The 57,671-nt window shown below is 46.3% G+C and carries 49 protein-coding genes and 1 other annotated feature (1 of these 50 running past the window's edge); of the genes, 39 read left to right on the forward strand and 10 right to left on the reverse strand.

Translation table 11 applies throughout. The features are described from left to right. Positions 1–713 precede the first annotated feature (713 nt). From CUS_RS07685 to CUS_RS07705, 5 genes are all read left to right on the forward strand, one after another. Positions 714–1,091 carry a hypothetical protein gene (locus CUS_RS07685; protein WP_002849333.1) on the forward strand — a complete coding sequence of 126 codons (378 nt, stop codon included), beginning with the start codon at positions 714–716 and terminating at the stop codon, positions 1,089–1,091. 133 nt (positions 1,092–1,224) lie between these two features. Further along, complete coding sequence (locus tag CUS_RS07690) at positions 1,225–2,223, forward strand: ABC transporter permease (protein WP_002849392.1); 999 nt, start codon at positions 1,225–1,227, stop codon at positions 2,221–2,223. After that, positions 2,220–3,509, forward strand: coding sequence for a hypothetical protein (locus CUS_RS07695; RefSeq protein ID WP_002849496.1), 1,290 nt, complete (start codon positions 2,220–2,222; stop codon positions 3,507–3,509). Before CUS_RS07690 ends, CUS_RS07695 begins: the two co-directional genes overlap by 4 nt. After that, the gene (locus CUS_RS07700) at positions 3,509–4,186 is read left to right on the forward strand and encodes an ABC transporter ATP-binding protein (protein WP_002849456.1); all 678 of its coding nucleotides are present in this window, start codon (positions 3,509–3,511) and stop codon (positions 4,184–4,186) included. The genes CUS_RS07695 and CUS_RS07700 overlap by 1 nt, the downstream gene beginning before the upstream one ends. Before the next feature lie 168 nt (positions 4,187–4,354). Beyond that, complete coding sequence (locus tag CUS_RS07705) at positions 4,355–4,969, forward strand: SIMPL domain-containing protein (protein WP_002849287.1); 615 nt, start codon at positions 4,355–4,357, stop codon at positions 4,967–4,969. 144 nt (positions 4,970–5,113) lie between these two features. Here CUS_RS07705 and guaA read toward each other — a convergent pair whose 3' ends face one another. From guaA to CUS_RS07740, 7 genes are all read right to left on the reverse strand, one after another. Beyond that, the gene (gene guaA / locus CUS_RS07710) at positions 5,114–6,655 is read right to left on the reverse strand and encodes a glutamine-hydrolyzing GMP synthase (RefSeq protein ID WP_002849390.1); all 1,542 of its coding nucleotides are present in this window, start codon (positions 6,653–6,655) and stop codon (positions 5,114–5,116) included. 142 nt (positions 6,656–6,797) lie between these two features. Next, a complete protein-coding gene (locus CUS_RS07715; protein ID WP_002849475.1) occupies positions 6,798–7,592 on the reverse strand; it encodes a hypothetical protein in 795 nt (264 codons plus the stop codon). A gap of 86 nt (positions 7,593–7,678) precedes the next feature. Then, positions 7,679–10,024: a diguanylate cyclase gene (locus tag CUS_RS07720; RefSeq protein ID WP_002849476.1), complete on the reverse strand. Its 2,346-nt coding sequence runs from the start codon at positions 10,022–10,024 to the stop codon at positions 7,679–7,681. A gap of 17 nt (positions 10,025–10,041) precedes the next feature. Then, the gene (locus CUS_RS07725; RefSeq protein WP_002849323.1) at positions 10,042–12,672 is read right to left on the reverse strand and encodes an EAL domain-containing protein; all 2,631 of its coding nucleotides are present in this window, start codon (positions 12,670–12,672) and stop codon (positions 10,042–10,044) included. 171 nt (positions 12,673–12,843) lie between these two features. Next, a complete protein-coding gene (locus CUS_RS07730) occupies positions 12,844–13,590 on the reverse strand; it encodes a hypothetical protein (RefSeq protein ID WP_002849470.1) in 747 nt (248 codons plus the stop codon). Between the two features lie 196 nt (positions 13,591–13,786). Next, positions 13,787–15,160, reverse strand: a complete 1,374-nt coding sequence (locus CUS_RS07735; RefSeq protein ID WP_002849513.1) for an MATE family efflux transporter — start codon at positions 15,158–15,160, stop codon at positions 13,787–13,789. 325 nt (positions 15,161–15,485) lie between these two features. Further along, the gene (locus CUS_RS07740) at positions 15,486–17,576 is read right to left on the reverse strand and encodes a hypothetical protein (RefSeq protein WP_002849214.1); all 2,091 of its coding nucleotides are present in this window, start codon (positions 17,574–17,576) and stop codon (positions 15,486–15,488) included. Positions 17,577–17,941: 365 nt separating this feature from the next. Between CUS_RS07740 and CUS_RS07745 the strand changes: the two genes are divergently transcribed. From CUS_RS07745 to CUS_RS07830, 19 genes are all read left to right on the forward strand, one after another. Continuing rightward, entirely contained in the window at positions 17,942–18,664 is a 723-nt protein-coding gene (locus CUS_RS07745; RefSeq protein WP_002849328.1) for a hypothetical protein, read from the forward strand. 46 nt (positions 18,665–18,710) lie between these two features. Further along, complete coding sequence (locus CUS_RS07750) at positions 18,711–19,250, forward strand: hypothetical protein (protein ID WP_002849186.1); 540 nt, start codon at positions 18,711–18,713, stop codon at positions 19,248–19,250. 26 nt (positions 19,251–19,276) lie between these two features. Further along, positions 19,277–19,750 carry a peptidylprolyl isomerase gene (locus CUS_RS07755; RefSeq protein WP_002849337.1) on the forward strand — a complete coding sequence of 158 codons (474 nt, stop codon included), beginning with the start codon at positions 19,277–19,279 and terminating at the stop codon, positions 19,748–19,750. A gap of 92 nt (positions 19,751–19,842) precedes the next feature. Continuing rightward, positions 19,843–21,186, forward strand: coding sequence for a hypothetical protein (locus CUS_RS07760; RefSeq protein ID WP_002849192.1), 1,344 nt, complete (start codon positions 19,843–19,845; stop codon positions 21,184–21,186). Between the two features lie 62 nt (positions 21,187–21,248). Beyond that, positions 21,249–21,860, forward strand: a complete 612-nt coding sequence (locus tag CUS_RS07765) for a response regulator transcription factor (protein ID WP_002849428.1) — start codon at positions 21,249–21,251, stop codon at positions 21,858–21,860. After that, positions 21,845–23,068: a sensor histidine kinase gene (locus tag CUS_RS07770; protein WP_002849202.1), complete on the forward strand. Its 1,224-nt coding sequence runs from the start codon at positions 21,845–21,847 to the stop codon at positions 23,066–23,068. The genes CUS_RS07765 and CUS_RS07770 overlap by 16 nt, the downstream gene beginning before the upstream one ends. Positions 23,069–23,106: 38 nt before the next feature. Further along, the gene (locus tag CUS_RS07775; protein WP_002849407.1) at positions 23,107–23,799 is read left to right on the forward strand and encodes an ABC transporter ATP-binding protein; all 693 of its coding nucleotides are present in this window, start codon (positions 23,107–23,109) and stop codon (positions 23,797–23,799) included. Then, the gene (locus CUS_RS07780) at positions 23,796–26,813 is read left to right on the forward strand and encodes an ABC transporter permease (RefSeq protein WP_002849507.1); all 3,018 of its coding nucleotides are present in this window, start codon (positions 23,796–23,798) and stop codon (positions 26,811–26,813) included. Before CUS_RS07775 ends, CUS_RS07780 begins: the two co-directional genes overlap by 4 nt. A 366-nt stretch (positions 26,814–27,179) precedes the next feature. Then, entirely contained in the window at positions 27,180–27,668 is a 489-nt protein-coding gene (locus CUS_RS07785) for an RNA polymerase sigma factor (protein ID WP_002849317.1), read from the forward strand. After that, a complete protein-coding gene (locus CUS_RS07790; protein WP_002849205.1) occupies positions 27,665–28,837 on the forward strand; it encodes a hypothetical protein in 1,173 nt (390 codons plus the stop codon). Before CUS_RS07785 ends, CUS_RS07790 begins: the two co-directional genes overlap by 4 nt. A 162-nt stretch (positions 28,838–28,999) precedes the next feature. After that, positions 29,000–29,335, forward strand: coding sequence for a hypothetical protein (locus tag CUS_RS07795; RefSeq protein WP_002849326.1), 336 nt, complete (start codon positions 29,000–29,002; stop codon positions 29,333–29,335). Positions 29,336–29,521: 186 nt separating this feature from the next. Continuing rightward, positions 29,522–29,744 (forward strand) — a binding site (T-box leader). 54 nt (positions 29,745–29,798) lie between these two features. Then, the gene (locus CUS_RS18565) at positions 29,799–29,981 is read left to right on the forward strand and encodes a hypothetical protein (protein WP_050792211.1); all 183 of its coding nucleotides are present in this window, start codon (positions 29,799–29,801) and stop codon (positions 29,979–29,981) included. 19 nt (positions 29,982–30,000) lie between these two features. Next, entirely contained in the window at positions 30,001–30,288 is a 288-nt protein-coding gene (locus CUS_RS18570) for a GNAT family N-acetyltransferase (RefSeq protein WP_157769509.1), read from the forward strand. Continuing rightward, positions 30,276–31,160, forward strand: a complete 885-nt coding sequence (locus CUS_RS07805) for an SPL family radical SAM protein (RefSeq protein ID WP_002849473.1) — start codon at positions 30,276–30,278, stop codon at positions 31,158–31,160. Before CUS_RS18570 ends, CUS_RS07805 begins: the two co-directional genes overlap by 13 nt. Positions 31,161–31,238: 78 nt before the next feature. Then, positions 31,239–31,715 carry a pyridoxamine 5'-phosphate oxidase family protein gene (locus CUS_RS07810; protein ID WP_002849373.1) on the forward strand — a complete coding sequence of 159 codons (477 nt, stop codon included), beginning with the start codon at positions 31,239–31,241 and terminating at the stop codon, positions 31,713–31,715. A 65-nt stretch (positions 31,716–31,780) separates the two neighbouring features. Further along, the gene (gene tyrS, locus CUS_RS07815) at positions 31,781–33,001 is read left to right on the forward strand and encodes a tyrosine--tRNA ligase (protein ID WP_002849208.1); all 1,221 of its coding nucleotides are present in this window, start codon (positions 31,781–31,783) and stop codon (positions 32,999–33,001) included. Next, positions 33,001–33,597 carry a hypothetical protein gene (locus CUS_RS07820; RefSeq protein WP_002849351.1) on the forward strand — a complete coding sequence of 199 codons (597 nt, stop codon included), beginning with the start codon at positions 33,001–33,003 and terminating at the stop codon, positions 33,595–33,597. Before tyrS ends, CUS_RS07820 begins: the two co-directional genes overlap by 1 nt. 187 nt (positions 33,598–33,784) lie before the next feature. Next, on the forward strand, positions 33,785–34,606 hold the full coding sequence (locus CUS_RS07825) for a methyltransferase domain-containing protein (protein ID WP_002849415.1): 822 nt from the start codon (positions 33,785–33,787) through the stop codon (positions 34,604–34,606). A 33-nt stretch (positions 34,607–34,639) separates the two neighbouring features. Next, entirely contained in the window at positions 34,640–35,611 is a 972-nt protein-coding gene (locus tag CUS_RS07830) for a glycoside hydrolase family 113 (RefSeq protein WP_002849271.1), read from the forward strand. 42 nt (positions 35,612–35,653) lie between these two features. Here CUS_RS07830 and CUS_RS07835 read toward each other — a convergent pair whose 3' ends face one another. Next, positions 35,654–38,002 (reverse strand): ATP-dependent helicase, encoded by a 2,349-nt coding sequence (locus tag CUS_RS07835; RefSeq protein ID WP_002849524.1) that lies wholly within the window; start codon positions 38,000–38,002, stop codon positions 35,654–35,656. Positions 38,003–38,405: 403 nt separating this feature from the next. On the opposite strand from CUS_RS07835, the gene CUS_RS07840 reads away from it, so the two are divergent. From CUS_RS07840 to CUS_RS07875, 8 genes are all read left to right on the forward strand, one after another. Then, the gene (locus CUS_RS07840; RefSeq protein ID WP_002849344.1) at positions 38,406–40,244 is read left to right on the forward strand and encodes a ribonuclease J; all 1,839 of its coding nucleotides are present in this window, start codon (positions 38,406–38,408) and stop codon (positions 40,242–40,244) included. A 50-nt stretch (positions 40,245–40,294) separates the two neighbouring features. After that, the gene (locus CUS_RS07845; RefSeq protein ID WP_002849184.1) at positions 40,295–42,319 is read left to right on the forward strand and encodes a DHH family phosphoesterase; all 2,025 of its coding nucleotides are present in this window, start codon (positions 40,295–40,297) and stop codon (positions 42,317–42,319) included. 18 nt (positions 42,320–42,337) lie between these two features. Continuing rightward, the gene (rplI, locus tag CUS_RS07850; RefSeq protein WP_002849219.1) at positions 42,338–42,784 is read left to right on the forward strand and encodes a 50S ribosomal protein L9; all 447 of its coding nucleotides are present in this window, start codon (positions 42,338–42,340) and stop codon (positions 42,782–42,784) included. A 1-nt stretch (position 42,785) separates the two neighbouring features. Continuing rightward, complete coding sequence (dnaB, locus tag CUS_RS07855) at positions 42,786–44,171, forward strand: replicative DNA helicase (protein ID WP_002849400.1); 1,386 nt, start codon at positions 42,786–42,788, stop codon at positions 44,169–44,171. After that, a complete protein-coding gene (tilS, locus tag CUS_RS07860; RefSeq protein ID WP_002849368.1) occupies positions 44,161–45,495 on the forward strand; it encodes a tRNA lysidine(34) synthetase TilS in 1,335 nt (444 codons plus the stop codon). Before dnaB ends, tilS begins: the two co-directional genes overlap by 11 nt. 38 nt (positions 45,496–45,533) lie before the next feature. After that, positions 45,534–47,567: an ATP-dependent zinc metalloprotease FtsH gene (ftsH, locus tag CUS_RS07865; protein ID WP_080559535.1), complete on the forward strand. Its 2,034-nt coding sequence runs from the start codon at positions 45,534–45,536 to the stop codon at positions 47,565–47,567. Positions 47,568–47,692: 125 nt separating this feature from the next. Beyond that, the gene (locus CUS_RS07870) at positions 47,693–48,463 is read left to right on the forward strand and encodes a TIGR00282 family metallophosphoesterase (RefSeq protein ID WP_002849377.1); all 771 of its coding nucleotides are present in this window, start codon (positions 47,693–47,695) and stop codon (positions 48,461–48,463) included. Positions 48,464–48,570: 107 nt separating this feature from the next. Continuing rightward, positions 48,571–48,831, forward strand: coding sequence for a stage V sporulation protein S (locus CUS_RS07875; RefSeq protein WP_037276934.1), 261 nt, complete (start codon positions 48,571–48,573; stop codon positions 48,829–48,831). Between the two features lie 150 nt (positions 48,832–48,981). Here the strand turns inward: CUS_RS07875 and CUS_RS07880 are convergent, their stop codons facing one another. Then, positions 48,982–50,181 carry an acetate/propionate family kinase gene (locus tag CUS_RS07880; protein WP_002849528.1) on the reverse strand — a complete coding sequence of 400 codons (1,200 nt, stop codon included), beginning with the start codon at positions 50,179–50,181 and terminating at the stop codon, positions 48,982–48,984. Positions 50,182–50,361: 180 nt separating this feature from the next. Between CUS_RS07880 and CUS_RS07885 the strand changes: the two genes are divergently transcribed. From CUS_RS07885 to CUS_RS07900, 4 genes are all read left to right on the forward strand, one after another. After that, the gene (locus CUS_RS07885; RefSeq protein WP_002849319.1) at positions 50,362–51,528 is read left to right on the forward strand and encodes a tRNA(Met) cytidine acetate ligase; all 1,167 of its coding nucleotides are present in this window, start codon (positions 50,362–50,364) and stop codon (positions 51,526–51,528) included. A 93-nt stretch (positions 51,529–51,621) separates the two neighbouring features. Further along, positions 51,622–51,891 carry an ACT domain-containing protein gene (locus tag CUS_RS07890; RefSeq protein WP_002849384.1) on the forward strand — a complete coding sequence of 90 codons (270 nt, stop codon included), beginning with the start codon at positions 51,622–51,624 and terminating at the stop codon, positions 51,889–51,891. A gap of 16 nt (positions 51,892–51,907) precedes the next feature. Continuing rightward, positions 51,908–53,263, forward strand: coding sequence for a PFL family protein (locus CUS_RS07895; protein ID WP_002849182.1), 1,356 nt, complete (start codon positions 51,908–51,910; stop codon positions 53,261–53,263). A 122-nt stretch (positions 53,264–53,385) separates the two neighbouring features. Beyond that, complete coding sequence (locus tag CUS_RS07900) at positions 53,386–54,234, forward strand: histidinol-phosphatase HisJ family protein (RefSeq protein WP_002849364.1); 849 nt, start codon at positions 53,386–53,388, stop codon at positions 54,232–54,234. Here the strand turns inward: CUS_RS07900 and CUS_RS07905 are convergent. Beyond that, positions 54,223–54,678: a sigma-70 family RNA polymerase sigma factor gene (locus CUS_RS07905; protein ID WP_415753094.1), complete on the reverse strand. Its 456-nt coding sequence runs from the start codon at positions 54,676–54,678 to the stop codon at positions 54,223–54,225. The two genes, CUS_RS07900 and CUS_RS07905, sit on opposite strands and share 12 nt — an antisense overlap. Positions 54,679–54,915: 237 nt before the next feature. Between CUS_RS07905 and CUS_RS07910 the strand changes: the two genes are divergently transcribed. The 3 genes in view from CUS_RS07910 to CUS_RS07920 are tightly spaced (at most 16 nt apart) and all read left to right on the forward strand, a layout consistent with a single transcriptional unit that may run on beyond the window. Next, entirely contained in the window at positions 54,916–55,464 is a 549-nt protein-coding gene (locus CUS_RS07910; RefSeq protein ID WP_002849305.1) for a cysteine hydrolase family protein, read from the forward strand. Then, positions 55,464–56,279 carry a hypothetical protein gene (locus CUS_RS07915; protein ID WP_002849375.1) on the forward strand — a complete coding sequence of 272 codons (816 nt, stop codon included), beginning with the start codon at positions 55,464–55,466 and terminating at the stop codon, positions 56,277–56,279. Before CUS_RS07910 ends, CUS_RS07915 begins: the two co-directional genes overlap by 1 nt. 16 nt (positions 56,280–56,295) lie before the next feature. Then, positions 56,296–57,671 carry the 5' portion of a nicotinamide phosphoribosyltransferase domain-containing protein gene (locus tag CUS_RS07920; protein WP_002849341.1) on the forward strand. Its footprint extends 145 nt past the window's final position, so the window shows 1,376 of its 1,521 coding nt (coding positions 1–1,376); it begins with the start codon at positions 56,296–56,298; the stop codon falls past the right edge of the window.

Raw genomic sequence — 57,671 nt, forward strand, 5'->3', positions numbered from 1 at the left:
TTTTTTGACAATTAATATCATGTTTTTGAAGAATGATTAATAAAATGAATATAAGTTAAAACATAAATTGTATTAATTAATAAATTTCACGGGCTGATTTTGTACAACCTGTCTGTGACTTGGCTAATAAATTATGATTTTTTATGCAGCTGATGTGTCAAGAACTTAACATTATAATGACAGTTTTCAGGCGTGGTCGTGGTTCCGATGATGATAGCTGAATAACTTATATTTCGGGCTTTGGAGTGTTTTTTTCTTGTTGTTATAATAGAAAATTCGCCCCAAAAATTCGCGAATTTAATTGTGAATATTCCATAATTCAAAAAGAGAATTATTTGATATAATCAATAATTGATATAGGTCAACTTTTTGTGCGCTTTCGACTTTGCCAACGCTTTCAACAAGTATATTTAAGTGAAAATGCGACAAATATATTCGTATTTATATGCAGTATATCATATCGTATATGACCATAAGTGATGGTTGACAAATATCAGAACTTGTGATATTATTGTCATGAAAGTTCAAATATTGATATCCACCATATCCATTATGTTATCGTTTACGCCCCGCCCGCCGAATGTTTTTCTGGCATTCGGCGGGAAAGTAAACGACAGATCGCTGATTATGTGATCTGTATATTCGGTATGTTTATTTTAACTTTTATGCGCATGGAGTTTGAATAAAGAAATTATTCATAGGAGGATCTAAAAATGAGATCAAAGACAAATAAAAGACTGGCGGCTGTCGTAATGACTTGCGCTATGGCCATTTCTGCTGTTACAGCTATCAGCGCTAATGCAAAGAGCCTGAAGGACAGCTTCTCCAGCGGTACATCCGTAAACTTCAGCTCCAGCTGCTGGTGGAGTACTGATAAAGATTACTGGACTAAGTCTTGCTGGGCAAGCACCAATGGTTACTATAAGTATCATTATGTAAGAGCAATGGTTGGTACGGTTGATAATGCGTGGGCTGATACCGGCAGATGCTATTCTTATGGTAACATCAAGCGTACTGCTACAACTGATCCGCTGCTTTGCAGTGGCTGGAGCTGGGAATTCCCTACAGGTCACGCTTACTACGGTAACTGATCTGTACATAGACAACTAAGTTCCGACTTAATTTAGTCAAATAACATTAACTTTGAGGGGGTCTTGAAATACAGATCTCCTCTTTAGTTAATGATATATCTATTCATAAAATGATAATATTCAAGGAGCATTTATGCACAAGATCAGATATACTACAATACTGTTGCTCGCTGTATTCTGCATCATTCCGATAGTTTCTATCCTGATGATACATCATCTGACACTGACTGACACGTTAAATAAGATGGGCTCAGGGGCGCTGGGTAAGTCGTCTTTGGTCATCAAAGTCGATGGTTATGACAATACCGATGACCTGACTGATGCTTTGTCAGCTATAAAGGGCAATAGTGCCATTTATTCTGATGTAACCGATGAAAATGGTACTGTAAGATACATGTTTTTTAACAGGAACTATATCAATCTGCCAATGAAAGAAGGCAGGTTTTTCAAGGCATCGGACTTCACAAAAGATAATGCTGTATGCGTTGTGGGCAAGGGCAGATCCGATGAGATCTATGAAAAAGACGGTGATAAGTTCTTCGCACTGGATGGCAGGGAATACCGTGTCATTGGTGTGCTGGGATATGAGAGCGACACTGTGCTTGATGACTATATTTTTGTGAACATGCTTTCTGCTGAACTGAGCGGTTCGGGTATTTTCACTTTTGACTTTTTCGATATCGAAGATCCCGAAGAACGCGCCAATGAACTGATCGAATATTATTCGGACAAAGGTATCCGGGCTGAGATATGTTCGCAAGCCGCATCTTTCTCCGAGAGCGTTATGCCGCAGGTATTCAGTGCGAGATGGTTTATCTGTCTTCTGGCAGCTTGTTTCTTGTGTCTGCTGCTTATCTCGGTTCGCTGGGTAGAAAAGCAGAAAAGGGAACTTGCAATACATCGGCTGGTGGGTGCATCGAAAAAGAACATAGCTATGCTGATAGTATTAAAATATCTGGCGGTATTTGCGGTTTCTTTTGCAGTGGGATTTGTTTACTGTAATGTCATTTATCCTGCATACTTTTCATCGCTCATTACGGGATATATAATATGTGCTGTGTTTATAGTATTATTCCTTATATGGTCTGTATTCTATATCCTGCGCACTCCCATCGAGGAGGTGATACAGTGAATAGTTTCACCATTAAAAATGGCGTCAGAATACTGCGCAGACACCTTTTTCAGACTGTTGTAATGACTCTGCTGGCGTTCTTCTGTCTTTATATTCTTGGTGCGGCGATAGGTGCTAAGGAAACAAGTCATAAGGCAGAAAAGAAATTCACTGAAACTTATGGCGAGATGACGCTTTACGATACTTCCGAATTTCTTGCCGATAGTGTGTACTATGGTTATCGCAATGAAAACGGAAGGGAGAATTTTGATAAGCTGCATTCCTTTCTTGAGAAACTTGAAAATAACGATGAATTTGACTTTGTATCACTTTCAAATCAGTTTGTGGAGATAACAAGTCAGCCTGTAGATGAACAATTTTTATACGGATACGAAGATGGCAATGCCGCTGAACCTCAGCCCGGTCCCGAAGGGGAAACGATGTATGAAACAAAATCCTTGCAGGTATCCTCAAAGTTTTTTGATGTCTTTAGTGTTTCCATAGCTGACGGCAGGGGATTTGAAGAAAGTGACTATATGCTGAATGATGAGAGAGAGGTACCTGTTCTGTTGGGGTCTGCATATAAAGATACTTTCAGTATCGGTGATACCTTTGAGGGATATTATTTATGTGAAAAACTCACATACCATGTTATCGGATTTGTGGGTGACGATTCGTTCTTTCTTGATAAATCAAACAATAAAATGACTTCTTGCGAACGCTATATAATACTGCCTTCGCTGTATTCAGATAAAGCAGATGAATTTGCAAGAAATCTTCTGCTTGACCATGTGTTAGGTTTTGTAAATTCATCTAAGGGATATGAAGTGACAAAGCAGATGTATGATGATATTCGCACAGAGGCGGGTATCGGCAACTGGAATATTATTCTCTATTATAAAGGTGCATTGACTTCAGAAAGTATGCTTGAAACCTATTCGGCAATGACCAAAGAAGTGTCAAAGCAGTTCGGGCTGATAGTGGTCATAATGCTGTGTTTTTCGAGTATGGTGAATATAATATCGCTTTGCAGTATGCTGAGAGAGAATTTCCAGACATTCGGCGTTGAGATGCTTTGCGGTGCTTCTTTGAAGAATATAATAGCTGAAAGTTCGGCTTCTGTTATGACGATAATGCTTACGAGTGATATCACAGCTTCGTTCTTATTATTTGCTATGGGATATTCGTTGAGGTCGGTATTGCTGGTACAGCTTGCTGTGGCAGGCATAATTGTCTTCTCATTCGTGATATGCGGCATCTATATTAAACATATGAACCTGAATACCTATATTGGAGGCAAAGAGTAATGATAAGTTTAAATAACATTTCGGTGAGTTATGGCAAAAAAGATGCCAGGACCGATGCTCTGAAAAATATCGACCTCACCATAGACAAAGGCGAATTTGTCACCATATCGGGCAAGAGCGGCTGTGGAAAGACTACACTGCTGAATGTTCTGGGCGGTATAATAACCCCAGATTCGGGAAGCTATCTATTTCAGGGCGAAGATGTCAGCAAATTCTCTGATAACAAGATATCTCTTTTCAGAAACAAGTGCATCGGATTTGTGGTACAGCATTTTGCACTTATCAATGACAGGACGGTTTACGATAATATAACTCTGCCATTAAAGTACAGAAAAAAGGATAGTTCAGTTAATGGCGAGAAAATTGACAGCGTACTTGATGAACTTGGCATTCTTGAAAAAAAGAGCAAGTATCCTTTTCAGCTGTCGGGCGGTGAGAAGCAGAGAGTCGCGATCGCAAGGTGTATAATCTCTAACACCGAAGTTATACTTGCTGACGAACCAACAGGTGCGCTTGATGAGGAAACAGGTCACAAGATAATGGATATCCTTAAAAAACTCAATGAAAAAGGCAAGACAATAATCATGGTCACACATGATATAGAGTTGTCAAAGGCAGGCTCAAGAAGGATAATTATGAAAGACGGTAAGATCGTTGATATCATTGATCCAACATAAGTTCTGTCGGCGGCACGATAAACACCTCCACCCAAAACTGCCCACAGCACCGATTATTTACGGTGCTGTGGGCAGTTTGCTTTTGTATTGACATAAGGTATGTTTTGTGATAAGATATAACTAGAACGGTTAAGAATCTTTGAAAAAATCTGAAAGGAGAAGTTAAAAATGAGTACGATAAAAGTTAAGGGCGAGGCATCTTCGGAATATACTGTTGACTGTTTTAAGATCACTTTTTCGGTAAGTGCGGTCTTGAAGACATCGGGTGAGGCTGTTGAAATGGGAAAAAAGCGGACAGAGCAGCTTTTGCAGGCCATGAATGATGAACTCGGGATCAAGCCCGAAGATCTGGTTTTCAATGATGAACGTGTTTCTCATTCAGCATACCAAAAGGAAGAATATTCCTATCACAAAAGTATGGTACTAAGGATCTGTTCGGATCTGAAAGTGGTCGAAAAAATAGCCGAACTTATGGGGAATATGTCTGATATAGGTTATAATATCGAATCGGAGTTGAGTGATGAGGATGAAAAGGCTAAGATAGTCCTGAAAAGCGCCATAGAAGATTCAAGGCACAAGGCAGAGCTGATAGCATCGGCGCTGGGTAAAAAGCTGGTCGGCGCGGAAGAGGTAAATTACGAATACACAAGCGATAGAAGTCAGTTCAGCGCTGAGCCGTACAGAGGTGGCGCTTCGCCTGTCATGGAAAATCTGGCAAGTCGGCTAAAGAATCCTGTGAAGACTATTAAAAAGTCCGTCGATATCATCTGGAATGTGGAATAGCAAAAGAGCTGTCCGCTCCGCATGGGAGCAGACAGCTCTTTTCTTTTCAGCCAATTAATTATATCATTGTTGACAAAACGTTGCCATGATAAATGGCTGATAACGGCTTTTGGCGTGTTTATGCCCTATTTTTCGGGACGTTTATTATTCCCACTCAATAGTAGCAGGCGGCTTGGTAGTAATATCATAGCAAACGCGGTTGATATTTTTTACCTCGTTAACTATGCGGCGGGACGCTGCTTCAAGTACCTCGTAGGGTATACGGCTGAACTCAGCGGTCATGAAATCTGTGGTTTCTACCGCACGCAGAGCCAGCGTGTAATCGTAGGTGCGGAAATCACCCATAACACCTACCGAACGGTTGTTGGTCAGCACTGCGAAATACTGGTTGATACTCCTGTCAAGACCTGCCTTTGCTATTTCCTCACGGAATATCCAGTCGGCGTCCTGAAGTATCTCCAGCTTGTCATCGGTTATCTCACCGATTATCCTTATTGCAAGACCTGGACCCGGGAACGGCTGACGCCATACCAGCGTTTCGCTAAGACCCAATTCCTGACCCAGCTTTCTTGTTTCGTCCTTGAAAAGCATTCTCAGCGGCTCGATTATTTCCTTGAAATCAACATAATCGGGCAGACCGCCGACATTGTGATGGCTCTTGATGACTGCCGCATCACCTGCACCGCTCTCTATCACATCGGGGTAGATGGTGCCCTGCGCCAGAAAGTCCACATGACCTATCTTCTTTGCCTCAGCCTCAAAGACTCTGATGAATTCCTCACCGATGGTCTTGCGCTTTGTTTCGGGGTCGGAAACGCCTCTCAGCTTAGACATGAACTGCTCTTTCGCATTAACTCTGACAAAATTTATATCCCAGTCCTTGAAAGCCGCCTCGACTTCATCGCCCTCGTTTTTGCGCATGAAACCGTGGTCAACAAAAATGCAGGTAAGCTGTCTGCCGACCGCTTTAGAAAGCAGAGCCGCCAGCACCGAACTGTCAACGCCGCCCGACAGCGCCAGCAGTACTTTGCCGTCACCGACTTTTTCGCGTATATCCTTTATAGCCTTTTCAGCGTAGTTCTCCATAGTCCAGTCGCCTGTACAGCCGCATACATCTTTGAGGAAACTGCCCAGCATCTTCACGCCGAACTGTGTGTGATTGACCTCAGGGTGGAACTGCACCGCATAAAGGCGCTTCTCTTCATTGTACATAGCCGCGCAGGGGCAGTTTGCGGTGTGAGCCGCTACCTTGAAGCCGTCAGGCACCTTTGAAATGAAGTCAGTGTGGCTCATCCAGCTGACAGCTTTTGACGGTATCTCGGCATCAGCAAACAGAGCGCAGTTCTTGTCGTAATCAGTTTCGGTCTTGCCGTATTCTGAAATTGTACATGTTTCGACCTTGCCGCCCAGAACATGTGCCATAAGCTGAGAACCGTAGCATATGCCCAGCACAGGTATGCCCAGTTCAAAGATCTCTTTGGGGACGCTTGGAGCGTTATCGCCGTAAACGCTCTGGGGACCGCCCGTAAAGATTATGCCTTTGGGCGAGAGCTTTTTTATTTCATCTATGCCTATCTTGTTATACGCCTTGACTTCGCAGTAAACGTTGCATTCGCGCACACGCCTTGCGATCAGCTGATTGTACTGTCCGCCGAAATCGAGTATGAGAACATATTCGTTGGTCATAGTGCAAACCTCTTTCCTGAAAAAATATACAATATTATAACATATTCGCGTTATCTTTGCAAGAGTAATAATGTTAACTTTTTTACTGTTCGATACAACAAAGCAAAAAGCCCACCTGTAAGGTGAACTTTTCGCAGTTTGATCAGTTTTCTTCGCTGACCACAGGAGGTATCTCACCATCGTTGGGAGAACCGTCTTCGTTAACACTGCCGACATCTTCGGTCATGCCGAAGATCCGCCAGTAGCCGCCCGTCTTTCCGACATAGAGGTACAGCTTCGCCTGATCGTTGCCTTTCAAGCCTCTGAAATCAGCATTCACGACCATCTCGTAGACTTCGCTGAGTCGCGGTGCTGAACCGTACTGTGCCTTGTAATCGCTCATGTCGTAATCATCTGCATTCAGCTGTGTTTCGTTGCCCAGCTTGATGTTTATGCTGTAGCCCTCGCCGTATTCCTCAGTAAAGTCCTGATAGAGGGCTTTCATGTAGTCTTTTTTTGATAAGCCCGATGCCGTCCTGTCTTCTTCGTAATCGCGCTTTATCTCTTTTGGAAAGCACTTTACGAATTTGTCGAAATCTCCCTCACTGATGGCGGAAAAATACTGTCCCACCACTTCCTCACGGGTGTTTGAGAATATCGCCCCCGACCGATACAATGCCAGCACTATGACAGTAACCGCCGCTATCGCCACAACTATCAGAAAATGCTGACGCGCCTTTGGGTCTACTCGTTTTTCTGTCACCTCTGTGCGTTCTTCCTTAGCCCATTTTGCCAGCAGCTTTTTGTCTTCGGCTGTCTGCATTCGTTCGGGCTTTCGCCTTGCGGCATCGCGGTATTTTTTTGCAGACTTCGATACACCCGCAGGCTTACCGTAGCCGCATTTGTCACAGTAGTCACCGCTGTAGTAGTTTCCGCATGACTTACATATCTTACCCATAAACTTTCCTCACAAATATCCTTACTGAAATTTTTTGACTGCTCCATAAAAAGATGCAGTCCATCAAAACATGAAAAGGGGAGTCATCACTTTTGAGTGTCCCTCTCAGCCTTGATTATCGATCTCTTGTTTTTCTTGCGTGCATACAGCAGAGCATCGGCATGGCTCAGCAGTTCACCGACTTCGACAGTGCCGCCGCATCTGAACGGATAAACGCCGACACTGGGGTGAACATAATATTCCTTTTCACTGCCGTCACGCATGTTGAATTTCTCGGTCATCTCTTCGATGTGCTTTCTTATCGCTGACGCATCAGTGCCCTCTTCAGCCAGTGCGCATACCACAAATTCATCGCCGCCTATTCGTCCGATGACCTCATTGTTGGTGAATGCAGCAGAAAGTATCTTAGATATCCCCCTTAAGGCGAAATCTCCGTCCTCATGACCAAAACGGTCGTTTATCGTCTTAAGACTGTCAAGGTCAGCGAATATCATCACCGCAGCTTTGCCCTCATTCTCTTCGGCGCGTATCAGCTTTCTTACCTCTTCAAAAAATCCGCGTCTGTTGTAGCAGCAGGTCAGTTCATCCAGCTTTGACAGTTCGCCAAGCAGTTCATTGTTTTCGCGTATCTCGATAAGGCTTGCCTGCAGCTGTTTCTGTATCTTAGTCTGCTGCTTCATCAGCGAGATTATTTTCAGTGCTGCACAAAGCTGAACAGTTATCGATTGCAGAAAGCTGAAATATTCATGTTCAAGTTCACATATCAGCAGACCGTAATGCTCTTCATTGGTGAACAGCGGCATGCAGACCATAGTGTATCGCCTGTCAGCAGGGAAGTACGGGTTCGAGAATATTTCTTTCGGCGAGATCATCTGCTTGTCAGCAGGCAACAGCTGAGGTCCGCACATGTTGTGGTAGGCTTTCAGCATCATCTTTTCGGGAAATTTCCAGACATCGTGCTTTGTGTTGACTATCTGCGGCTCATACACATAAAGGTAGCTTGACTTTACATGCAGCATAGTCAGTTTGTCTATCACCGAGCGATACGCTTCATCATCGTAGGCATCGAAGATCAGCATATCTTTAGTCATCGAATTTGTCTGCCATGTCATGAAATAGTTGTTGCTCAGCTTTTCGTGGCAGACCGAATCGTTCAGTTCTGATATCATCTTGTACAGCCTTACGAAAATACTGTTGAGCTGGAACTGTCCTGTCTGTGTGTCGATGCACCCCGCCAGTGACGAATGTATATATTCCATCACCGAATACAACGTTTCAAGGTCGGTATAGTCGAAGAAATGCACATCTATTATCTGTTCCAGCATGTCAAATATCACATATGGGTCGTAGCCTTTTTCCTGTCGTATCATGTCTGCACAGCGGGCTATCTCGACTATCATTGCCGCGAAATCTCTGCGATAGTTCTGCGAACCGCTGCTCAGGCGGTACCTGTTGAATATCATCCTGCTTATCTCTTCGGCATGCCCCGCTATTTTCATCGGGTCAGCTTCAAGCCCTACTATGCCGAGTTTCGTATTGTTTGAGCAGCCGCAGGAGTTTCTCACTATCATCGAACTTGAAAGCGTGTCCCGTTGGATCTCACCATCATTTATATAGTTGACAGCTTCTATCAGCGCGTTGTAGCCAAGTTCGGTGGAATCCATTGCAACTGTGGTCAGGTGCGGTGTCAGGTCGGTGGCTGCGGGGTCATCATCAAAGCCTGTGACAAGTATGTCCTTGCCGGGCTTGATGCCTCTCTGTTCCATAGCCTGATAACCGCCTATCGCCATCTGGTCGTTTGAGAAGACTATGGCATCAAGGTCAGGGCATCTGTCAAGCAGTTCACCCACTTCTTCCACTACATATTTTGAAAAATTGCCGTAAGCCACTCGATTTTCGTCATACTCTATACCATATTCGGAAATGACCTGCTTGTACACATCAAAACGCTCGATGGCATCATCGCTTGTCACCGGACCGCTCACGAAACCTATTTTGCGGCAGTTATGTGTTTCTATCAGATGCTCTATCACCTGCCTGAGCCCTGTGCGGTTATCCACCGATATGCAGGGATATCCTTCTATCTGCGAGGTAAGTGTGATTATGGGCACATTGCCGAACTGTTTGAGGAACGCTTTTCTGCGATCCTTGTCCAGATGGCTTCCTATGGTGCCGATAAGCACCAGCAGCGCGTCAAATCCATCGTCTTTAGCAAGTTCAAAGAGAGTGTTGTACTGATATTCGTATTCAGTCCTTATTTTATCTGCATAGACAGCATCGATATAGCGTCCGGGCAAAATGACAAGATCGATGTCGTGCTGTTTGGCTGCTATCATTGCGCCCTCGCATACAGCATCATCGAAGTCATCTTCCAGATGACTTACCAGCATGCCTATCCTTATCCTGTGTCTGTTGTTGGGACCATTGCTCATATGTACTCACTCCGATCTCATTCGTTGATACGTATGCTTCTTGTGCCTCCGCTGAAATTCAGCTTGCCGTCACGGCAGCCGAGCGCGAAACCTTTGCCTGTCATGAAGTTTATGTCTATTTCCGAGTCGTCAATGTCAACAGTGCCCGCACCCTCGCAGTCACCGATGCCTGTTATCACGCTGCCCTCACATGTGAGGTGTATAGAAGAGCGGCTGATACTGCAATCAGCCTGACTGCCGTTTGAGCCGATGTTGATTATTGATTTGCCCTTTATTTCAGTATTCAGCTCGCAGAACTTTATATCAATGATAGCCTTGCCGATTTCACGCGAACCCACAGCGCACATGCTATTGCCGCCTGCGTTTATTTCCAGCTTCACGTTCCTTATACTTATGTCAGTATCACCTTTGAAAGAACCCACTGCCACAAAGTTCGACGAAGCTGCCCACACTGACATGTAGCACTCGTTGATTGTTATTTTCGCCTTTTCGTACACGCTGCCCACGCCAATGCTGTAAGCACCCGAACAGCTTATCATAATATGTCCCGCCTTGAACGTTATGCCGTCGGGACTGTCACACCTGCCGCCGCCGATGCCTACGCAGTTGTCGCCGCAGGTGGTTATGTTCAGGTCATCGGTCATGTATGATGTTATTTTGCCGTAGGTCAGGTCATACTCGTTGCCGATGCCGTAGCAGCTGACACTCTCCGGCAGAATGGTCAGCTTGCCCGCACCTTCCAGGATAAGTTCTGTGTTGCCCGGTACAAGTATCCCGCCGCGCATCAGTTTGTTCTCACCGTGTACCGCCAGACGCAGTCTGCTGCCGTTGCCCAGCGATATCGCGGGTTTGTCAAGTTCTGCTTCTATGCTGACATTGCGTATGGTCAGCTTGCAGTCGGTGTCCTCACGTATAGTGATGGGCATTATAACTGATGGCATCTCAGCGCCGCCCTTTATCTCCACATCACTGCCGCTGATGTATATTCCCGTATATTTTTCGCGAACCAGCGCAGCAAGGTCTATCACCAGATGTTCTTCGCCGTCTGCATGGAATATCTTGTCAGCGCTGCCCTGAACATCAAGATGATACCTGATTATCTCGCTGCGTATCTTCTCACTTATCTCATTTATGAAGAACGGCTTTGGTCTTGATATGTAAAAGCCCTGAAACAGGTCAGCGTGCATCGCTGAAAGCACCTGCATCTCTTCCGCAGTTTCCACACCCTCAGCCAGCACCATGAAGCCGTTCGAGTGCATCATGTCTATCAGCTGTGAAACTATGCTCCTCAGCTTCATATTAGTGTCTATCCCCGATATCAGCGAGTGATCGAGTTTGATATAGCGCGGGTCGTACCTTATAAGCCTTGAAGTGTTTGAGTAACCTGTACCGTAGTCGTCTATCGCCATCTCGACCTTGTGTGTCCTCAGTCTGTTTATGAGAAAATCCAGATTTTCGTCAGAAGTATCAGTCTGCTCTGTCAGTTCGATGACTACTTTTTCCATAAGTTCACCGTAAACGCTCAGCAGCCTTGTCCAGTCATCTTCAGAAAGAAAGCTGGAGGGTATGGCGTTTATGAACAGCTTGCGCTTTTTGAAAAAGTTCTGGTTGCGGCTCAGCTGGAAAAGCACGTTGAACATTGTGGCATGTTCGATATCGTACAGCCTGTCGTACTTAGCTGCCATGTCGATTATCTGCAAAGGACTCAGCCCGTACTTGCGGTCGGTGCGCATAAGGGCTTCATATGCGTATATGCTGCCGTCAATGGCGCTGACGATAGGCTGAAAATGGTACATAAACGAATTTTCTTCCAGCACATGGAAAAAATTCTGCACCTTGCGGTAGTCGTTCTTTTGCAGTTCGTATATGGCACTTGAAAAACTGCTTATTGTGCCAACGCCCGCACTGACAGCTTCATACAGCGCGAACGAAGCATAGTGGAACTCTTTTACAGCCGCCTGTTCGCGTCCGTCAAATGACACATAGCCGCCTGTAAATGTCAGCGAATGGTTTTTGCTTATCACCACACCGAATTCATCAGTGATGACACAGTCCCGCACTGCCTGCTGTAACCTGTCAGCAAACTCCTGCGGCTCTTTAACGCCGTTTTTCACGAACACCCAGTATTTCAGACCTGAATGATACGCCAGCACTGCGCCTTCGGGACAGGCTTTGTCGATGGCTTCGAGCGCACTTTTTATAAATGCGCGTTCATCTCTGCCGCTGTCGGCACGTTCAATCAGCATGAGCATCAGGAACGCATCACTGCCCGCATCACTCATTTTCTCCACCAGCCTGTTCTGGCTTATCAGCGGGAAGACTTCTTCCATATCACGCGGCACCGAAGTTTCATGCTTTATAACGAAACCTGCGGTGCAGTTATTCTCTTCATCACGCGGCAGCATCACGACTTTTGCAGGCGATGCCGAATCATCGGGCGCAGATGCGCATTCAAGCACATTCATCAGCCCATCATAGCCAAGTCCCGAATTGTCCATACCCAGCAGAAGCAGTGCATTGTCATCGATATAATATTCATGACTGTCATGCCACAGCACAAAAGCACCCACGCAGTCTGATGACCGCATAAGTTCTCCCCAAAGTGTGCCAAATAATTTTTCGACAAGTTCCCGACCTTTTTCGTTCATAATAATCCCTCTTTGCCATATATCGGCATAATAAACATCTATAACACCATTATATATTATAACAAATCTGCGCTTAACTGTCAACTGTTTTCGGTCAATATTTACAAGTTTTAGCTTGTGCTGACACATTTTCAAAACAAAAAGCCGCAGTCGGAATGACTGCGGCACAGTTTATGATATTTTAGCAAAGATTTCCTTGTAGTAGGGGAGCAACTCTTCATCTATAATCAATGTATCGTTAACTGAATATATTTTTCCGTTTTCAAGGTCAAAATTATAGGTGCGGTTATTGACTTTAAGCACATAAAGACCTTTCTGCGGCACTTCTTCTACATCGCTGTTTTGTCCGTAGTATGGTATAGCGATATCATTGACCTGTTCTTCGGTAAGGAATATCGTATTTCCGTCAGCGGTCTGTAATTCGTCGCCTTCATGTGCCCATATACATAAGCCTTTGTATTTTCTATATAAGCCTTTGTGTTTTCTTAACTCGTAGGTGACATCAAGGTCTTCGTTAACAGTTATCTTGTATATCGAACAATCACGGATATTCATTCCGCCGGTGTGATGTACGACCACAGCAAAGGAAGTACCTGCCGATACAGCTTTCAGCTTATATTTATTCTTCATGCTTGTCCCTGTGAGTATACCTTTTGTGACCTCTTCAACATCTTCAAGCACCACAGCGTCATCGCCATAAATATTACAGCTGAAATGTGACCCCATTGAAGCCGAACCCAGCGGGGTGACAAGTTCGATACCGTCTTTTGTGACCTTAGTCTTTGTATTATCGAATATTGCTCCTCTGACTGCCATTGAAATAATAAACACAGTGACTAACAGTAAAACAAATCCTAAAGGTATAAAAATAAAAATAAGTGCAAGCAGTTTGAAAATATTCATTTTTTTCTTAGCCATGCTATCGCCTCCCATGTATCATATACGTTTTGGTAGAGCAATTTTTATGGCGTAAAACTGCATAAATATTAGTTCGGAAATTTGTATATTATTCCCGCTTAGATAAAATGTGTCACGCTCTCATAAGCAGGTCAAACAAAAAAGCCACAGTCCGCGAGAATTCGTGGAAACTGTGACTTATTTCAATTTATCAGATTTACTGCGCCGCCGCAGGAACAGGTTTTGCACTCAGTCGACGCTCAGCTTTGCGTATCATGAAACCGTACAGTATGCTAAGCAGAAGTGCCGCCGCCGCCCATGCTATGGGGGAAGCGAATACCGCCGCGTTGAAACCGTATCTGGATATAAAACCGAACGCTACCACACAACGCGCAACGAGTTCCATACAGCCCGCAAGCATCGTCACTGCCGAGAAGCCCAGCCCCTGCAGAAGACTTCTGAACAAAAACAGCACGCCAAGCACAGGGTAGAACAAACATGTCACTCTCAGGAAATGGCGCATGTTCTCAAGGATCAGCAGGTAGTCTTCCGAGTCTTTCTTTATGAATATCTGCGCCAGCACATCACCGAAGAAGAATACGAACACGCCTATCAGCACAGCGTAGATGACCTCAGCCGCCAGCACCTCACGCGCACCCTTGTGTATGCGGTCAAATCTGCCCGCACCGAGATTCTGCCCGCCGAATGTGGCTATCGTAACACCGAGAGTATCCATCGGCTGTGCGATGAAGTTCTGTATCTTCTGACCCGCCGCCATCGCCGCAACGCTGTTCGCGCCCAGCTTGTTGACGGCAGTCTGCAATATTATCGAACCGACCGCAGTTATCGAGAACTGGAAAGCCATCGGCATGCCAATTGTGAAGATGTTCACCATCAGTCTGCCATCTATCTTCTTTTCATCTGCTTCCATCGAGATGACCGCAACGTTGCGTATCATGTGCCTTAAGCATAGCAGTCCTGCTATCAGCTGAGATGCGACGGTCGCTATCGCCGCACCTGCGACACCCAGTTTGAAGCCGACTATCAGCGCGATATCGAGAATAACGTTCAGCACCGATGATATCAGCAGATACCGCAGGGGAGTCTTGCTGTCGCCCAGTGCCCTCAGCACGCTGCACAGCAGATTATAGAAGATGGTAACGGGTATCCCCAGAAATATCACGAACAGGTAGTTGTAAGCGTGACTGAAAAGTTCATCGGGAGTGCTCATTATTTTCAGCAGGTCGCCTGCCAGCACAGTAGTCACTGATGTCAGCACCAGCGCTATGATGCCTGCCAGTATCACCGCGTTGTATAATGTCTTTCGCATGCCCTTGTAGTCCTCAGCACCGAAGCGCTGTGCTATAGGTATCGAGAAACCGCTGCACATGCCCACAGCTGTTCCTATAACAAGAAACATCACCGAGCCGACCAGTCCGACGGCTGAAAACGCTTCAACGCCCACATACTGTCCGACTATTATCGAATCGACCATATTGTAAAGCTGCTGGAACAGACTTCCCGCAGTCATGGGCAGGCAGAAAGTCAGGATGTTTTTTAATGTGCTGCCCTTTGTCATATCTGTTGTCATATTCATCGCCTCCGTTTTAGCATTTCATATTATAGCAGAAAGCCCAAACGAATGCAACAGAAAATACGAAAAAACATTTACAAACATTTCGCTGCATTTAGCTGCCAATGTATGCGTTTTTGCGGTAACAACACATAGTCTGCAACGAAAATTCATATTTTTTTCGTAAATTATCGAAAACGTAAATATGATATTGTGATATGCTAATCATCTTCTGAGTGCTTTTGTGCCTAAAACCTTTGCATTGCATAATAGTTTAGGTAAAAACGATGCTGTGAAAAGTAAAAGGCTGCCGACCTGAGCCGACAGCCTTATGAAAGTTATATTACAGCCAGAATACCAATATGCCTACCAGCAGACCTACCAGCGCTATGAAACCGAATACCTTGAACATGGATACCGAAAATTTCTTATCAGACTCCTTGCGCTTAACATATTCTTTAATAGCATCTTCATGATACTCACGCTTAAGGGTACTGCCGACAGTCGGGTTGAGCATGTCGCTGATGTTGATATTTTTGTACTTAGCCTTGATAGCATCAGCAGCATGGGCTTCATCAAATCTCTTGTAGCCGTAAGCCGAGTCGAGATTTGAACTGTCAGCCTTTTTAAGGTCGATGTCGTCCATAGTAACATCGGGACCTTTTTTCTCACTGGTACCGCCGCCGTTGAGGAATACGTGGGTAGTGTCAACGTCCTTCATCATCTTGCTGGAACGGTTTGAACGCAGCAGTTTGATAAGTGCATCGGTGTACAGCTCGTCCTCGATCTCCTGCTCTTCAAGCAGCTGATCTGTGGTGGTTTCTGTCATCGAGTCAACCTCATTTATAAGGTGTGTCAGTGAGCGGTTGCTTACCTCGCGCTCTTCTTCAATGACCTCTTCCTCAACTGCACGCCTTGAACCTGTCGGTGCAGTGAACTGCATCTCGACACGCTCTTCGGCTATGTCATCACCTGTGCCGTCAAGACCTGTCAGGTTGACCTGCTTGCGCTTTGTGCCTGTAGCAACACTGCCCTCGTCGATCATAGCCTTTACGCCGCTGCCCGAAGCTGCGAACGGGTCAATAGCTTCCAGTGTCCGCTCACCGACGTTTGCGGTGGGAAGGTCGTTATTATCAGGCACGTGATATGATACGGGACCCATTTTTTCTTTGGGTTTGCTGTATTCATCGGGCTTGGCATTTATAGTGAACTTATCCATCAGACCTTCGTCAGAAGGTATATCGAATACGCCCGGAGTACCTGTTTTGGCAGCAGGCTGAGGCTTTACAGTGTTTACAACAGGTCTTCTTCTCGGCTGAAGACCATCTATAGCTTCAACATGCTTTACAGGCATCTCAACTTCTTCTTCAATCAGCGATACCTTGTTGCCGGAAGAAGATGAAGAACTGCTATGCGAGCCGCCTTTATTTGCTGAAGAAGCTGCTGCCTGAGCTGCAAGAGCATCATCGATAAGGCTGACTCTGTTCTCGCCTTTTGGCTTGTGTGTCTGTACGGGAACTGACAGATCCATAATATCTTGCGGTGTCTGATGAACAGGTGTCTGCTGAACGGGCTGAGGTATCTGCTGCTGCGCAGCAGGTCTTGCAGCGGGTCTTACAGTAGGCTTGGGTGCTTCCTCGCTTATGATGGCATCAGCACTGATAGCAGATGCAGAAGCCACAAATGTGTGCTGCTCTTCGGTCTTTGCAGCTGTAGCACCTGCGATCTCTCTCGAAGCGATCCTCAGCTTTGAGCCTGTGCCGTTCGCCTGACCGACACTCGGCATATTGTAAGCCTTGTTGACATCTATCTTTGCAGCCTGAAGTATCTGTGTGGCGGAGGTACATCTCATTGAACCTCTTACCATCTCTTTCAGCGGCAGAAGGATTATATCTTTAAAAGTAGTATGCAGTTCAGCAAGCAGCTGGTCGCCGTTTGAAGCCATTACCGAAGCCGGAAAACGGTTGTCGAACAGCCTTTTCCACTCGCTCTGCGGTGAACCTATCAGCTTGTCTATGTACTTTGCCAGCAGTACCCAGAGATGGGGCTGCTCAAAACTGCGGTCATTGGTTATCAGCCACATGTAGCATCTGAGAAATGCGTCGTAGCAGGTGACATTCTGCAGGTTCAGCTGAACATCGTTCTCGTTGAGCGACTGTGAGAAAACGCCGTCTGAAAAAGCAAAGCAGCGATAGCCGTTGCTGGCGAGCTTTGCATAAGCCGTCCTCAGTGTGAGGTCATCTCTCTTGAATGGCGGCAGGGCGTTCTGAAAATCAAAATCAGTTGTATAACCCTCTGCGCCGCCCATAGAAAGCAGCTTTTTGTAGGTGGCTGTCAGCTCATCATCTTCTGCGGTAACAGGTAGACCAAGTATCCTGAAAGGATTGCAGGCGAACAGCTCATTAGCGGTAACTCCAAGTTTCTGGTTTGCCATAATAACTCCCCCTTATGGTAAATTGTAAAAAATATCTTGATAAAAATTTAAACGGTTAAAATATTATACATTTTTCCCGCATACCAATAGTCAAATACTTTACCAAAACAATTATATCAAATATTTGCGCATTATATATCGATAATTATAAAACGTTTTGTGAACTCACTGTTAATATAGGTGAATTTAACTAAAAACTTCACCGAAATTTATCTCAATTCCCCTACAAAAAGTATTTGCATTTTTGTGCAAAATATTGTATAATTAGAACGTATAGATGATTTGTGCATTTTTGGATATCTGCGCCGTCTGTCTGAGGGCAGATGACAATTATCTGTTATTCTTACTTTTAGGGGGAAAATATAATGGGTCTTTTCAGTAATAAAAAGAAGCCCGCTGCACCTGCTGCAGCGCCCGCGCCTAAGCCCGTCAATCCTGATGATATCTGGAACACTCCATCACCGAAACGCAAGCAGACCGTGACTATCAAGGAGTCGAAGTATGATGAACCTCTGCCTGAGAAGCTGGAGGTAGAGTCTGTAGACCCGGAGATGATAAAGACAAAGATGGCTCAGCTTGAAGCTGAACTGGCTGAGAAGAAGAACCAGCCTGTCAAGACACATGCTGACTACGGTACCAGTACAGTCGCAGCAGAAGAGATAATCGATGCGCAGAGCGAGTATGAGAAGCTCTATGAAGTTGAGCATGAGAGGTATATCAAGTCCCATCAGGAGGATATCAGTGCTGCCAAAGCTGACGGCATGGCTGCAAAGATGGAGGCTATGTATGCAGAGCATGAAGCTAAGGTAGCTGAAGTCGAGAATACAGATTTCAAGTTCAGTGAGGTAGGTCAGGCTGAGGTGGATAAGAAAATGGTCGATCTGCCATATGCGAAGAAGCCTGAGGATTATCCGGAATATAAGGATATCGCTGCTGTTGCATCTGAACCCGATCAGGCTGATCTCGATAAACTGGGCGTTATCGACCACAGTGAGGATCCCGACAACATAGGTGATGTTGACGAGGAACTGCTTGCGAGAAAAGTCGAGGAATTCGAGGCAAAGTACGGTGACCGCAAGAAGGCGTGATACCGTTTAGCTTATATGGATAGTTATAGTTTGGGAGCGGATCACTTTGAATATCAACACAGACAATCCTATTATAAAATATTCTGATGTGGGGAAGGTCTTTCCCTATGATAAGCTGTTTTACGCAACAGTTAACGATTATATACTTGAATACAAGAACGCACGTCTTGATAAGCTGACCGACCACGATGCTTCTGTATGCCTTGCAAGGATAATCAGGCGCATGGAGGTAAACGGTGTGCCTGTACAGCAGTTTTTCAAGGAAGAACTTGACGCATGGACAGATGTAGCCAACTACACCAGGGTACTTCGCCTTTGTGACCTGATGGCGAGGGATATTTTCTGCTGCTTTGATAAGAACAGGTATGATGATGACGGCAATTTTGCAAAGGTCAACAGGTTCTACTGTGTCAATACCGATGGCAACAGAGATTTCTTCACGCTGGACGAAAAGGTGAAGTCGGGTCTGTTCAAAAAGAAGCGTTCACCCGAAAGCGAGTATTTTATGGATCTGCAAAACCGCTATGATGCAGGTCTTCTCCCCAAAACGAAGGAAGAAGAGCGCAAACTTTACGGCGAAGGCTGATAAAAGATTTGAGAGGAAAGATTAAAATGGTTAAAATAGAAATGGAAAACGGTAAGGAGATACTTATCGAACTTTATCCCGATGTGGCACCCATCACTGTAGCAAACTTTGAGAAACTGGTAGGTCAGGGCTTCTATGACGGTCTGATCTTCCACAGAGTTATCAAGGGCTTTATGATACAGGGCGGTGATCCCGAAGGCACAGGCATGGGCGGTGCTAAAGAAAAGATCAAGGGCGAGTTCAGATCGAACGGCGTTGCCAATGACCTTAAGCACACCAGAGGTGTTATCTCAATGGCAAGGTCGATGATGCCAAACTCCGCAAGTTCGCAGTTCTTCATCATGCACGAAGATGCACCTCACCTTGACGGCGACTATGCTGCTTTCGGCAAGGTAGTAAAGGGTATCGAGGTCGTTGATGAGATAGCTTCGGTGAAGGTCGATTTCAATGATAAGCCCCTTGAACCTCAGGTAATGAAGAAAGTCACCATTGTAGACTGATATGATAAGTTCACTGCATCTGCCTTTGTATTGAAATAATACAGAGGCTTTTGCGGTGTATGCCCAAAAATAAGATTTCGGGAGTGGTTAAGATGAATTTTAAAAGACCTGCTGCGGTCATCGCCGCTGCGCTGACGGTCTTTGCAGCAGCGCCAAAGGCTTTTGCTGCATATGATTACGGGTACGATCAGGGCTACGACTACAACTATAATTACGATTATAACTACGATTACAATAACGGCTACGACTATGGCTATGATAATGGTTATGGATACGATAACGGTTACGGCTATGACAACGGCTATGGTTATGAAGAGTGGGGCGATACGACAACTACTACCGCACCTGTTCCCGAATTTGACCCTGCACAGTCTGCGGGTAATGAGGTCACCAGCATGCAGAACAAGACTACTACTCTGGTGCCCGATAAGCCGACTTCTGCACCGTCAAGGGTGTACCTCCAGCCCGGTCAGTTCGATGAAAACGATATTATACCCGTCGAACTTAAGATAGAAGCTGATAACGCGGTTTCCAATGCACTGATATCAGTTTCTTTCGATACCGAACTTTTTCAGCTGGTCAGTACAGAACTTAATGAGGAAGCAGGCGGCAAGGCTGCCGAGAACAGCTTCAACGGCAAGTATGTTTTCAATTATACCAATGATGCGGGCAGCAAGTACAAGGGTACTTACGCTACACTGAATTTCAGGATGCTGGATAAGAGCATGGTGTCATCGACGATATTCCTGTCGGTCACAACGCTTGATAACAAGACGGGTATACCGATATCGTATACTGCCGATAACGGTATAATCACAAATCCAAATTCTCCCGAATATCAGAATTCCGAAACGGAAGCGCCTAAACTCAACAAGCAGCTGACTCTGCTTAAGAGCAAGGGTCAGGCTCAGCCCGCTGAACTGGGTCTTGAAGCGTTCAGGAACATCGTTGTGGCTGATACCGATGTAGTCAGCTATGAGGACGGTGTGATAAAGATACTCTCGGCAGGTCAGACTACTTTTGATGTGGTATTTGAGAACAACGATCTTGAAACTTACGATGTGATCGTTATGGACGATACCATCGTGACCGATGCTGAGGATACTGCTGCAAATGTCACAAGAGAACAGCCTGCCGATAATAGCAAGCGCAACCTCTTCATAATCATTGCGGTGGCTGTGGCACTGGTGGTGCTGGTGGTCGAGTATCTTGTTATCATGAAGCCTGTCAGCAAGCGCAGCAAAAAGCTGGCAGAGGCAGAGGCTTTCTTTGAGAATGAGAGCAGAGAAGACGGCGGCGAAGAAGACGAAGAGATGCGTGCTGAATTGCAGAAAGCGTTCGCTGTACGCGATGCCCGCCGCAAAGCTGCACAGGGCGATGAGTCCGATGAACAGCAGGAAGATGCTGATGTCGGAGAAGATACCGACAAGGAATAAAAGCAATATGATTTTTGGCTGCGTAGTCGGTACTGCGCAGCCTTTTTGTTTGAGGTGTTTATATGAAGAAGATACTGGTGCTTGAAGATGATGAGAATATAAGGCTGGGGCTGTGTCATATACTGCGTGCGAAGGGTTTTGAAGCTGTACCTGCTGAAAATATCTCTGAGGCGCGTGAAATTTTTGGCGGCTGTTCGCTCTGCCTTTTGGATGTCATGCTGCCCGATGGCAGCGGTGTGGACTTTTGTCGGGAAATACGCAAGTCCAGCGATGTGCCTGTGATATTCCTTACCTGTGTCGATGACAGCGGAAGAATAGCAGGTGCGCTTGACAGCGGCGGAGATGACTATGTAGTCAAGCCATTTGACACTGTGGTGCTCATATCCCGCATCAACGCGGCTTTGCGAAGGTGCGGCAGTGCAGAAGAGCCATCTGCCGAACTTGAACTCACTGCTATCGAGCGTGAATTGCTGGATTATTTCAGAATAAATAAAAACCGCATACTCACCCGCGAACAGATACTTGCAAGGCTGTGGGACTCGCGGGGCGAATATGTCAATGACAACACACTTTCGGTGCGTATCAACCGTTTGCGTGCGAAGCTGGAAAAAAACGGCAGATGCGGCAGGATAGTCACGGTAAAGGGGGTCGGATATAAGTGGGAAGAGCAGTAGTCACCCTTTCAAACCGTACAGCAAGGGTGTTTTTGTGGCTGGGGATATTGATGACCGTGATATCACTTGTAGGTTCGTACCTTCTGCATGAGTATTCGGGAAGGAAAGCCGCCGAAGCTGAAGTCAGCTACCGCCTTTCGCTGGCGGGTCAGCTTTATGATATGGGAATGTCAGAAGATAAGATAGCTGAACTTGTTTCTTCCCCCGCCGATGAAAGCTATACCGCCAGAGGTGAGGAGATACTGGCGGGCTACGGTTATTTTTCGGGAATGACTGTAGGCGGCGAGTATGTTATTTATTCGCATCTCGCCAACGATATCTTATCAGCTTTGCTGACTGCCGTGTGCTTTTTTGCAGGCTTCTGCTGTATACACACTGTTTTTATTGATATCCGCAGGCTGACAGCACAGCTTGAGCATGAAGAGAAGATAGTCTTTTCAGACGAACATGACATCGGTCTGCTGGGCGAAGCGATACTTTCACTCAGGCAGAAGTCAGAACATCTGCTGAAACAGCTGGGCGATGAAAAGCAGTACCTCGCTGATTACCTCGATGACTTTTCGCACCAGATAAAGACCCCATGCACAGGTCTTAAGCTGAATAATGAGATACTTCTGTCAGCACCAATGCCATTTGAAGAGCAGAAGGATTATCTTATGCGCGACAAAAAGTGCATCGATCGGATCTCGCGGCTGGTTTCGGCATCACTAAAGCTGGCAAGGCTTGAAGCGGGTGCGGTGGAATACCATTTCGAGGAAAATGATATAAGCGAGATAGCCGCAGATGCAGTCGCCCAGCTTACAGCCATAGCCGCTGAGAACAATGCTGAGATGATAAACGAAGTGAAACGCGGTACTCGCCTTTACTGTGACAGATTGTGGCTGTGTGAAGCTGTCACCAATCTTATTAAAAATGCCGCCGAGCATTCAAACGGTGGTCATGTGAGGATATATTCCGACTGCGACCCGATGACTGTTCGCATATTCATTGAAGACAACGGCTGTGGTATATCCGAAGAGGAACTGCCAAATGTGTTCAGGCGCTTCTGGTCAAAGTCGGGGGCAGTGAACTCAAATTCTGTGGGGATAGGCATGTCGGTCGCAAAGAAGATAGTCGAGGATATGGGCGGCAGACTATATATTGAGAGTGAACTTAATAAAGGCACTAAAATAAAGTTAGAATTTTTGCGTACTGTAACTTTACTGTAAGATTGGTATGCTATCATTACAGTAAAGGAGGGACGGATATGGATAAAGAGATAATAATATCAGCCGAAGACCTTGTAAAGACCTTTGGCGGCAAGAACAATAAAGTCGTCGCAGTTGACGGTGTTTCGCTGAAAGTACACAAGGGTGAAATGGTTGCTGTAACAGGTGCATCGGGAAGCGGGAAATCCACTTTGCTCAATTTGCTGGGCGGACTTGACAAACCTGACAGCGGGACGATAACAGCTGTGGGCGAAGACCTCACCGCCATAAAAGACAGTCAGCTTGCTGAGTACAGGCGGCGCAAATCGGGATTCGTTTTTCAGTTTTACAATCTGATACCTGTGCTGAATGTTGAGGAGAACATCTGCCTGCCCGTACACCTTGACGGCAAGAATGTCAAAAAGCAGGAACTTGATGAACTGCTGGCACTTCTCGGACTTAACGATCGGCGCTACCACTTTGCAGGTCAGCTTTCGGGCGGTCAGCAGCAGAGGGTATCGATAGGCAGGGCAGTTATAAACAAGCCGCCGTGTATATTTGCCGATGAGCCTACAGGCAACCTTGACAGCAAGAATTCCCGCGAGATAATCGCGCTGTTCAAGGAGATAATCAAGACCTACAACACAGCTGTCGTACTGGTCACCCATGACGGCAGCATCGCTGAGGAAGCCGACAGAGTTATAACGATGTCAGACGGAAAGATAATAAACGAAAGGGTGAGGTCATTTTGAATAAACTCTTTCTGATAACATGGCGCTGGCTTTTGCGTGACAAGCGCCGTACTGCTCTGACTTTTGCGAGCATCGTGCTGGCGGTCTACCTTATCAGCTTTGTGGGATTTTATATGAGCACTGCGCTGACAACATACCACGCAGTTGTCGAATACCATGAGCCGCATCATGCTTCGCTGATCCTTGAGAACATCGAACAGGCGAAAAAGCTGGATAACAATGTTTCGTGGGAAAGTCATCTTACCAAAATAAGTCCTGATGGTTTCATGATATCTGATTTTGCACATGATCATGTGTCTTCAAGTGAAAGTCTTTTCCCGTTGATCACTATAAACGGCAAAAGTATATTCGAGGATAAGCACGACTTACAGGCTGTTATGATAAGCGGCGATGTCAAAGAACTCACACCGAAGCAAGAATACAGTCTTGACGGCGAGATGCCGAAACATGCGGGCGAAGTAGCTGTAAGCAAGGAGTTTGCCGGCAAGTACGGTGATGTCGGTATCGGTGATACGCTGACCATAAAGTATGATACTTACAAGGGTACTCTGTACTGCGCAAAGACAGATGAGAATAACCAACTGATAAAGGACAGTGATGGCGGACTTATCTACTGTGAAGACAAGCTGGGCTTGAAACTCAGACAGCTGTATGGTGCTATACAGTATGACAGCTATGAACTCGTCAAATTATTCAACAAACTCTATTCCGTTGAGAACGGCAATGATAAGCCTGTAAAGTCAGTGTTCAGTTATAACAATTACGAGTTCCCGCCTGCGTATGCCGTCCTTTCGGACGAGTGTACCGAGAGTTTTGAGTACACAGCTAAGGTCACTGGGATAATAAGCAGTTCAATGGCAGATATAGCATTCAGCATCGATGACAACGAGATAATGCCATATTTTAAAGATAGTCCTGTCGATTATATTGTGCGCGTCAAAAAAGGTCTTGATGCTGAACAGTGCTGCAAGAAAGCTCTGAAAACATTCGGACTTGATAATGATAATAATACCAACCTCTATGTTAATTCCGAATTGCTTATACTTGAGGGCAGACAGCTGGAATACGTTGCAAACATAGGTCCTGTATTTGCTGTTGCGGCGATAATAATGGGCATATTCGTATTCCTTTCAAGGCTGATAATCAACAATGCCTTTGAGATAAGTGCCGCCTACCGTACCGAACAGTACGGCGCATTAAAGACCATAGGTGCTTCTGACAAGCAGATATTCACGATGATAATGTTTGAGTGCGGACTGTATCTGCTGACCGCACTGCCGCTGGGCTTTTTGATCGCGTTGGCGGTGGGCAGGATCCTTCTGGCGAAAGTGCGGGATATTGGTTTGTATGATCTGATTTTCGGTGAGGCTGCCAATGACAGCTTTTTCAAATTTGAACTTTCACCGTTCGTCATGGTCATAACACTCCTTGTGGCGGCTTTTTCGATATTCTTCTCTTCATATGCAGATGCGATGCGCGTTCGCAGAATGCCGCCTATCCAGTCGGTGGGCTACGGTCAGAAAAAGCGTGCAAAGACAAAGAAGTCGCGCTGGTTTTCAAGAAGACTGCTGGGTTATCCTCGCGGTTTTGCGATAAAGTGCATATCCAAGCAGAAAGTGCGCTTTGCGGTAACGCTGACAGCATCGGTTATGAGCGGCATCTTCATAATGACTTTTGCCTGCTTAGTGGAAACCTACAGTAACAGACATACAGATACCATAGACCGCTGCTGCGATATCTCAGCATCACATTTGGAAAGTGATTTTACGCTGGAAAGTGTCAAGAAAGACTATGAGGAACTTAAAGCGTCGGGCTATTTTGAAGAAATAATACCAAATATAGTTATCAATATCGGCAGCTATAAAAGCGCGTATGATAAAGATGCACCGGCTGATCTGAACGAGAAATGCTATTCAGATAAGTATTTAGAGTATTGCAATGACCCTGGTCATTTTGTTTATGATCGATATTTGATGAATGTCAGCTTCATCACCCGTGATAGTTTTGAAAAACATATACACACCGATATGACTTACGATGAATTTCTGAAAAGCGGCAAGCCACTTGTATGCAACACAGTTTCGGCACAGTGCTATGGCGATATTGAACTTAACATGCTTAAGGAAAAGTACAATTTCAATGAATGCTATCAGGGCATTTACGGTATAACTTATGCTGTGCTTGACTTTGATATGTTCAAAGAAAATACAGATGAACTTGTATTCAACGGTGAACTGATAGATTACAATGATGACAAAACTGACACAATAAAACATGAATACACCGAAAATGTAAGGATAGGCGGTTTTTACACCACCGATCAGCCGGATTTTATGTTTTCGGGTAGTGGAATTCAGGCAATAATGCCCTATGAACTTGCGGGCGAGGATATTTTTGAATTCCAGAAAATAGAGTTAAAAGACCCCTCACCGATAAGCATACGCTTTTACTACAATGGCGCAGATTACTATATAAAAGATGGCTGTGCAAATGATGCGATATCGCTTATTTACAAGTATTATGATTCTGAGGACGATGATATAGAAGACTTCGTTGAAAACAATGAATACAGAGAGAAGATAGGTGAGGTCATCAAGGTCGCGATAGGCGGCTTTGCAGTATCGCTGGCAGCTGTGGTGCTGCTGAGTATTTTCAGCACGATGCGTGCGAATGTCATAAACCGCCGCCGTGATTTCTCGATGATGCGAAGCTGCGGCATGTCGCTTAAGCAGGTACGCAAGTCGCTGTTCTTTGAGGCTCGTATATACGCATTCATCACAACGCTGATAAGTTCGGTGATCGGTATAGGAGTGGCGCTGTTCATCTACTACGCATTCTTTGAGTCGGGTGAATTCGGCTCTGAAATGATGCACACACTTATGCCGAAATTCCCCTGGCAGGTATCTGTGGGCATATACATTACCATAATGATCGTGATGGCGGCGGCATTCGTACCCGCACTTGTAACCATGAAAAAGGAGAACATAGCAGAGGAGATAAGAACGGATATTTGATAGATCAGAAGACAACAAAGCAAAAGCGTATCCTGTGTTATTTAAAACGGATACCCATATAGAAATAATGCCCCTAAGCATGTCAAAAGTGCTTTGGGGCATCGCATTTTGTATGGGTGATATATATACTGCTGCTCCTCCAAATCCCGATTTATGTCATCAATAATTATAGCACTACCTTGCTTTTGTGTCAATAAAAACGCTACAGCTATCCTATATCAGCACCGCAAGTAAGATACAGGGGTTATATTCGGGTCATATCATACAAGTACTTATCTTATGAATTGTATAACATGCTGATTTTTCGTGAATGTGTTGAGTTTTCGGGAAGAATAAGCGATTATATTACAGGGAGGTGCAAAGCATATGCGAAGAAACGATCCCGCTATACAAGATCTTGAAATGACAATGAGTAAATACAAACGTACCGTTTACGGCATAGCTGTCACACAGCTGAACAACAGGCATGAAGCTGATGATGTATTTCAGGAGGTCTTTCTGCTGTATTTCAGCAAGCGCCCTGTTTTTCAGACCGAAGAGCAGAAGCGTGCATGGCTGATAAGGGCGACAGTCAACAAATGCAGGCAGTACAATTTCGGCAAATGGAATCTGCATGTTGACCGCACTGCCGAGCCTGAAATATCTGCCGAATTTGAAAGTCAGGCTGACAAAGAACTTTACGCCGCAGTAAAAGAACTTCCGCCAAAACTGCGCGAAGCTGTGTATCTGCACTGGTTCATCGGCATGAATGTCGGTGAAACGGCTGATATACTGGGCGTAAGGGCGAATACAGTCAGCATGAGGCTGGCTAAGGCGAAGAAACTTCTGCAAAAAAGACTGGAGGAAGAAATATGAAGCGTGAGAGATTTGAGCGGATAGAAAGACAGTTCGCACCAAGCGATGAACTTGTAGAGCAGGTACTCGCAAAGGCAGAAAAACTCTCTGCGGGTGAGGTGACAGAAAAGCCGATGGAAGGAGGAATATTTATGAAAAATAACATTATCAGGAAAAGCCGTGCTATACCGATAGTCACCGCAGCGGCATCACTGGTGCTGGTATTCGGCGGGGCAGCGTGCTTTGGCAAAATGGGAACGGAGAAACCCGAAGTAAGCCCGCATGAAAATGCGTCTGAAAGCATGACAGTCACCCAAAAACAGGAAGAACAGGCGGAGAATAAGGAGAAAGAAAGCACAGCAGATAAGTCAGATGACCCGCAGGCATCGTCAGCGGCAGAAAAGCCGAAAGATGAGAGCGAAACCAAATCACGGGAGTGGGTATTCCTTACGGAAGAGGGCAAAGATGCGGCGTGGCACCCCGATGCAGGCGAGGACGGCAGTGCAGAAGCGGCAGTGCGCAATATCGATGCTGAGGTGTATACTAACTTTGAACTGGACGGCAGAGGCTACCACTATGTTACAGGCAAAGGCGAAAATTATAGCGAACTTTATGAGGACTATACTTTCAACAGGAACATACCCAACGATTCTTACATCGGTGAAGAACTGGCGCATATCGACATGGTGCCCTGGTTCGGTGATGCCGAACTCACTAAGGGCGCAGAGGTCTATTCACTGAGGAATATAGACAGCGATCATCTGCTGGCAGTTAAGTTTGACGGTTCTGAACTTTATTATCTCTATGCGGCTGACAGCTTTGCCGCAGACAGCTTTGAAAGTTTCGCGGAAGCCGTTCAGCTGAGGGCTGTGACTTTCGGCGGAGAGTGCGTAAACCGCAGTCAGACATATCATGCGAGCCGCGAACAGTACCTTATGATAGATGACAGCACAGAGTTCAACGAGCTTGTGTTCTCGCTCAGCGGCGAACTTGTTTCACAGCCAACAGGTGAAATGGCGTGGCAGACATTCCTTGATGTACCGCTTTTCGGCGGCAGTCTGAGTTTCAAGTGGTATGCCGACGGATATGTTACAGTTAACGCATTTGGCAACGAAGCCACCTACAATATCGGTGCGGATGCCGCAGGTCAGATAATAGATCATATCAGCGCGAATGGTCATACCATCTGATAAAAAACGCCCGTTCTCTGTATTGGCGTCGCTGATATAGAAGTTTTACGCCATAGTACTTCTGATCCAAAGTCAGAAGTACTATGGCGTTTCTGTTGACAGACCTTCAATACTGTGTTATAATTGTTACTGACAAAAAATCGGAATTAAGAGGAGTATTCTATGGATAAAGATAAAGTGAGAGTCATTAAAATAAGTAAAGAAGCGCTGTTTGAATTTATTTATGAAAATTTTATTGCAAAACAAGATGAGTATTTAGATGTTGATAAGACTGAAGTATCAAATTATTTTGATATTGATTATGAGAACGGAAATTTTATTTTCTGCGCAATAAAATTTGAAGATGAGGATGGAAATTTTCTTTCTATGCCTGCTGAGATCAACTTACAAAAACTTATGAAAATTATTCCGGATACAACAGATTCAATGCTGTCTCCTACCTCAAAATATTATAAGGAATACTCTAAAGACGAATTAGCTGAATTGTCAAAATTATGATTTATCTTAGCACCCGAATAAAAAATGCCCCGAAGCACGATAAAGTGCTTCGGGGCAAAACTTCAATATGGGTATCCGTCATATGGGGAACGGGCTTTGCGCTTCACAAAAAAATCAGGAAAAAGAATGATAAGTAAAATGTCAGATTTTGGACTTGACAAATCAGGAAAAATGTTGTAAAATAGACTAAATGCTATGATGGAATGAAGTAGCCGTTGAAACAACTTCCAGAGAGTCTGCGGGTGGTGTGAGCGGGCAGTGTACAGCGGTGAAGTTACCTTCCTGAGCAGTCTGCCTGAAATATTTCAGTAGGGTGTGACCGTTTTGCCGCGTTAAGGTCAAAGAGGTCGGCGTTTGCCGATAAACTGAGGTGGTACCGCGTTAAGCGTTAGCTGTTGACGCCCTCAGAGGACTTTGTGTCTTCTGAGGGCTTTTATATTTTTATGTGCGAGGTGTCGTTTGCATGAACAGTGTCAGACTTGTCAAAGCCGTCCGTGAAGATGCAGAACTACTGCATGGGCTTCAGCGCGATGCTTTTATGCCGCTGTATGAACGATACCGCGATGACGATACCAGTCCCGCGCTTGAAAGTACAGAGATCGTTGCCCGCAAGATAGCTGACTCGGATTTTTTCATCATATATTGATGATGTTCCGTCAGGCGGTGTGCGGGTAAGGCGTTCGCGGAATGATGGTGAGAATGTCTGTCGGATAAGTCCGATATTTCTTATGCCTGCGTGCTGTGACATGGGTATGGGCACAACTGTTATGGAAATGCTGTTTGATATGTATGCTGATGCTGACAAATGGTCGCTTGCGACTATCGCGCAGGATAAAAGGAACTGCCATTTCTATGAAAAAATGGGCTTTGTGTACACATGGGAAAGCACTGTCATCAATGAACGCATGACTATCATCGGCTATGAAAAAAGGTGCAGGCGATGGAATACGTAAGCGTTAAAAGTATTCTGCACAGGTGCAGGGACACTTCATGGTTCGGCAGTGACTACAATATGAACCTCTATCGCGGCTGTTGTCACGGCTGTATCTATTGTGACAGCAGAAGTGAGTGTTATCACATAGAGAACTTTGATAAAGTTCGCGCCAAGAAAGATGCGGCGGTGATACTGCGTGATGAACTCAGACGCAAGCGCAGGACAGGTGTGATAGGCATGGGTGCTATGTCTGACCCTTACAATCCTTTTGAGAGGACTGAAAGGCTCACCGAAAAGGCGCTTATGCTGATAGATGAATTCGGTTTCGGCGTGAATGTCGATACGAAGTCTGCACTTATCACAAGAGATGCGGCGCTGTACCGAAGTATAGCACAGCATTCGCCTGTGCTTTGCAAAATGACGATAACTGCGGCTGATGATAGTCTTTGCAGACTTATCGAGCCGAATGTCAGCACGAGCAGTGAACGTTTTGCGGCGCTTGAAAAGCTGTCTGCGACGGGGGTAAAGACCTGTATTCTTATGAACCCGATACTGCCGTTCATGACCGACAATGCCGAGAACATAACTGCCATAGTAAGGCGTGCGGCGGAAGTCGGCGTGATGGGGATATTCACTTATTTGGGTGTAACACTCAGGCAGAATCAGCGCGAATACTTTTATGACCGACTTGACGAGCGCTTTGCGGGACTTCATGCAAGATACGCAAGGCAGTTCGGCGGCGCTTATGAATGTTTTTCACCGAACAGCAGTATGCTTTGGAAAGTATTCATCAGCGAATGCGAAAAGCATAATATACTTTATGATATGAATGATATAACAGCGGCATACAAGTCGGGCTATGGCGACAGCCAGCTCAGCTTTTTTGACTGATGCTGCGCTTTGAAAGGTCGTGATATAAATGATATTCCCCGCGGATATCATTGCTTATGAAAAGAGGAGGTCTGCATAATGTTCAGAAAAATGCTGAGAAAAAAGCAGGCGCTTTCCGAAGAGGACTGCATAACAGTCCTGAAAACGCAGAAAAGGGGAGTGCTGGCGGTGCTGGGCGATGAAGATTATCCATACGCACTGCCAATAAACCATTATTATAATGACGAAGACGGTCACATCTACTTTCACGGTGCGAAGTTCGGTCATCGTGTGGACGCGGTAAAGCGTCACGATAAGGTCAGCTTTTGCGTATATGACGAGGGCTACCGCCGTGAGGGCGAGTGGGCGCTGAACATAAAAAGCGTCATAGTTTTCGGCAGACTTGTGCCCGTTGAGGACGAGGATAAGATGATAGACATCTGCCGCAGGCTGAGCCGCAAATTCACCGATGACGAAAGCTACATTGAGGACGAGATAAAGCGCGCAGGCTTCCGCACGCTGATGTATGAACTTATACCCGAACAAATGTCGGGCAAGCTGGTAAAAGAAGCGTGACGCTGACAGTAAAGCAAATAAATATTCAATGTATATGATATTTCTTAAAACGGAGGAAAACTAAAATGACTTGTTATGAAGAACTTGTAAGACGCGGACTGATCGCTCAGGTAACTGATGAAAAAGAGATCAGCAATATGATCAACAACGGTAAAGCCGTATTCTACATCGGCTTTGACCCAACCGCAGACAGTCTGCACGTTGGTCACTTCATGGCACTGTGCCTTATGAAGAGATTGCAGATGGCAGGCAACAAGCCTATCGCACTGGTAGGCGGCGGCACAGGCATGATAGGTGACCCGTCGGGCAAGAGCGATATGCGTAAGATGCTGACACCCGAAACCATTCAGCACAACTGCGAATGCTTCAAAAAGCAGATGAGCAGATTTATCGACTTCTCTGACGGCAAGGCTCTCATGGTAAACAACGGCGACTGGCTGCTGAACCTCAATTACATCGATGTTCTGCGTGAGGTAGGTGCATGCTTCTCGGTAAACAAGATGCTGACTTTCGAGTGCTACAAGCAGAGAATGGAGAGAGGTCTGACATTCCTGGAGTTCAACTACATGATAATGCAGTCCTACGACTTCTACAGACTGTTTCAGGATTACGGCTGCAACATGCAGTTCGGCGGTGATGACCAGTGGGCAAATATGCTGGGCGGCACTGAACTTATCAGAAAGAAGCTGGGGAAGGACGCTCATGCTATGACCATCACACTGCTGCTGAACTCTGAGGGCAAGAAGATGGGCAAGACCGAAAAGGGTGCTGTATGGCTGGACGCTGAAAAGACTTCTCCATACGATTTCTACCAGTACTGGAGAAACGTTGATGATGCTGATGTCATCAAGTGCCTGAAGCTGCTGACCTTCGTGCCTATCGAGGAGATAGAAGAGATGGAGCAGCACATGGAGGGTGCTGAGTACAACAAGGCTAAGGAACTGCTGGCGTTCGAGCTGACCAAGCTGATACACGGCGAGGAAGAGGCTAAGAAGGCTGATGCTGCGGCTAAGGCTATCTTCGGCGGCGGTGCTGACAGTGCCGATATGCCCACTACAACTCTGACTAAGGACGATGTAGACGAGAACAACTGTATCGGTATCCTAAATCTGCTGGTAAAGGCAGGTCTTGCACCATCAAACAGTGAAGCAAGAAGACTTGTACAGCAGAACGGTATCGCGGTCAACGGTGAAAAGTTCACTGACCCTAAGGGTATGGTGGATATCAGTGAGCAGGTCATCATAAAGAAGGGCAAAAAGATATTCCAGAAGGTTGTGATAGGCTGATGGACGGTAATGCTGTACTTAAAAAGATAGCTTTTAACTCCGTTATGATGATCGTCGGCGGGGCTGCCTTGACACTGATAGGTCTGGCTATGTTCATGGGATCGGTCATAGTAGCTATTGTCCTGTTGCTGTGCGGCGGGTTACTGGTGTACTTTGGCATACGCAACAAAAAAGATCCCTACAGATCAGATCCTCTGAAAAAAAATCCCGATCTTCTGGCAATGGCTGATGAACTTGCTTCTGCCACAATATACGAAGATAAGTTCATATGTATGTCCGAAAGGCTGATACGTTCAAAGAAAGACCCTCTGCATATCACATTTTTTGAAGAGATATACTGCATGTATATCCGCAAGGAGTCAACAAATTTTATCCCGACAGGCAAGGATATCATGCTCCTTACTCCTAGAGGTGATATTCGCATCAGCATATATGGTCAGAGAAAAGCCGTTGCTGATATGATCGCTGAAACGATATTGCAGCGCGCACCTTATTGCAGGGGCGGCTATACAAACGAAAATCTTGCTTATGCAGAAAGCATGATAAATAACTGGAAGTCACAGCGTACATACGGTGCAAACAACGTAAATATGTGATGAGGGAGCATGTATCATTTCCGGAACGTTGATATATCCCATACAAACTTTTAACTTATCCTATTGTAATGCTCTGCCCGATGATGATATTCATCGGGCAGATTATTTGTAAAACAAATTGTAAATTCTCAGATATGGTCTTGCAAATGCGGTTGACCTATGCTATAATACATCAAAGGTGATGAAAATGTATATCTGTCCTGTATGTAAAGATAAACTGAAACGAATAGAAAACTCGTGGCGATGCCGTAACGGGCACTGTTTTGATATCGCACGCAAAGGGTATGTCAATCTGCTGACCACTGCAAAGCATAACCCAAAGACAGCGGGCGATAACGCTGACATGGTCAAGGCGCGTACAGAATTTCTTGATAAAGGCTATTACAGACCTCTCGCTGAAAAGCTGAGAGATGTCGCGGGCGAAGTACTGAAAGATAATGACAGCCCTGTCATCATTGACAGCGGGTGCGGTGAGGGCTTTTACACGGCTGAATTGGCAAAACTCAGTAAAGCAAGCATCTTCGGCATCGACATTTCAAAGCATGCTGTGGCACACTGTATGACAAGGGTGCATCTGGCGGGCATAACGAACTGTCAGTTTGCGGCGGCATCTTCCTTTGAACTGCCTTTTGCAGACAAAAGTGCAGATATGGTCGTAAGCGTGTTCGCTCCCGTCAGCAATGACGAGTACGCCCGCGTGCTGAAAAAGGGCGGTGCGCTGATAGTCGTGTCGCCGTCACCGCGTCATCTGTTTGAACTTAAAGCCGCAGTCTATGACGAGCCTTACGAAAACAAGCCTAATGTCTACGGGCTGAACAAGTTCACGCTTGGCAGTGAGATATGCTTTGAATACAGCGCAGATATCACTTCGCAGGCAGATATACACAGTCTTTTCATGATGACACCATACTTTTACAAAACATCGGAAGAGGGTATGGTGCGTCTGAGGGCGCTTGATGATATCGAAGTCACCTGCGGCTTCGTGATACAGACATATTATAAAAAATAGTACGATCTTTAGTACAGAAAAGAGAGGGTAAGTATGGATAGGGATATTTTCTGCAAAGGCTACACATGGGGTTTTTTCAGTCGCGAGGGTGAACTGCTGACCGACAAGGCGGAAGAGTCGATGAAGCGCCTTGCATCAAACGGGCTGGACTGGATATGTATAACAGTCAACGGCTGGCAGGAAACTTTTTACAGCACAGTGGTTTTCTCGATGTACGGCATGACACAGACAGATGAGGAGATAATACACGCAGTAAAGATGGCAAAGTCGATGGGGCTGAAAGTCTGCCTCAAGCCGATGGTCAACTGCCTTGACAGGTCGTGGCGTGCGCGCATAGATTTCCCCACAGAAGAGGGCTGCGGTTACTGGGAGAAGTGGTTCAGGTCTTATAATAATTTCATGCAGCACTATGCAAAACTGGCTGAAAAACTGGGCTGTGAGATGCTCTGTACAGGCTGTGAGATGGCGGGCATGGACAAGCAGGCTGACCTCTGCCGCGATATGGTGGCAAGGGTTCGCAAGGTATACAGCGGCATAATAATGCACAACATAAATCACGGTGATGAAATGCGCTTCAAGTGGCTCGATGCAGTCGATGTGATAGGCATAAGCGCATATTATCCCGTTACCGATGCTGAAAATACAGGCATCGACACCATGAAACAGCGATGGGCAGAAGTCGTAAAACGACTTGAAGTATGCCATGAACATTTCGGCAAACCGATAATGTTCGCTGAGATAGGTGTGCGCAACGAAGAGGGCTGTACTGCTTATCCGTGGGATTTTCACTACCGCCCCGAAAAAAAGACCGATGAGCAGGAACAGGCTGATTTCTATGAGAGCGCTATGGCGGCAACATGGGATATACCCTGGTTCTGCGGATATTTCTGGTGGGACTGGAAAGCAACTCTGCCGCCGATTGAAAAGGCAAAAGAGAACCGTGATTTCACCATCTACGGCAAACTGGCCGAGCAGACACTTAAAAAGTGGTACACCGAAAAATAAAAATACGGGAACGAGCGAACATCATCACTCGTTCCCGTTTTGTTATATCTTCTTGGGCTTTGCAAAATTAGCGAATATCTTCTTTGTGCCCACTTTGTCAAAGGCAATCTCCAGCATCGTGTCGCCTGCCATCGGGGTAACGCCGACTACAGTGCCCTCACCGAATTTTTTGTGCATCACTCTGTCACCAACATTATAGCTTTCAGATGATGCTGATGTTTCGGATCTTTTCGCCGCATTGTACATGGCTATCTGCTTGCCGAGAGAAAGGTTCGGATTTGCAGTGGGAGCAGCACCCTCGCTGAGTTTTGGCACCTGTTCTTCGATATTCTCTTTCGGCAGTTCACGCAAGAACATCGACTCACGGTTGCGCTGAACGTTACCGAATATCATTCTCTCACCCGCATATACAAGATGAAGTTCTTCCTTTGCTCTTGTCAGGGCAACGTATGCCAGACGGCGTTCTTCCTCTATCTCTATGTCGCTCTCCATACTCCTGCTTGACGGGAAAACATTGTCTTCAAGTCCTGCCACGAACACCACAGGGAATTCCAGACCCTTTGCCGCGTGCATGGTCATCAGTGCCACATAGTCACCGTTTTCATCAAGTGTGTCGATGTCGGTATACAGCGCCACCTCTTCGAGAAAACCTTCCAGCGACGGCTCTTCTGCCTCTTCTTCGTATTTCGCCATAGTGGATTTCAGTTCTTCTATGTTTTCGAGTCTTGCTTCGCCCTCAAGACCCTGCTGCAAAAGATAACTGCCGTAGCCTGTCTTGTCAACCACTGCATCGAGAAGTTCGGGGAGTGTCGATATGTCTGCAAGATCGGTGAGGTCGTCTATCATAAATGCAAACTCTGTAAGCGCTTTTGACTTTTTTGCCAGCGGCACATATTCGGGCGAATGCTCCATAATATATATGGCATCTTCACCCAGATCTGAAACTATCTGGTCGATGACCCTCACAGTGGCATCACCGATACCGCGCTTCGGCTCGTTGATTATCCGCCTTAGTCTGAACATATCCGAATGGTTGTTTATTACTTCCAGATAAGCCAGTATATCCTTGACTTCCTTGCGGTCATAGAATTTCAGTCCGCCGAATATCTTGTAGGGGATACTCGCTTTTATCATCGCCTGTTCAAGCGCGTTTGACTGGGCGTTCATGCGATAGAGTATAGCGTGGTCGCCGTAGCGCCTGCCTTTTTCGGTGTTTTCGGTGATGATCTTCGCTATGTAGGACGCTTCTTCGCGCTCGGTCATCGACTTATGAACTATGACTTTCTCGCCGTCGCCGCTGTCAGTCCAGAGGTTCTTGCCTTTTCTGCCTACATTGTGACTTATCAGCTTGTTGGCACAGGTGAGTATGTTCTGGGTAGAGCGGTAGTTTTGTTCCAGCTTGATGACATCTTCGGGGCGGCAGCCGAACTCTTCCTCAAAGTTAAGGATATTCTCGATGGTAGCACCGCGAAAACGATAGATGCTCTGGTCATCATCACCCACAACGCATATGTTGCCGTATTTCTGTGAAAGCAGTGACACCAGCCGAAACTGTACTTTGTTGGTGTCCTGATACTCGTCCACCATTATGTATTTGTAAAGATTTTGATAGTGATCCAGCACATCAGGCTGTTTCTCGAAAAGATCTACCGTATGGCAGATTATGTCATCGAAATCCATAGCGTTGCTGGCGCGAAGTTCAGCCTGATAACGCTTGTATATCCTTGCGATGGTGTCCTTGCGGTAGTCGCCCACAGCTTCACTGGCGAATTCATCGGGACCTATCATCGAATCCTTTGCGTTCGAGATCTCTGTCATTATCGACCTTATGGGGAACATCTTCTCATCGAGATCCATCGCGCGCATCACTGACTTTATCACGCGCTTTGAATCATCGGTGTCGTATATGGCAAAACTCTGTGTAAACCCGATATGCGTGCATTCCCGCCTGAGTATCCTTACGCAGGCTGAGTGGAATGTCGCCGCAGTGATGCCCTTGCCCTCTTCACCGAGTATATTTGCGATACGGTCTTTCAGTTCGCCTGCTGCCTTGTTTGTAAAGGTTATCGCCAGAATGTTCCACGGTCTGACAGGTCTGAAACCTATCACCTGTGCCAGCTGTGCGCCGTCATCGTTCCTGCCCTCAGCATAATCAGCTATGAACTGTGCCTCCTCAGGTGTGAACTCCTGCTGATAGCTTGTTTCATAGGCATCTCCGAAATGTATCATGTTGGCGATGCGGTTTATCAGCACAGTGGTCTTGCCGCTTCCCGCGCCTGCAAGTATCAGCAGCGGACCATTGATGTGGAAGACAGCTTTTTGCTGCATCGGGTTCATTCTGCTGAAAAATCGTTCAAGTGCTTTCTTTTTCAATGTATTGATATCGTTCATCAGTATACCTCCGTTATCTAAGACATATATTATATCATATATTTTTCCGTTTGAAAAGGGATAATCGTGAATTTTTTCATAAATCGGCTTTTAGTACAAAAATAAGTACACCGATATTCTTTGGTGAATATGCCCTTGACATTCGGACAAAAATAGAGTAAAATAGAATAAGATATTTTTGTTCGGATATATTCCGCATCACTTTGCGGATCATGACGGCTGCCTCGTTTCAGCTTTTATTCGTCTAAGGGCTATCCATTCAGCCCAAGGCTGCCGCTTTATACACCTATCTAACGGAAAAATCGAATAATTATCGGGCGGCGTCTGCCCGAAGGAAAGGAGCTTTTTGCGCACCTCTGCGCCGAGGCTTGTTTGCGGTGCAATTGTGCGCATTTATCAAATCATGGCTAATAACAATTCTAATTCTGAAAAAAGAAAGACATCAAAACGCTACACACCAAAGCAGGGCAAGCTGAGAGGTGTTCCGCTGAAACGTAAGAATGACGGAGCATCATCGCAGAATAAGCTGCATCCAAACGGCAGGGCGGCTTCACAGCGTTCTTCTAAGGACGCGCAGAGGCGCACGCCTGTCAAGATAATCCCGCTGGGCGGTCTTAATGAGATAGGCAAGAACTTCACGGTCATTGAATGTTCAAACGACATGTTCATCATCGACTGCGGACTTGCTTTTCCCGACAGCGAGATGCTGGGTGTCGATATAGTCATACCCGACTTCACATATGTGGAGAAGAATCTTGAAAAACTGCGCGGCGTTGTTATAACTCACGGGCATGAGGATCACATCGGCGGTCTGCCGTATTTTCTCAAAAAGTTCCCAAGCGTGCCTGTTTACGGTACAAGGCTTACCATCGGACTTATCGAGGGCAAACTGCGTGAACATGAATTGCTGGGCAGTGTAAAGTTGAATACCGTGACACCACGTCAGACCATCAGAATGGGCTGTATGGCGGTCGAGTTCATAAGGGTGAACCACTCTATACCCGATTCGGTGGGTATGGCTATCCATACTCCCGCAGGCGTTCTTATCCATACGGGTGACTTTAAGGTGGATTACACACCCATCGAGGGCGGCATAATTGATCTGCCGCGCTTTGCCGAACTGGGCAACAAGGGCGTCCTTGCACTGATGTCAGATTCCACAAACTCGGAGCGTCCGGGCTACACCGCCAGTGAACGCAAGGTCGGGGATAATCTCGAAATGCTCTTTGCAAAGGCTGAGGGCAAGCGCATAATCATCGCTACCTTTGCATCTAACATACACCGCGTACAGCAGATAATCAATAATGCTGTCAACACAGGCAGAAAGGTCGCTGTTTCAGGGCGCAGTATGGTGAATGTCATAAGTGTCGGCATCGAACTGGGCTACCTTAAAGTACCTGATGGCGTGCTTATAGATATCGATATGATAGGCAGATACCTGCCGGAACAGATAGTGCTGGTAACTACAGGCAGTCAGGGCGAACCGATGTCTGCGCTTTCGAGAATGTCGATGAATGAACACCGCAAGGTAAGCATAACTCCGCAGGATTTTATTATCATCTCCGCTAACCCGATACCGGGCAACGAGAAGCTGGTCACAAGGGTCGTAAATGACCTGATGAAACTGGGCGCTGAGGTGGTTTATGAGAAAATGTATGAAGTACACGTTTCGGGTCATGCTTGTCAGGAAGAGCAGAAGCTGATGCTCTCCATCACAAAGCCGAAGTTCTTCATACCGGTACACGGCGAGTTCAAGCACCTTATGAAGCATAAGCAGACTGCCATGACCGTAGGCATTCCCGAAGAGAATATCATAATCGCGGGTATAGGCGATGTCATCGAAACTGATGGTGTCGATATGCGCATCACCGGTGAAGTACCTGCGGGCAAGGTGCTGGTAGATGGTCTTGGTGTCGGAGATGTCGGCGCAATAGTCCTCAGGGACAGAAAACATCTGGCTGAGGACGGTCTGATAATCGCAGTTGCGACCATAGACCGCTCGGTCGGTGAGATACTTTCGGGACCCGACCTTGTGTCCAGAGGCTTTGTGTATGTCCGCGAAAGCGAAGAACTTATGAACGAGGCTAAAGAACTGCTGACAGAAACTCTCCAGACCTGCCTTGATAATAACATGCACGAATGGAACGCGATAAAGGGCAAGATGAAAGACAATCTTTCTGATTTCATATTCAGAAGGACCAAGAGAAGCCCCATGATATTGCCGATAATAATGGAGATATAGAAAAACGCTGTATGAACAGATAAAGGATTTTGCAAAGGAGTTGACAGGCAGTGAAAAAGAACAGAAACTTTCTGGTGCTGCTGGGGGCTACAATGGGCGTTATCGCTGTTGCGGCGCTTATAGGGGCATTTATGCTGCATTCAACCATTGAGAAAAAAGGTTCGGGCAGCGTGCTGATATTGGTTTCTGTTGTGAGTATTTTACTTCTTCTGCTGGAAGCATTCGTTTTCAGAAATCAGACCCACAAATATCTGACAAAGACAGCCACACAGCTTGTAAGGACAGAAAGGGACTCACTTTTGTATTTTCCCGCGCCCTGTGTTATACTTGACAGCGAGAACAGCGTGGTATGGTTCAATAAACTCTTTGAGAAGAGTTTGTATGACATCGACCCTTACGGTGAACAACTCACCGAGATAATGAATATCGACCTTGACCGCGCCTACGGCGAGGACGGCTGTCAGATATGCCTGAACAAGCGCTACTATGTGGCACATGCTGTGCATTCCGACCTGCGCAACGGTCTGTCAATGGTCTATTTCAAAGATGTCACAGATTATACCGAACTCAGGTATGAAGCCTATCAGTCGCACAACGGTGTTATAATCATAGTGATAGATAACTACGATGCTATGATGTCAGACATTCGTGAGAGTGAAAAGGCGCATGTCGCTGTTGAGATAGAGAAGCTGATGGAACGCTTTCTCGAAGGCACTACCGCCATCGCCAAGAAAGTTTCAGATGACAAGTTCTATGTTTTCATGGAGGAGAGATATCTTTCACGCAAGATAGAGAACAGGTTCAGGATACTTGAAGAAGCAAGGCAGATACGCATCGGCGGCAAGACGAATGTAACACTTTCGATAGGTGTCGGCAGAGAGGGCAAGGGTCTTGAAGAGTGCGAAAAGCTGGCTAAACAGGCGCTTGAACTCTGTCAGGGACGCGGCGGCGATCAGGCAGCTTACCGTGAGAACGGCGAATTCAGGTTCTTCGGCGGTGTGTCTACGGGTGCTGATAACAACAACCGCGTAAAGATACGTATATTTGCAGAAACTCTGCTGGAGATAATCAAGCCCGGCAGTATAGAAAGCATGGGCAACTACAGGACAGAAGCCGAAGATGCACAGGGCTTCCGAAGGGTTCTGATAATGGGTCACAGGTTTGGTGACCTTGACAGCATCGGTTCGGCTACGGGTCTGTGCTGTGCGCTGAGGAAGATAGTTTCCGAGTGCTATGTGGTTGTCGATAAGGAGAAGAACCTTGCGCTTTCTCTGATAAATTACATCGAAGAAAACGAGATATCCAATTATTACATAACCCCTGAACAGGGGCTTGACAGGCTTGACTCGGATACACTTGTGATAGTGGTGGATACCCATAATCCTGAACTGGTCGAGTCAAAGGAAATGATTGCGCGGGCTAAGAATATCGTTGTCATAGACCACCACAGGCGTATGGTAAAGGGCATCGAGCCGCTTATAGCCCAGTGTCTTGAACCCGGTGCTTCATCGGCGGCAGAACTTGTCACCGAGATAATCGAACTCTGGGGCGACAGGACGAGTATAGATGCACATGCGGCGGAGGCTCTGCTTTCGGGTATCATGCTTGATACAAAGTATTTTGTGATGAAGACGGGTGTCACTACTTTTGAAACAGCGGCGTACCTAAAGAAGATGGGCGCTGATACTGTAACGGTAAAGTCGATGTTCGCAAATTCCATCGAAACTTATCATGAGAAGTCAAAGGTGATAAATTCCGCAGAGATATACCGCAAATGCGCCATCGCAAAGGCTGACGGCAGTTTCGACAATGTGCGCGTGGCGGCTTCACAGGCGGCTGATGAAATGCTGGGCATAACAGGGGTTTTCGCATCTTTTGTTATGTATAAGCAGGGCAATACCGTGAATATATCTGCAAGAAGTATGGGCAGATACAATGTTCAGGTCATTATGGAGGCACTGGGCGGCGGCGGTCATCTGACGATGGCGGCGGCGCAGATGCCTGTTGAACTTGACGAGGCTGAAAGACTGCTTCGTGAAGCGATAGATGATTTTATAAGAAACAATACCAATTAAAAGAAAGGCGTGTTGAAAATGAAAGTTATTTTACTTAAAGATGTTAAAGGTTCGGGCAAGGCAGGGGATACTCTGAACGTGGCTGACGGCTACGCTAGAAATTTCCTTATAGCAAGGGGTCTGGCTGTTGAAGCAAACGCAAAGAACCTCAATGACCTTGCAGGCAAAAAGGCTTCCGAACAGCACAAGATAGATGTTGAAACTGCTGATAACAAGGCTATAGCTGAGAAGATAAAGGATAAGGAAGTCGTTATCAAGGCTAAGGCAGGTCAGGGCGGAAAGCTGTTCGGCGCTATAACCGCAGGTGTTGTTGCCGATGCTCTGAAAGAACAGTTCGGCGTTGATGTTGACAAGAAGAAGATAAACCTGAGTGCTGATATCAAGGCATTTGGTGACTTCACTGCCAATGTCAAGATGACTCACGGCGTATCCTGCGGTATAAAGGTAAAGGTCGTGGAGGAATAATATGCCCGATCGCATAGATAATATCGACTATGATGGTGCTGCGCCCGCCGACAAAGTTCAGCGGGCAATACCATTCAGCCCCGAAGCTGAGGAAGCTGTCATCGGTTCGATACTGTTAGACCCGATAGGTACCCGCGAAAAGGCGATGGAAATGCTCAAACCTGAGAATTTCTATATGCCCCAGCTGCAAAAGGTCTTTTCGATACTGATGCGAATGTTCACTACGGGCAAGGCTGAGGATATCGTCACGGTTGTCGATGAATGTGTTAATACAGGCGTTTTTGAAACCAGTACTATGGCGATGAACTACCTGTATGGTCTGATGGAAAATGTGCCATCGACCAAGAATATCGAGAGTTATTGTAACATAATCCTGCAAAAGGCGCAGATGCGCTCTCTGCTGAATGTCGCCAACGAGATAATCGACGGTGTCAACAAGGGCGGAAATGATCCCGGCGCACTGCTTGACAGTGCTGAGCAGAAGATATTCAATATCCGTCAGGGCAAAGATGTTGAGGGACTTACAAGGATAAGCGATGTCATCGTGGAAACTTTCCATCACCTGACCGAGATATCAGGTCCCGATGCAGCTGAGTTTCAGGGCGCAAGATCGGGTTTCTCACAGCTTGACAGCATAACGACAGGTTTGCAGAAGACCGACCTTATAGTGCTGGCTGCAAGACCTGCGATGGGTAAATCTGCTTTTGCACTGAATATGGCGGTCAACTGCTGCAAGGCGACTAAGCGCGATGTTGTCATATTCTCACTCGAAATGGGTAAAGAACAGCTGGTATCGAGAATGCTGGCTTCGGAAGGCAAGGTCAACAATACTCTGCTGAGAAACGGTGAGATGAAAGATGATGACTGGACTAAGCTGGCGGAAGCGGCAGATGTTCTTTCACAGCTTCCCATCTACCTTGATGACGGCGCGGGCGGCGTAACTGTGCCGAAGATGAAGGCAAAACTCAGAAGAATGAAAAATCTTGGGCTTGTAGTCATTGACTACATACAGCTGATGGAGTCGCCAAACAAGCACAGCAGCCGTGTTACCGAAGTTTCCGAGATTACCAGACAGATAAAGCTGATGGCTAAAGAGCTGAGTGTGCCGATAATCGCACTGTCACAGCTGTCACGTAGTTCGGAAAAGCGTGAGGATAAGCGACCAATGCTCTCTGACTTGAGAGAATCGGGTTCTATCGAGCAGGACGCAGATATAATCATGTTCCTTTACAGAGATGCTTATTATGCAGATTCAAAGGAAGACCAGACTGTGGCAGAATGTATCGTGGCGAAGAACCGTCATGGTCAGACGGCAACAGTCAAACTCAGCTGGATAGGCGAGTACACATTGTTCAGAGGATTGGAATTCAGAAAAGATGAAAAGTGAGTTAGCCGCAAAGGTCGAGAGAACTATCCGAAAATTTCATATGGCTGAAAAGGGCGAGCGCTTGCTGGTCGGGCTTTCGGGCGGAGCAGACAGCGCTGCGCTCCTTTTGTGTCTTGATGAACTGGGATACGATGTTTCGGCGTGCCATGTCAATCACTGTATACGCGGCGAGGAAGCTGACAGAGATCAGCATTTCTGCGAAAGGCTGTGTGAGGGGCTGGGTATCGGGATAATAGTCAGGCGTGTCGATGTACCCGCCTATTGTCGGGCTAATCCCGTATCGGAAGAAGAGGGCGCAAGACTGTTAAGGTATAATGCTTTACAGGAAATATCCGCCGATAAGATATGTACAGCTCATAACCTTGATGACTGTCTTGAAACAACGCTGTTCAATCTGGCTAGGGGTTCGGGGCTGAAAGGTATAGCTTCCATCCCGCCTGTAAGAGGGAATATCATCCGCCCGCTGATAGAGTGCAGCCGCGCTGATATCGAAGCATATCTGGCTGAGCGTGGTCAGGATTTCGTAACAGATTCGACTAATTTGCTTGACGAATATTCACGAAACAAGCTGCGTCACAAGGTTGTGCCTGTGTTAAGAGAGATCAATCCGTCACTTATGGAAACTTTTGCGAAAACGCTGGGCTTTCTGCGTGAAGACAGCGCATTTCTTGAAAAAACGGCGGATAAGGCTTTTGAAGAGAGCATTATAGGAGATGGATTTTCACGTAAAACCATCAGAGGTCTTGATTATCCTCTGCGCAGAAGGGTAATAATGCGTATACTGGCAAAAAATGATATCGGGATAAGTCAGGATAAGATCGAGTTGATCGAACAGCTTGTTAACAACGGCGGAAAAGCAAGTGTCAAGTCAGAATGCTTTGCATATACAAAGTCAGATATCCTTTATATCTACAACGAAAATAACAGACCTAAAAGCGCCGAAGATGAGGTCGTTATCAGACCCGATACTGTTATTATCTGGCAAAACAGACATATTTGCTTTAAAATTATAGAAATTGATGGGAAATTTGAAAATGTTAATAAAAAGTTTGCAAATTCCTGCTTAGATTATGATAAAATAAGAGGTGTTATTGTGTTGAGAAAGCGCCGCGCAGGTGACAAGATAAGACTGGTCGGGCGCAGCTTCAATTCTGATGTAAGAGTGCTTATGAAACAGGCTTTTCCCGCTCATAAGCGCGATGGTGCTGTGATACTTGCCGATGACGAGGGCGTTGTGCTCGCGGAGGGCAGCGGTGCCGCTGAAAGGGTTAAGATCGACGATAACACAAGGCGTGTGCTTGTATTTGATGATAGGCGTGAATAACCACTGTTTATGACAGTATTTTCACGCTGTTTTCACATATGAGGTCTATACTTAATCGGTATAGCAAAGCGGCTCGCCGCAAAATCAGAACAAAAGGATGTGATCGATTGAAAAACGGAGGAAGATCGCTGCTGATCTATCTGATAGTTTCGATCTGTATTATTACAGGTCTGGTCTATATGCTGATGAGCATGAGCAGTAAGTCCGATGAGGTCAAGTATTCCGAAGTAATGGGGCATTTTGATGCTTTGGAGGTTTCGGAGTTTCAGCTTGATCTGGGTTCGGGTGAACTGAAATACAAGCTCAAGGACGCACCGGATGAAGAGAAAAACTATAAGGTGCCCAACGTTTCACTTTTTGTAAGCGAGGTGCTGGGCGGTGAAGAAGCTGTCAACTACCGCAAGCAGTATGATGCTGCAAACCCAAATGATCCCTTGCAGTATGACCTTATACCGATATCGGATAACAGCTTCTGGCTCAATCTGATACCGACTTTCCTGATGCTTGGTGTCATGATATTCTTCTTTGTATTCATGATGAAGAGCGCAGGCGGCGGAAAGATGACAGGTTTCGGCAAGACCAACGCAAGGCTCGCGCCAAGCAGCAAAAAAGCAACTTTTGCCGATGTTGCGGGTGCTGATGAAGAAAAGGAAGAACTCAAGGAGATCGTAGATTTCCTTAAAGACGGCAGAAAATATGCTGAGATCGGTGCAAGGATACCCAAAGGCGTGCTTCTGCTGGGACCTCCCGGTACAGGTAAAACTCTGCTGGCAAGGGCTGTTGCAGGCGAGGCTAATGTGCCTTTCTTCTCGATCTCAGGTTCCGACTTTGTTGAGATGTTCGTCGGTGTCGGCGCTTCCCGTGTCAGAGATCTGTTCGAGCAGGCTAAGAAAAGCGCTCCTTCGATAATATTTATTGATGAGATCGATGCTGTCGGCAGACAGAGAGGTGCAGGTCTTGGCGGCGGTCATGATGAGCGTGAGCAGACGCTGAACCAGCTTCTGGTCGAAATGGACGGCTTTGAGGACAACGAGTCAGTCATAGTAATGGCTGCTACCAACAGACGTGATATCCTCGACCCGGCGCTCCTAAGACCGGGCAGATTTGACAGGCAGATACTTGTCAGCTACCCAGATGTAAAGGGCAGAGAAGAGATACTGAAAGTCCACACCAAGAACAAGCCCCTTGCGCCTGATGTTGACCTTTCCACTATCGCTAAGTCAACTGTAGGCTTTACAGGTGCAGATCTTGAGAACCTTGTTAATGAGGCCTCGCTGCTGGCGGCTCGAAAGAACAAGAAAGCCATCACCAGAGAGGATTTGGAAGAGGCTTCCATCAAGGTCGTTGCAGGTCCCGAAAAGAAATCCAAAGTGGTTTCAGAGCAGGAAAGAAAACTCACGGCTTACCATGAGGGCGGTCACGCTATCTGCACTTACTATGCACAGAAGCAGGATAAGGTGCATCAGGTCACCATTATACCCAGAGGTCAGGCGGGCGGCTTTACAATGAGTCTTCCCGAAAAGGATAAGGCTTTTGTCAGCAAGAACGAGATGTATAACAATATCGTTGTTCTGCTGGGCGGTCGTGTTGCTGAAAAGCTGATACTTGACGATATCTCAACAGGTGCATCCAACGACCTCGAAAGGGCAACTGCTACCGCGAGAAATATGGTCACAAGATACGGCTTCAGCGATAATCTGGGTCCTGTGGTTTACGGTCAGGGTGAGCACGAAGTGTTCCTCGGCAGAGATTATACCAACACTCCCAGCTATTCTGACAATGTTGCCGCTGAGATCGACAATGAGATCAGAACCATCGTTGAGAATGCTTTTGAGGAAGCGGAAACTATCCTTAAGGAACACATGGATCAGCTTCATATGATCGCTAAGTATCTGATGAAGCATGAAAAGATCGATGGTCCTAACTTCGAGCGCCTTATGAAAGGTGAGATGCCTGCATCTGAGTACGAAGAAACCAAACAGGAAGTGGAAGTCAAGATCGATATGCCTTTCCTTTTTGATGAAGATGGAAAGAGTGAGCCTGTTTCCGATAACAAAGATAACGATCAGTAATTATATGATGCCGATGCCCGAAAGGGTGTCGGCATTTTTTACAGCAAATATTTTTAACTTTCTATTGCTTTTTTTTGTGATTTGTAGTATAATACAATTATCTGAAAAATAGAAGAGGTATTGATATGAACCTGTTGTTTATCGGTGATGTTGTTGGGCGTTCGGGCTGTGATTATCTTGAAAGCCGTTTGTTTGACATAAAAAGAGAGTATGATATAGATGTAACGGTCGTCAACGGTGAGAATTCAGCGCAGGGCAACGGTATAACTCCCGAGTCTTTTGACAGGCTGATGCGCATGGGGGTCGATGTGGTCACAACGGGTAACCACTGTTTCAGGCGGAAGGAAACTGCTGATCTCTATGACAGCAGTGAGTTTCTTATCAGACCTGCGAATTTTCCCGACGGCGTACCGGGCAGGGGAGTCACTTATATTGATCTATGTCCTGTCAAGATAGCAGTTGTCAATCTAATGGGTACCATGTTTCTTGAAAGCCTTGACAATCCTTTCATAAAGATGGACGAACTGCTGAAAGAGATCGACACACCGAATATCATCGTGGATTTCCATGCTGAAGCTACCAGTGAGAAAAAAGCGATGGGCTTCTATTTGCAAAAGCGCGTGACTGCTGTGCTGGGTACTCATACCCATGTCCAGACTGCTGATGAGTGCATTCTGGGTGGTCACACTGCCTATATCACCGATGCCGGTATGACAGGTCCCGAATTGTCGGTACTTGGTGTTGACAGTGAACTTATTATCAGTAAATTCAAATATCATATGCCTGTTAAATTTGAAGAAAGCAAAAACCCCCCTTTTTTGAATGGCGTTGTGGTAACGTTTGATGAAAAATCGGGAAAATCGACAAATATTTCCAGATTAATTAGTCGTAAATAAACAAAATAAGGAAATAACTATTGCAAAATATTTCAAAATGTAGTATAATATTACTGTAAAGTGATAAAAGCACGTAGCATTATTTTGAGTATAAGGAGGGTTAGATGGTGGAGGTTTTGAAGGTTTCATCACGATCTGTACCTAATTCTGTTGCTGGCGCTATCTCGGGCGTTATCAGGGATAAGGGCGCTGTTGAGGTTCAGGCAGTCGGCGCAGGCGCTGCAAATCAGGCGATCAAGGCTATTGCTATCGCAAGGGGATATCTTGCACCTGTCGGCATAGATATGATATGTATCCCTGCGTTCGCCAACGTTGAGATAGACGGTGAGGAAAGAACAGCTATCAAGCTGATCTGTGAGCAGAGATGAATTATTGCGCGGAGTTTTGGCTTCGCGCTTTTTGTTTTACGACTATTTCTTTCAAACGACTGCTAAGTTTTACATATCGGCTGAATAACCATATCTTGTTTTTGCAAAAAAATCTCCCCTGTGCGTACACACAGGGGAGTTATTTGTATATTACTTGGAGAACAGTGCCAGAGTATCTCTTGCGATCAGCAGTTCCTCATTGGTAGGTACAACGTATACCTTTACCTTAGAATCATCAGTGGAGATCTCCTGCAGCTTGCCGCGGCAGTTGTTCTTCTCGGCATCTATCTTGATGCCCATGAACTCCAGACCTTCGCAGGACTCTGCTCTTACCTCAGGTGCATTCTCACCGATGCCGCCTGTGAACAGAACTGCATCAACACCGCCCATTGCAGCAGCATAAGAACCGATGTACTTCTTGATCTGATAGGTCAGCATCTCGTTTACTGCCTGTGCCTGCTCGTTGCCCTCAGCAGCAGCCTTCTGGATATCTCTGTTATCAGAACTGATGCCTGATACGCCCAGGAAACCTGACTTCTTGTTCATGTAAGCAGTCATCTCGTCAGGGGTGAAGCCCTTCTTCTTAGCTACGAACTCAACAGCAGATGGGTCAACAGCGCCGCAGCGTGTACCCATTACCAGACCGTCCAGAGGAGTGAAGCCCATGGAAGTATCAACAGACTTGCCGCCGTCAACCGCAGTGATGGAAGAACCGTTGCCCAGATGGCAGGAAACTATCTTCAACTCTTCAGGCTTCTTGCCAAGCACCCTTGCAAGTTCGCCCGAAACAAATCTGTGAGAAGTACCGTGGAAACCGTACTTTCTTACATGCAGTTCAGTGTAGCAGTCATAAGGCAGACCGAACAGGAAAGCCTTTCTGGGCATGGTTGCGTGGAATGCTGTATCGAATACGACAGCCTGAGGTGTGCCTTCGGGCAGAACAGCCTTACATGCTCTCAGTGCCAGTGCGTGTGGGTGATTGTGAACAGGTGCCAGCTCAGCCAGAGCATCTATCTTGTCGATGACCTCATCAGTAACAGCACATGTCTCACGGAATATCTCAGCACCCTGTACTATTCTGTGACCTACAGCAGAGATCTCGTCCATCGAATCGATGACCTTTGTATCACCGCTTGTCAGTACCTCTACCAGCTTCTCAAAAGCCTCAGTGTGTGTTGGGAAATTGCAGTCAGCCTCATAGCTTCTGCCGTCGCCTGTCTTGGCGCTTACATGACCGTCAATGCCTATACGGTCGCAGTTACCCTTTGCTATAACGCTCTCGTCCTCCATGTTCAGCAGCTGATACTTCAGCGAGGAAGAACCTGCGTTAACAACCAGTATGATCTTCATTGGAAAAATATCTCCTCTCAATAAGTAATGTGATATCATATCGGGCTTGACAATCCCGCTGTGATATCATATAATATTAGTATAACAATAATTGCTTTAAATTTCAAGTATGTTTTACATAAATATACATTTTGCACAATATTTATTCTGTGAATTTGTTAATAGTGAGGAGGGCAAGCTATGAAGATCGCAGCAGTTATAGCTGAGTATAATCCTTTTCACAACGGTCATAAGCATCAGCTTGCCGAAACAAGGCGGTTCGGTGCGACACATATCGTTGTTATCATGAGCGGTGCGGCTGTTCAGCGCGGCGATGTAGCTGTGGCAGACAAATTCTTCCGCGCGCAGACGGCGCTTGAAAACGGTGCCGATCTCGTTATCGAACTGCCATGTCCTTATTCCTGTTCGAGTGCCGAGCGGTTTGCAAGGGGCGGTGTACAGCTGCTTGCAGGCTTAGGTGAGGGCGGCGTTACGATGCTTTCTTTCGGCTGCGAGGATGCCGATATTACGCTGCTGAAAAAGGCAGCTGAGATATCAGCGGAACTTGATGATTCGGAATATGTGCGTAATATGCTGGAAAACGGTGTTCCTTATCCCGCAGCTGTGGCTTCCGCTGCGGGTATACCCGCTATACGTGCTGTGCTGGATAAGCCGAATAACATGCTTGCCATCGAATACATAAAAGCACTGGGTAAATACGCTCAGTGGGTCGAACCTTTCGCTGTTGCCAGAAAAGGTGCTGACCATGACAGCGCTTCACCGACAGACGGCATAGCCAGTGCTTCATATATCAGGGAACTTATCGGGGCGGGCGAGGATCATTCTGCCTTTGTACCGAAAATTTTGCAGGACGAGCCTTTTCTTATCAAAAACGCAGATAAGTCGCTGCTGCTGAAAATAATGACAGCTTCGGCTGCTGAGATACAACGCCTGCCCGATATGTCTGCTCACCTTGCAAGGCGTTTTGTGAATACCCGTGAAACAAAGTGCGAGGTCATTCGTTCAGTTGATGACTTTGCAGCACAGTTCAAGCACAAGGCGGTCACACTTGCAAGGGTACGGCGAATGATACTTTATCTTGCACTGGGGGTGACTTCGCACGACTTTTTCGATGTGCCTTACGGCAGAGTTCTGGCACTCAACGAACGCGGGCGTGAGATATTTGCGGCGTGCAAAAACAATACCCTGGAATACGGCACTTCACTGGCATCGCTCGAAAAGCTGTCTGCAAGGGCGGCGAGGATATCTGAACTGGAGCGGAATGCTGTCACTTTACAGCAGATGTGTGTCAGCGGCAGGGCAGAGTTCAGAAATGAGTACAGAAGAAAGATAGTGCTGTCCCGTTAATAGAATGTTTATAAAATTAGCTATTGGCAAAAGCGGGATAATGTGGTATAATAAATAGGTTAAAATAAAATGTAACGAAAGGCGGTCATATATATGAGAGCAGTTGTAACTGTTATCGGTAAGGATACTGTAGGCATTCTGGCAAAGGTCAGCACCAAGTGCGCTGAGCTGAATGCGAATGTTGAGGAGGTAACACAGTCGGTGTTGCAGGAACTTTTTGCTATGATAATGGTAGTTGATATCTCCAAGCTGAATTCTGATTTCGCCACCCTCAGTGACAGCCTGACTGCGCTGGGTGATGAAATGGGCGTTAAAGTCCACGTAATGCACGAGGATATTTTCAACTGCATGCACCATATCTAAGGAGTGACTCTGACAGATGATAAACGTATATGATATTCTTGAAACTATACGTATGATACAGGACGATTGTCTTGACATACGTACTATAACAATGGGCATTTCTCTGCTTGACTGTATCGACAGCGATATTGACAAGGCTTGCGAGAAGGTCTATGAAAAGATAACCACTAAGGCGAAAGACCTTGTAAAGGTCGGTGAGCAGATAGAGAAAGAACTGGGCATACCGATAATAAACAAGCGTATTTCGGTGACTCCTATCGCTATCGTTTCTGCGGCATGCAAGGGTTCACCCGTAAAGTTTGCCCATGCTATGGACAGGGCAGCCAAAACTGTCGGTGTAAACCTGATAGGCGGTTACTCGGCACTGGTGCCTAAGGGCTTCTCGGCAGGCGATATCGAGCTTATCAAGTCTATTCCCGAAGCACTCGCTACCACTGAGAGAGTTTGCTCATCTGTAAATATCGGCTCTACCAAGACAGGCATCAATCTTGATGCTGTAAAGCTGATGGGCGGCATTATACGTGAATGTGCTGAAAAGACTGTTGACCAGGCTTGCTTCGGTGCGGCTAAACTGGTGGTATTCTGCAACGCTGTTGAGGACAACCCCTTTATGGCAGGTGCTTTTCACGGTGTCGGTGAGCCTGACTGCATGATAAATGTCGGTGTTTCCGGTCCCGGTGTTGTAAGGGCGGCTCTTAAAAAGTATCCTGATGCTGATATCACAGGCATTGCAGATGTTATTAAGGAAATTTCCTATAAGATAACCCGCGTCGGTCAGCTGGTAGGCACTATCGCTTCTGAGCGTCTTGGCGTGCCTTTCGGTATAGTTGACCTGTCACTTGCGCCTACACCTGCTGTTGGTGACTCAGTAGCGCATATACTTGAAGAGATAGGTCTTGAAAAGTGTGGTACTCACGGCACTACTGCCTGTCTTGCCATGCTCAATGATGCTGTCAAGAAGGGCGGCGTTATGGCTTGCTCACGCATCGGCGGACTTTCGGGTGCGTTCATACCCGTTTCAGAGGATGCAGGCATGATAGCTGCGGCTAAGAGCGGCGCGCTCTGCATAGAGAAGCTGGAAGCTATGACAGCAGTCTGCTCGGTAGGTCTTGATATGATAGTTGTACCCGGTGACACTCCCGCTGATACCCTTTCTGCAATAATCGCAGATGAAGCGGCTATCGGTATGGTAAACTGCAAGACAACAGCTGTCAGAGTTATCCCCGCCATCGGTAAAGATGTGGGTGAAGAACTCGACTGGGGCGGTCTGTTCGGCTGCGGACCTGTTATGCCGCTCAAAAAGGAATCGGCAAGCAAGTTCATCAATCGCGGCGGTCAGATACCTGCGCCTCTGCACAGCCTTAAAAACTGATATTTCGGGGGCAGCCTTGTGCTGCCCTTGTTTTGTTGAAAAAGGTAATTTTACATACAGGCATAAAGCACAGCCCAACGGGCTTTTTGGAATGCTTATAGAAAGACCACAAAGGTGATACTATGGAAAAAATACTTCTCGATATGCACACACACAGCAGTCATTCCCCCGATGCTGATGACAGCGCTTCGGCTATGTGCGAAAAAGCTGCCGAACTGGGTATGAAGGCTTATGCGCTGACCGATCACTGCGATGTTAACTTCTGGGAGGAAGCACCGTCACCGGAAACTATTGATGCCATGATGTACGGCGCGGGCAGGTATGCACTTGCGAGCATAGCAGAGCAGACCGAACTGCGTGAGCGCTTTGCGGAAAAGTTCGACTTGATCGTGGGTATCGAACTCGGTCAGCCGATGCAGAACATAGAAAAAGCAGAACTGATCGCAAATGACCCTCGCCTTGACTTCATCATCGGTTCGCATCACATGAATGCAGGTGTCGATGATTTCTATTATCTTGATTACAGCAAGATGTCAGCCGAAGAAATAGACCATCTTCTGTGTGACTGCTTTGAGCAGACTTTAGAAATGTGTCAGTGGGGCAAATTCGATGTGCTGGGGCATCTGACATATTCGCTGAGGTACATCTGCGGCGAATACGGCATAGATGTCAGCCTTGAAAAGTACGAAGAGGTCATAAGAGAGATCTTCGGCACGCTTATTTCAAAGGGGAAGGGCATTGAGATTAACACATCGGGTCTCCGCCAGAAATACGGGCAGACTTTCCCGACTTTTGAATTGGTGAAACTCTATCGTCAGCTGGGCGGCGAGATACTTACCATCGGTTCGGATGCGCATCGCACTGCCGATCTCGGCAAAGGCATCGCGGAGGGTATCGCGCTTGCGAAAGCGGCAGGTTTTGACAGGGTGACATACTTCAAAAAACATGAGCCGCATTTCTTAAAGCTGTGATTTGATCTTGTCGAGTGCGTTTTTTTCAAGGCGGCTGACCTGTGCCTGCGATATGCCTATCTCTTTTGCGACCTCCATTTGAGTGTGTCCCTTGTAAAACCGCAGGAACAAGATGTTCTTTTCACGGTCTTTGAGGGTCTTTAACGCTTCTTTCAGGTTAAGTTCTTCAAGCCAGCTTTTGTCATCGTTGCTGTCACAGATCTGGTCAACGATGTACAACGCATCACCGCCCTCAGTGTAGACGGGTTCGTATATCGATACAGGGTCGGTTATTGACTCCAAAGCGGTTACGATATCGGCACGCTTTTCACCTGTCAGTTCGGCTATCTCGTCTATGCTCGGTTCACGCTGATGCTTTGCTATAAAACTTTCCTTTGCCTGCATAGCTTTGTAAGCAAGGTCGCGCATCGAACGGCTCACCCTGATGGGGCGGAAATCTCTCATATAGCGCTTTATTTCTCCCAATATCATTGGCACAGCGTTGTGCAGTCGAAAAAGCGGCGGCGATCATTAGGATCGCCGTTTTTTTGTTATATATTGCGAATATGTACAATAGACTGTGTGTAATTTTATATATATTGACATGTTGACAAAAACGCATATTAGTGCTATAATGATAACAACAAAGAGATAATAACTAAAAGTTACAAAGAAAACAAAACTTGAAAGGAAGGTCTTACTATGAAAATGTTGGTAGCTATTGATCTGCAAAAGGATTTCACAACAGGTGTTCTCGGAAACGCTGAATGCGATAAGGCGGCTGACAAGGCGGCTGAAAGGATAGCGGCATTCCGCAGAGAAACTCCCGATACCCCTGTGATATTCACACTTGATACCCATACTGAGGATTACATGAATACTCAGGAGGGAAAGAATCTTCCTGTTGTACACTGTGTTCGCGGCACTGATGGCTGGAAGCTGGACGAGCGCATCGAAGCGGTCAGGGCTGAGGGTGATATAATGGTCGAGAAGCCTGTATTCGGTTCGGCTGAACTGCCCGCAGTCATCAGAAAAGCGGCAGGCGGCAAAGATATTGAAGAGATAGAGTTCATCGGTGTCTGCACAGATATATGCGTTATCTCCAACGCGATGATAGTAAAGGCTGCTTTCCCCGAAGTACCCATTGTTATAAACAGCGAATGCTGTGCAGGCGTAACACCGCAGTCGCACGAAAATGCACTCAGCGCGATGGCTGTCTGCCAGATGAAAATAGAAAGGAATGAGGCATAATGCTCAGCTATAAGATAGACGGCGGAGAATTTATCAAGCCGCAGTTCGACAATTACCCCGATGGTACCATGAAGATAGACGTTGCGCAGGCTGACAAATGCGAAAAGGTCGAAATTCGATGGCTTTACGAGAACGAAACTGAGCAGATGCAGCTTTTCTTTATCGCATCTAATCTGAAAGAACGTTTTCCAAAAGCCGAAATGACGCTTTTCATGCCCTATCTGCCCAACGCAAGAATGGACAGAGTTCACAGCGATACAGAGGTGTTCACGCTGAAATATTTCTGCCGCTTTATAAATGCCATCGGCTTTGACAAGGTGACTGTGCTGGACGTTCATTCAAGTGTTGGCGCGGCACTGCTTGACAGGTGCGAGAACCTGTCCCCTGCGCCGTATATCGGAAAGGCTTTGGAAGCCGCCGGCTTTGACCCCGATAACGACTATCTTTTCTTCCCCGATGAGGGTGCTATGAAGCGCTATTCTTCGATGTTCACGGTAAAGCATGCAGGTTTCGGCATAAAGAAGCGTGACTGGTCAACAGGCAAGATACTGGGTCTTGATGTTGACGGCGATGATCCCGCAGGCAGGAATATCTTTATAATAGATGATATCTGTGCTTACGGCGGAACTGTTTTCTACTCGGCACAAAAGCTGAAAGAACTCGGCTGCAAGGATATAAACGTTTATTTCAGCCATTGTGAAAATTCAATTGAAAAAGGCAAGCTGTTCGGCTGTGGGCTGATAAAGAATATCTACACCACAAACTCCATCTGCACACTGGCAGAAAACGACATACTTAAGATAATGAAGCTGTAAGAAAGGAAGATACACCATGAAAGGCATAAATGCTGCACTGATGTGCGACTTTTACAAGATAGTCCACAGAGATATGATAAACCGGAAGATGACTAAGTCGATGTCTTACTATACTCCGCGAATGAGCCGTGTAAAGCGTTGGGATAAGGTGGTCATGTTCGGGCTTCAGATGTTCTGCAAGACCTGGCTTATCGACTACTTCAACGATAATTTCTTTGCAGTGCCCGAAGAGGAGATAGTTGCCGATTACAAGCGCGTGCTTGACAATTCTTTCGGCAAGGGCATCTACAACACTTCTTCCATTGTTGAACTTCACAGACTGGGCTACCTGCCGCTGGAGATAATAGCACTGCCTGAGGGCACTCTTGTACCTGTACATGTCCCGATGTTCGGCATAACCAACACCCACCCTGATTTCGCATGGCTTCCGCAGGCGCTTGAAAGCCTTATCTCTGCTGAGATGTGGTACCCGCAGATAACAGCAACAGTCGGCAAGACCTACCGCGATATAGTCAACAAGTATTACGACCTGACCTGCGATGACAACATATCCCGCGCTAAGGCACTGGGTTCGTTCGATTTCAGGGGCGACCAGGGACTTGATGCGGCACTTAAAGCGGCGGCAGGCTGGTGCATGTCTTTTGAGAATACTGCTACCGTTCCCGCGATACCGTATCTTGAAAAGATGTTCGGTGCAGACTGTGAGAAAGAGTCTGTTGCATACGGCGCGGTCAGCACAGAACATTTTGTGATGTGCTCGAACTATGCAGTTGACGGCGATGAGGAAACTTTCCTCAGGAAGATGCTCAGGGAACTTTATCCGAACACCAGCTTTTCGGCAGTACTTGACTCCTACGATTACTGGAATGTCATCGACAATATCCTGCCAAAGCTGCACGATGACATCATGGCGCACAACGGCTGTATGCTGATGCGCGGCGATTCGGGCGACTGCGTTGAAGTTGTCACAAAGACAGTCTTCAAGCTGTGGGAACAGTTCGGCGGAACAGTGAACAGCAAGGGCTACAAGGTGCTTGACCCTCACGTTAAAGCCATTTACGGCGACAGCATAACAGTTCAGCGCTGTGAGATGATATATGAGATACTGATGAAGAACGGTTTTGCCTGCTCGAATGTGGCGCTGGGTGTCGGTTCTTTCTCGATGCACTGCATAGAAGAGGACGATGACATCACCGTTACAACGGCAGACGGTCAGCAGATAAAGGGTAGGGCGACTATCCTCAAGCCTTTCACGCGCGATACTTTTTCCAGCTGCATCAAGGCTTGCTATGCTGAGATAGACGGCAAAGAGTACCCCATCTTTAAAAACCCGAAAGAGGGCGGATTCAAAAAGAGCCAGAAGGGTCTGTGCTACGTTTACCGCGATGAAAA

This window comes from Hominimerdicola alba 8, from assembly GCF_000178155.2.
Taxonomy (GTDB): Bacteria; Bacillota; Clostridia; order Oscillospirales; family Ruminococcaceae; genus Hominimerdicola; species Hominimerdicola alba_C.

What these genes read in the sequence shown, in the direction of transcription:
- guaA (WP_002849390.1), bottom strand. Translation starts at nt 6,655, where the DNA reads ATGACCAACGAATATGTTCTCATACTCGATTTCGGCGGACAGTACAAT.
- tyrS (WP_002849208.1), top strand. Translation starts at nt 31,781, where the DNA reads ATGACTTGTTATGAAGAACTTGTAAGACGCGGACTGATCGCTCAGGTA.
- CUS_RS07740 (WP_002849214.1), bottom strand. Translation starts at nt 17,576, where the DNA reads ATGGCAAACCAGAAACTTGGAGTTACCGCTAATGAGCTGTTCGCCTGC.
- CUS_RS07870 (WP_002849377.1), top strand. Translation starts at nt 47,693, where the DNA reads ATGAACCTGTTGTTTATCGGTGATGTTGTTGGGCGTTCGGGCTGTGAT.
- ftsH (WP_080559535.1), top strand. Translation starts at nt 45,534, where the DNA reads ATGAGGTCTATACTTAATCGGTATAGCAAAGCGGCTCGCCGCAAAATC.
- CUS_RS07725 (WP_002849323.1), bottom strand. Translation starts at nt 12,672, where the DNA reads ATGAACGAAAAAGGTCGGGAACTTGTCGAAAAATTATTTGGCACACTT.
- CUS_RS07775 (WP_002849407.1), top strand. Translation starts at nt 23,107, where the DNA reads ATGGATAAAGAGATAATAATATCAGCCGAAGACCTTGTAAAGACCTTT.
- CUS_RS07690 (WP_002849392.1), top strand. Translation starts at nt 1,225, where the DNA reads ATGCACAAGATCAGATATACTACAATACTGTTGCTCGCTGTATTCTGC.
- CUS_RS07900 (WP_002849364.1), top strand. Translation starts at nt 53,386, where the DNA reads ATGGAAAAAATACTTCTCGATATGCACACACACAGCAGTCATTCCCCC.
- CUS_RS07745 (WP_002849328.1), top strand. Translation starts at nt 17,942, where the DNA reads ATGGGTCTTTTCAGTAATAAAAAGAAGCCCGCTGCACCTGCTGCAGCG.
- CUS_RS07825 (WP_002849415.1), top strand. Translation starts at nt 33,785, where the DNA reads ATGTATATCTGTCCTGTATGTAAAGATAAACTGAAACGAATAGAAAAC.
- CUS_RS07895 (WP_002849182.1), top strand. Translation starts at nt 51,908, where the DNA reads ATGATAAACGTATATGATATTCTTGAAACTATACGTATGATACAGGAC.
- rplI (WP_002849219.1), top strand. Translation starts at nt 42,338, where the DNA reads ATGAAAGTTATTTTACTTAAAGATGTTAAAGGTTCGGGCAAGGCAGGG.
- CUS_RS07830 (WP_002849271.1), top strand. Translation starts at nt 34,640, where the DNA reads ATGGATAGGGATATTTTCTGCAAAGGCTACACATGGGGTTTTTTCAGT.
- CUS_RS07765 (WP_002849428.1), top strand. Translation starts at nt 21,249, where the DNA reads ATGAAGAAGATACTGGTGCTTGAAGATGATGAGAATATAAGGCTGGGG.
- CUS_RS07760 (WP_002849192.1), top strand. Translation starts at nt 19,843, where the DNA reads ATGAATTTTAAAAGACCTGCTGCGGTCATCGCCGCTGCGCTGACGGTC.
- CUS_RS07755 (WP_002849337.1), top strand. Translation starts at nt 19,277, where the DNA reads ATGGTTAAAATAGAAATGGAAAACGGTAAGGAGATACTTATCGAACTT.
- tilS (WP_002849368.1), top strand. Translation starts at nt 44,161, where the DNA reads ATGAAAAGTGAGTTAGCCGCAAAGGTCGAGAGAACTATCCGAAAATTT.
- CUS_RS07810 (WP_002849373.1), top strand. Translation starts at nt 31,239, where the DNA reads ATGTTCAGAAAAATGCTGAGAAAAAAGCAGGCGCTTTCCGAAGAGGAC.
- CUS_RS07735 (WP_002849513.1), bottom strand. Translation starts at nt 15,160, where the DNA reads ATGACAACAGATATGACAAAGGGCAGCACATTAAAAAACATCCTGACT.
- CUS_RS07795 (WP_002849326.1), top strand. Translation starts at nt 29,000, where the DNA reads ATGGATAAAGATAAAGTGAGAGTCATTAAAATAAGTAAAGAAGCGCTG.
- CUS_RS07805 (WP_002849473.1), top strand. Translation starts at nt 30,276, where the DNA reads ATGGAATACGTAAGCGTTAAAAGTATTCTGCACAGGTGCAGGGACACT.
- CUS_RS07820 (WP_002849351.1), top strand. Translation starts at nt 33,001, where the DNA reads ATGGACGGTAATGCTGTACTTAAAAAGATAGCTTTTAACTCCGTTATG.
- dnaB (WP_002849400.1), top strand. Translation starts at nt 42,786, where the DNA reads ATGCCCGATCGCATAGATAATATCGACTATGATGGTGCTGCGCCCGCC.
- CUS_RS18565 (WP_050792211.1), top strand. Translation starts at nt 29,799, where the DNA reads ATGAACAGTGTCAGACTTGTCAAAGCCGTCCGTGAAGATGCAGAACTA.
- CUS_RS07880 (WP_002849528.1), bottom strand. Translation starts at nt 50,181, where the DNA reads ATGAAGATCATACTGGTTGTTAACGCAGGTTCTTCCTCGCTGAAGTAT.
- CUS_RS07730 (WP_002849470.1), bottom strand. Translation starts at nt 13,590, where the DNA reads ATGGCTAAGAAAAAAATGAATATTTTCAAACTGCTTGCACTTATTTTT.
- CUS_RS07685 (WP_002849333.1), top strand. Translation starts at nt 714, where the DNA reads ATGAGATCAAAGACAAATAAAAGACTGGCGGCTGTCGTAATGACTTGC.
- CUS_RS07890 (WP_002849384.1), top strand. Translation starts at nt 51,622, where the DNA reads ATGAGAGCAGTTGTAACTGTTATCGGTAAGGATACTGTAGGCATTCTG.
- CUS_RS07785 (WP_002849317.1), top strand. Translation starts at nt 27,180, where the DNA reads ATGCGAAGAAACGATCCCGCTATACAAGATCTTGAAATGACAATGAGT.
- CUS_RS07715 (WP_002849475.1), bottom strand. Translation starts at nt 7,592, where the DNA reads ATGGGTAAGATATGTAAGTCATGCGGAAACTACTACAGCGGTGACTAC.
- CUS_RS07790 (WP_002849205.1), top strand. Translation starts at nt 27,665, where the DNA reads ATGAAGCGTGAGAGATTTGAGCGGATAGAAAGACAGTTCGCACCAAGC.
- CUS_RS07885 (WP_002849319.1), top strand. Translation starts at nt 50,362, where the DNA reads ATGAAGATCGCAGCAGTTATAGCTGAGTATAATCCTTTTCACAACGGT.
- CUS_RS07910 (WP_002849305.1), top strand. Translation starts at nt 54,916, where the DNA reads ATGAAAATGTTGGTAGCTATTGATCTGCAAAAGGATTTCACAACAGGT.
- CUS_RS07915 (WP_002849375.1), top strand. Translation starts at nt 55,464, where the DNA reads ATGCTCAGCTATAAGATAGACGGCGGAGAATTTATCAAGCCGCAGTTC.
- CUS_RS07835 (WP_002849524.1), bottom strand. Translation starts at nt 38,002, where the DNA reads ATGAACGATATCAATACATTGAAAAAGAAAGCACTTGAACGATTTTTC.
- CUS_RS07905 (WP_415753094.1), bottom strand. Translation starts at nt 54,678, where the DNA reads ATGAGAGATTTCCGCCCCATCAGGGTGAGCCGTTCGATGCGCGACCTT.
- CUS_RS07720 (WP_002849476.1), bottom strand. Translation starts at nt 10,024, where the DNA reads ATGAGCAATGGTCCCAACAACAGACACAGGATAAGGATAGGCATGCTG.
- CUS_RS07840 (WP_002849344.1), top strand. Translation starts at nt 38,406, where the DNA reads ATGGCTAATAACAATTCTAATTCTGAAAAAAGAAAGACATCAAAACGC.
- CUS_RS07700 (WP_002849456.1), top strand. Translation starts at nt 3,509, where the DNA reads ATGATAAGTTTAAATAACATTTCGGTGAGTTATGGCAAAAAAGATGCC.
- CUS_RS07705 (WP_002849287.1), top strand. Translation starts at nt 4,355, where the DNA reads ATGAGTACGATAAAAGTTAAGGGCGAGGCATCTTCGGAATATACTGTT.